54 protein-coding genes (2 of these 54 cut by a window edge) are annotated in these 56245 nt (G+C 68.9%); 14 read left to right on the top strand and 40 right to left on the bottom strand.

What is annotated here, in order from left to right:
- On the top strand, nucleotides 1-959 hold the end of the coding sequence (locus WFH23_RS09040) for an efflux RND transporter permease subunit (RefSeq protein WP_336662269.1). It extends 2788 nt beyond the left edge of the window; the window shows 959 of its 3747 coding nt (coding positions 2789-3747); its start codon lies off the left edge, out of view; its stop codon occupies nucleotides 957-959.
- Nucleotides 960-1073: 114 nt separating this feature from the next.
- On the opposite strand, the gene WFH23_RS09035 is transcribed toward WFH23_RS09040, so the two are convergent.
- The 9 genes from WFH23_RS09035 to WFH23_RS08995 all read right to left on the bottom strand — a co-directional run bounded on the left by WFH23_RS09035 (nucleotide 1074) and on the right by WFH23_RS08995 (nucleotide 9495).
- Nucleotides 1074-2192, bottom strand: a complete 1119-nt coding sequence (locus tag WFH23_RS09035) for a threonine synthase (RefSeq protein WP_336662268.1) — start codon at nucleotides 2190-2192, stop codon at nucleotides 1074-1076.
- A gap of 18 nt (nucleotides 2193-2210) precedes the next feature.
- A complete protein-coding gene (locus tag WFH23_RS09030) occupies nucleotides 2211-3152 on the bottom strand; it encodes an amino acid ABC transporter permease (protein WP_336662267.1) in 942 nt (313 codons plus the stop codon).
- Complete coding sequence (locus WFH23_RS09025; protein ID WP_090145895.1) at nucleotides 3149-3799, bottom strand: ABC transporter permease subunit; 651 nt, start codon at nucleotides 3797-3799, stop codon at nucleotides 3149-3151. Before WFH23_RS09025 ends, WFH23_RS09030 begins: the two co-directional genes overlap by 4 nt.
- A 107-nt stretch (nucleotides 3800-3906) precedes the next feature.
- On the bottom strand, nucleotides 3907-4788 hold the full coding sequence (locus WFH23_RS09020) for a glutamate ABC transporter substrate-binding protein (RefSeq protein ID WP_090147289.1): 882 nt from the start codon (nucleotides 4786-4788) through the stop codon (nucleotides 3907-3909).
- Nucleotides 4789-4876: 88 nt separating this feature from the next.
- Complete coding sequence (locus WFH23_RS09015; RefSeq protein ID WP_090145893.1) at nucleotides 4877-5653, bottom strand: amino acid ABC transporter ATP-binding protein; 777 nt, start codon at nucleotides 5651-5653, stop codon at nucleotides 4877-4879.
- Between the two features lie 164 nt (nucleotides 5654-5817).
- Complete coding sequence (locus tag WFH23_RS09010) at nucleotides 5818-6612, bottom strand: metal ABC transporter permease (RefSeq protein ID WP_090145891.1); 795 nt, start codon at nucleotides 6610-6612, stop codon at nucleotides 5818-5820.
- Nucleotides 6609-7505, bottom strand: a complete 897-nt coding sequence (locus tag WFH23_RS09005; protein WP_336662266.1) for a metal ABC transporter permease — start codon at nucleotides 7503-7505, stop codon at nucleotides 6609-6611. Before WFH23_RS09005 ends, WFH23_RS09010 begins: the two co-directional genes overlap by 4 nt.
- Nucleotides 7505-8407: a metal ABC transporter ATP-binding protein gene (locus WFH23_RS09000; RefSeq protein ID WP_090145889.1), complete on the bottom strand. Its 903-nt coding sequence runs from the start codon at nucleotides 8405-8407 to the stop codon at nucleotides 7505-7507. The genes WFH23_RS09005 and WFH23_RS09000 overlap by 1 nt, the downstream gene beginning before the upstream one ends.
- Nucleotides 8404-9495: a metal ABC transporter substrate-binding protein gene (locus WFH23_RS08995; protein ID WP_336662265.1), complete on the bottom strand. Its 1092-nt coding sequence runs from the start codon at nucleotides 9493-9495 to the stop codon at nucleotides 8404-8406. The genes WFH23_RS09000 and WFH23_RS08995 overlap by 4 nt, the downstream gene beginning before the upstream one ends.
- Nucleotides 9496-9635: 140 nt before the next feature.
- On the opposite strand from WFH23_RS08995, the gene WFH23_RS08990 reads away from it, so the two are divergent.
- Together WFH23_RS08990 and WFH23_RS08985 are read left to right on the top strand one after the other, a co-directional pair.
- Nucleotides 9636-11033, top strand: coding sequence for an amidase (locus WFH23_RS08990; protein ID WP_336662264.1), 1398 nt, complete (start codon nucleotides 9636-9638; stop codon nucleotides 11031-11033).
- Between the two features lie 164 nt (nucleotides 11034-11197).
- The gene (locus WFH23_RS08985) at nucleotides 11198-11641 is read left to right on the top strand and encodes an Hsp20/alpha crystallin family protein (RefSeq protein WP_090145883.1); all 444 of its coding nucleotides are present in this window, start codon (nucleotides 11198-11200) and stop codon (nucleotides 11639-11641) included.
- A gap of 116 nt (nucleotides 11642-11757) precedes the next feature.
- Here the strand turns inward: WFH23_RS08985 and WFH23_RS08980 are convergent, their stop codons facing one another.
- The 6 genes from WFH23_RS08980 to WFH23_RS08955 form a co-directional block, all read right to left on the bottom strand.
- Nucleotides 11758-12807: a Gfo/Idh/MocA family protein gene (locus tag WFH23_RS08980; protein WP_336662263.1), complete on the bottom strand. Its 1050-nt coding sequence runs from the start codon at nucleotides 12805-12807 to the stop codon at nucleotides 11758-11760.
- Entirely contained in the window at nucleotides 12804-13700 is an 897-nt protein-coding gene (locus WFH23_RS08975; RefSeq protein ID WP_200330707.1) for a sugar phosphate isomerase/epimerase family protein, read from the bottom strand. The genes WFH23_RS08980 and WFH23_RS08975 overlap by 4 nt, the downstream gene beginning before the upstream one ends.
- Before the next feature lie 39 nt (nucleotides 13701-13739).
- On the bottom strand, nucleotides 13740-14960 hold the full coding sequence (locus WFH23_RS08970) for a Gfo/Idh/MocA family protein (protein ID WP_336662262.1): 1221 nt from the start codon (nucleotides 14958-14960) through the stop codon (nucleotides 13740-13742).
- Nucleotides 14961-15323: 363 nt separating this feature from the next.
- Nucleotides 15324-16310 carry an ATP-binding cassette domain-containing protein gene (locus tag WFH23_RS08965; RefSeq protein WP_090145877.1) on the bottom strand — a complete coding sequence of 329 codons (987 nt, stop codon included), beginning with the start codon at nucleotides 16308-16310 and terminating at the stop codon, nucleotides 15324-15326.
- Nucleotides 16307-17353, bottom strand: coding sequence for an ABC transporter permease (locus tag WFH23_RS08960; protein WP_090145874.1), 1047 nt, complete (start codon nucleotides 17351-17353; stop codon nucleotides 16307-16309). Before WFH23_RS08960 ends, WFH23_RS08965 begins: the two co-directional genes overlap by 4 nt.
- 29 nt (nucleotides 17354-17382) lie before the next feature.
- Nucleotides 17383-18405 carry a sugar ABC transporter substrate-binding protein gene (locus WFH23_RS08955; protein ID WP_090145872.1) on the bottom strand — a complete coding sequence of 341 codons (1023 nt, stop codon included), beginning with the start codon at nucleotides 18403-18405 and terminating at the stop codon, nucleotides 17383-17385.
- Between the two features lie 388 nt (nucleotides 18406-18793).
- Here WFH23_RS08955 and WFH23_RS08950 point away from each other — a divergent pair, with 388 nt between their 5' ends.
- Nucleotides 18794-19852: a LacI family DNA-binding transcriptional regulator gene (locus tag WFH23_RS08950; RefSeq protein WP_336662261.1), complete on the top strand. Its 1059-nt coding sequence runs from the start codon at nucleotides 18794-18796 to the stop codon at nucleotides 19850-19852.
- A 79-nt stretch (nucleotides 19853-19931) separates the two neighbouring features.
- Here the strand turns inward: WFH23_RS08950 and WFH23_RS08945 are convergent, their stop codons facing one another.
- The 4 genes from WFH23_RS08945 to WFH23_RS08930 form a co-directional block, all read right to left on the bottom strand.
- Entirely contained in the window at nucleotides 19932-20975 is a 1044-nt protein-coding gene (locus WFH23_RS08945; RefSeq protein WP_336662260.1) for a LacI family DNA-binding transcriptional regulator, read from the bottom strand.
- Nucleotides 20976-21023: 48 nt separating this feature from the next.
- Complete coding sequence (locus WFH23_RS08940; protein WP_336662259.1) at nucleotides 21024-21812, bottom strand: TIM barrel protein; 789 nt, start codon at nucleotides 21810-21812, stop codon at nucleotides 21024-21026.
- Between the two features lie 31 nt (nucleotides 21813-21843).
- Nucleotides 21844-22851, bottom strand: a complete 1008-nt coding sequence (iolG, locus tag WFH23_RS08935) for an inositol 2-dehydrogenase (RefSeq protein WP_336662258.1) — start codon at nucleotides 22849-22851, stop codon at nucleotides 21844-21846.
- Between the two features lie 215 nt (nucleotides 22852-23066).
- Nucleotides 23067-24086 carry a substrate-binding domain-containing protein gene (locus WFH23_RS08930; RefSeq protein WP_090145863.1) on the bottom strand — a complete coding sequence of 340 codons (1020 nt, stop codon included), beginning with the start codon at nucleotides 24084-24086 and terminating at the stop codon, nucleotides 23067-23069.
- 306 nt (nucleotides 24087-24392) lie between these two features.
- On the opposite strand from WFH23_RS08930, the gene WFH23_RS08925 reads away from it, so the two are divergent.
- Together WFH23_RS08925 and WFH23_RS08920 are read left to right on the top strand one after the other, a co-directional pair.
- Nucleotides 24393-25583: a Gfo/Idh/MocA family protein gene (locus WFH23_RS08925; RefSeq protein ID WP_336662257.1), complete on the top strand. Its 1191-nt coding sequence runs from the start codon at nucleotides 24393-24395 to the stop codon at nucleotides 25581-25583.
- A gap of 38 nt (nucleotides 25584-25621) precedes the next feature.
- A complete protein-coding gene (locus tag WFH23_RS08920) occupies nucleotides 25622-26629 on the top strand; it encodes a sugar phosphate isomerase/epimerase family protein (protein ID WP_200330722.1) in 1008 nt (335 codons plus the stop codon).
- Nucleotides 26630-26783: 154 nt separating this feature from the next.
- On the opposite strand, the gene WFH23_RS08915 is transcribed toward WFH23_RS08920, so the two are convergent.
- The gene (locus WFH23_RS08915; RefSeq protein WP_336662256.1) at nucleotides 26784-27818 is read right to left on the bottom strand and encodes a Gfo/Idh/MocA family protein; all 1035 of its coding nucleotides are present in this window, start codon (nucleotides 27816-27818) and stop codon (nucleotides 26784-26786) included.
- Between the two features lie 9 nt (nucleotides 27819-27827).
- A complete protein-coding gene (locus WFH23_RS08910) occupies nucleotides 27828-29303 on the bottom strand; it encodes a sugar porter family MFS transporter (RefSeq protein ID WP_200330726.1) in 1476 nt (491 codons plus the stop codon).
- A gap of 110 nt (nucleotides 29304-29413) precedes the next feature.
- Between WFH23_RS08910 and WFH23_RS08905 the strand changes: the two genes are divergently transcribed.
- Entirely contained in the window at nucleotides 29414-30223 is an 810-nt protein-coding gene (locus WFH23_RS08905; protein ID WP_336662255.1) for a sulfite exporter TauE/SafE family protein, read from the top strand.
- A gap of 42 nt (nucleotides 30224-30265) precedes the next feature.
- Here the strand turns inward: WFH23_RS08905 and WFH23_RS08900 are convergent, their stop codons facing one another.
- From WFH23_RS08900 to iolC, 8 genes are all read right to left on the bottom strand, one after another.
- Nucleotides 30266-31138, bottom strand: coding sequence for a sugar phosphate isomerase/epimerase family protein (locus WFH23_RS08900; RefSeq protein ID WP_211649681.1), 873 nt, complete (start codon nucleotides 31136-31138; stop codon nucleotides 30266-30268).
- A gap of 139 nt (nucleotides 31139-31277) precedes the next feature.
- Nucleotides 31278-32294, bottom strand: coding sequence for a Gfo/Idh/MocA family protein (locus WFH23_RS08895; RefSeq protein ID WP_090145849.1), 1017 nt, complete (start codon nucleotides 32292-32294; stop codon nucleotides 31278-31280).
- An 84-nt stretch (nucleotides 32295-32378) separates the two neighbouring features.
- Complete coding sequence (locus tag WFH23_RS08890) at nucleotides 32379-33296, bottom strand: sugar phosphate isomerase/epimerase family protein (RefSeq protein WP_200330733.1); 918 nt, start codon at nucleotides 33294-33296, stop codon at nucleotides 32379-32381.
- A gap of 46 nt (nucleotides 33297-33342) precedes the next feature.
- A complete protein-coding gene (iolD, locus tag WFH23_RS08885; protein ID WP_200330735.1) occupies nucleotides 33343-35283 on the bottom strand; it encodes a 3D-(3,5/4)-trihydroxycyclohexane-1,2-dione acylhydrolase (decyclizing) in 1941 nt (646 codons plus the stop codon).
- Nucleotides 35280-36305: a 5-deoxy-glucuronate isomerase gene (gene iolB / locus WFH23_RS08880; protein WP_336662254.1), complete on the bottom strand. Its 1026-nt coding sequence runs from the start codon at nucleotides 36303-36305 to the stop codon at nucleotides 35280-35282. Before iolB ends, iolD begins: the two co-directional genes overlap by 4 nt.
- Nucleotides 36306-36330: 25 nt before the next feature.
- The gene (locus tag WFH23_RS08875; protein WP_336662253.1) at nucleotides 36331-37845 is read right to left on the bottom strand and encodes a CoA-acylating methylmalonate-semialdehyde dehydrogenase; all 1515 of its coding nucleotides are present in this window, start codon (nucleotides 37843-37845) and stop codon (nucleotides 36331-36333) included.
- Complete coding sequence (locus tag WFH23_RS08870; protein WP_336662252.1) at nucleotides 37835-38803, bottom strand: class I fructose-bisphosphate aldolase; 969 nt, start codon at nucleotides 38801-38803, stop codon at nucleotides 37835-37837. The genes WFH23_RS08875 and WFH23_RS08870 overlap by 11 nt, the downstream gene beginning before the upstream one ends.
- Before the next feature lie 2 nt (nucleotides 38804-38805).
- Nucleotides 38806-39762: a 5-dehydro-2-deoxygluconokinase gene (iolC, locus tag WFH23_RS08865; protein WP_336662251.1), complete on the bottom strand. Its 957-nt coding sequence runs from the start codon at nucleotides 39760-39762 to the stop codon at nucleotides 38806-38808.
- 189 nt (nucleotides 39763-39951) lie between these two features.
- On the opposite strand from iolC, the gene WFH23_RS08860 reads away from it, so the two are divergent.
- Nucleotides 39952-40710, top strand: a complete 759-nt coding sequence (locus tag WFH23_RS08860) for a GntR family transcriptional regulator (RefSeq protein ID WP_090145836.1) — start codon at nucleotides 39952-39954, stop codon at nucleotides 40708-40710.
- A gap of 34 nt (nucleotides 40711-40744) precedes the next feature.
- Here the strand turns inward: WFH23_RS08860 and WFH23_RS08855 are convergent, their stop codons facing one another.
- Nucleotides 40745-41971, bottom strand: coding sequence for a glycosyltransferase (locus tag WFH23_RS08855; RefSeq protein ID WP_336662250.1), 1227 nt, complete (start codon nucleotides 41969-41971; stop codon nucleotides 40745-40747).
- Nucleotides 41972-42093: 122 nt separating this feature from the next.
- Between WFH23_RS08855 and WFH23_RS08850 the strand changes: the two genes are divergently transcribed.
- Nucleotides 42094-43110 carry a cation diffusion facilitator family transporter gene (locus WFH23_RS08850; protein WP_090147282.1) on the top strand — a complete coding sequence of 339 codons (1017 nt, stop codon included), beginning with the start codon at nucleotides 42094-42096 and terminating at the stop codon, nucleotides 43108-43110.
- Nucleotides 43111-43214: 104 nt separating this feature from the next.
- Nucleotides 43215-43859 carry an MIP/aquaporin family protein gene (locus WFH23_RS08845; RefSeq protein WP_090145832.1) on the top strand — a complete coding sequence of 215 codons (645 nt, stop codon included), beginning with the start codon at nucleotides 43215-43217 and terminating at the stop codon, nucleotides 43857-43859.
- Between the two features lie 223 nt (nucleotides 43860-44082).
- On the opposite strand, the gene WFH23_RS08840 is transcribed toward WFH23_RS08845, so the two are convergent.
- The 4 genes from WFH23_RS08840 to WFH23_RS08825 form a co-directional block, all read right to left on the bottom strand.
- Nucleotides 44083-45513 carry a dihydrolipoamide acetyltransferase family protein gene (locus WFH23_RS08840; protein ID WP_336662249.1) on the bottom strand — a complete coding sequence of 477 codons (1431 nt, stop codon included), beginning with the start codon at nucleotides 45511-45513 and terminating at the stop codon, nucleotides 44083-44085.
- A 26-nt stretch (nucleotides 45514-45539) separates the two neighbouring features.
- Nucleotides 45540-46541, bottom strand: a complete 1002-nt coding sequence (locus WFH23_RS08835; RefSeq protein WP_176698240.1) for a transketolase C-terminal domain-containing protein — start codon at nucleotides 46539-46541, stop codon at nucleotides 45540-45542.
- Nucleotides 46538-47719 (bottom strand): thiamine pyrophosphate-dependent enzyme, encoded by a 1182-nt coding sequence (locus WFH23_RS08830; protein ID WP_336662248.1) that lies wholly within the window; start codon nucleotides 47717-47719, stop codon nucleotides 46538-46540. The genes WFH23_RS08835 and WFH23_RS08830 overlap by 4 nt, the downstream gene beginning before the upstream one ends.
- A gap of 66 nt (nucleotides 47720-47785) precedes the next feature.
- Nucleotides 47786-48889: a histidinol-phosphate transaminase gene (locus tag WFH23_RS08825; protein WP_336662247.1), complete on the bottom strand. Its 1104-nt coding sequence runs from the start codon at nucleotides 48887-48889 to the stop codon at nucleotides 47786-47788.
- Nucleotides 48890-48991: 102 nt separating this feature from the next.
- On the opposite strand from WFH23_RS08825, the gene WFH23_RS08820 reads away from it, so the two are divergent.
- From WFH23_RS08820 to WFH23_RS08805, 4 genes are all read left to right on the top strand, one after another.
- Complete coding sequence (locus tag WFH23_RS08820; protein WP_200330749.1) at nucleotides 48992-49399, top strand: phage holin family protein; 408 nt, start codon at nucleotides 48992-48994, stop codon at nucleotides 49397-49399.
- Nucleotides 49400-49490: 91 nt separating this feature from the next.
- Nucleotides 49491-50876, top strand: coding sequence for an adenylosuccinate lyase (gene purB, locus WFH23_RS08815; RefSeq protein WP_336662246.1), 1386 nt, complete (start codon nucleotides 49491-49493; stop codon nucleotides 50874-50876).
- 103 nt (nucleotides 50877-50979) lie between these two features.
- Entirely contained in the window at nucleotides 50980-51846 is an 867-nt protein-coding gene (locus WFH23_RS08810; protein ID WP_090145822.1) for an LssY C-terminal domain-containing protein, read from the top strand.
- Nucleotides 51843-52385 carry a hypothetical protein gene (locus WFH23_RS08805; protein ID WP_336662245.1) on the top strand — a complete coding sequence of 181 codons (543 nt, stop codon included), beginning with the start codon at nucleotides 51843-51845 and terminating at the stop codon, nucleotides 52383-52385. The genes WFH23_RS08810 and WFH23_RS08805 overlap by 4 nt, the downstream gene beginning before the upstream one ends.
- Before the next feature lie 9 nt (nucleotides 52386-52394).
- Here the strand turns inward: WFH23_RS08805 and WFH23_RS08800 are convergent, their stop codons facing one another.
- From WFH23_RS08800 to ssb, 6 genes are all read right to left on the bottom strand, one after another.
- A complete protein-coding gene (locus WFH23_RS08800) occupies nucleotides 52395-52685 on the bottom strand; it encodes a hypothetical protein (RefSeq protein ID WP_090145817.1) in 291 nt (96 codons plus the stop codon).
- 27 nt (nucleotides 52686-52712) lie between these two features.
- Nucleotides 52713-53294, bottom strand: a complete 582-nt coding sequence (locus tag WFH23_RS08795) for a hypothetical protein (protein ID WP_090145814.1) — start codon at nucleotides 53292-53294, stop codon at nucleotides 52713-52715.
- Nucleotides 53295-53424: 130 nt separating this feature from the next.
- Nucleotides 53425-54798: a replicative DNA helicase gene (gene dnaB, locus WFH23_RS08790; RefSeq protein ID WP_336662244.1), complete on the bottom strand. Its 1374-nt coding sequence runs from the start codon at nucleotides 54796-54798 to the stop codon at nucleotides 53425-53427.
- Between the two features lie 531 nt (nucleotides 54799-55329).
- Nucleotides 55330-55779, bottom strand: coding sequence for a 50S ribosomal protein L9 (rplI, locus tag WFH23_RS08785; protein WP_090145809.1), 450 nt, complete (start codon nucleotides 55777-55779; stop codon nucleotides 55330-55332).
- 12 nt (nucleotides 55780-55791) lie between these two features.
- A complete protein-coding gene (rpsR, locus tag WFH23_RS08780; protein ID WP_010155628.1) occupies nucleotides 55792-56052 on the bottom strand; it encodes a 30S ribosomal protein S18 in 261 nt (86 codons plus the stop codon).
- Nucleotides 56053-56100: 48 nt separating this feature from the next.
- Nucleotides 56101-56245, bottom strand: partial view of a single-stranded DNA-binding protein gene (ssb, locus tag WFH23_RS08775; protein WP_336662243.1) — the 3' end only. It continues 401 nt past the right edge of the window; only the last 145 of its 546 coding nucleotides appear in the window; the start codon falls outside the window, past its right edge; it ends in the stop codon at nucleotides 56101-56103.

Genomic DNA, 56245 nt, shown 5'->3' with positions numbered 1-56245 from the left:
CCGCGATCGCGACCGTCGAGGAGGAACTCACCGCGCCGACGATCACGCGCGCCGATGGCGAGCGTCAGGTCTCGCTGACCGTGACTCCGAAGGAGGGCGAGCTCGAGACCGCGAGCCTCTCGATCGACACCGCGATCGCCGAGACCGAGCTGCCGGCCGGCGTGCAGTTCGAACAGGGCGGCGCGGCGGCCCAGCAAGACGAGGCGTTCGGCCAACTCGGCCTCGCGATGCTCGCCGCGATCATGCTCGTACTGCTCGTGATGGTCGCCACCTTCCGCAGTTTCCGCGGGCCCCTGGTGCTGCTCATCTCGATCCCGTTCGCCGCGACCGGCGCTATCATCGGGTTGCTCGTCACCAACACAGCCCTCGGGCTTCCCGCCCTCATCGGCCTGCTGATGCTCATCGGCATCGTGGTGACGAATGCCATCGTGCTCATGGACCTCGTGAACCGCCTCCGCGAGGCCGGCGCCACCCTCGACGAGGCGGTGGAGCACGGCACCCGACTGCGTCTGCGCCCGATCCTCATGACCGCGGCAGCCACGGTGTTCGCCCTGATCCCGATGTCGCTGGGCCTGACCGGGGGCGGTGTGTTCATCTCGAAGCCCCTCGCGATCGTCGTGATCGGCGGCCTCGTGTCATCGACGCTGCTCACGCTCATCCTGGTGCCCATCCTCTACACGCTCGTCGAGCGCCGCCGTGACCGCAAGATCGCGAAGCGCGAGGCGCGTCGCGCGAGAAAGCTGGAGCGCCTGGCCGAGGGCGCGGGCGCTCCCGGCGAGGCCCGCGAGGCCCAGCGAGCATTCGCTGCCGAACAGCGCTCGACGAAGGGCTCCGCCCGCGAGGCGAAACGCGAAGCCAAGCGCGAGGCGAAGGCGGCCCGCCGGGATGCTCGCGCGGCGCGCAGGGAGAGCGGCAGTCGGGAAGACGAGAGCGGCGAGGCAGGTGAGGCCGGGCAGTAGCGCTGCACCTTGGTGCGCCCCGCCCCGCCGCGGGTGCTCGACTGCGCGGCGCGAAGGCTCAGCCTCGGCGCAATGGCGCGAAGGGGCGACGGCGCGAGACGAATGAGCGGTGCCTCACGCCGCGGCCTTCAACCCGGACCCGGTGAGCAGCACGACCGTCGTCTCGGAGGGCAGGACCGCGCCGCGCGCGACGAGCTCGCTCACCGCTGCGGCAGCCGTCGCGCTCGTCGGCTCGGCGTAGAGTCCGTGCGAGGCGAGCTCCGCGTGCGCTGAGCGGATGTCCGCTTCCGGAATCGCCACCGTGCCGCCGCCGCTCTCGCGCAGTGCGTCGAGCATCGCGCCGAGCCGCAGTGGGTGGGAGATCGCCGTGCCTTCGGCGATGGTCGCGCGCACCGGGCGGTTCGGCACCGGTTCTCCTGGTTTCACGTGGAACGCCGCATCCACCGGCGAGCAGTTGAGCGGCTGCGCGGCGTAGAGCCTCGGCACGCGCTCGATCTGGCCGGCGCGCAGCAGTTCGCGGAAGCCGAACGCGCACCCGAGCAGGCTGCTCCCCGCACCCACCGGCAGCACGACGGCGTCGGGAGCGCGGAACCCGAGGTCCTCCCAGATCTCGTAGGCGAGGGTCTTCGTACCCTCCAAGAAGAACGGCTGCCAGTTGTGGCTGGCGTACCAGCCCGCACCGTGCGCAGCCGCAGCGATCGCCGCCTCCTGCGAGGCGACGCGCGGTCCCTCCACCAGCTCGATGCGCGCCCCGTACGCGCGCGCCTGCACGAGCTTGCCGGGCGAGGTGGTCGCCGGCGCGAAGACCGTGACGTCGAGCCCGCCCGCGGCCCCGTAGGCGGAGATCGCGGCTCCGCCGTTGCCCGAGCTGTCCTCGATCACCGCGCGCGCCCCCTGCTGCCGCAGCACCGAGAGCATCACGCTGGCGCCCCGATCCTTGAAGCTGCCGGTCGGGGAGCACCACTCCAGTTTCCACAGCGGCCGAGCGCTCCCCCAGACGCCGGGCACCAGCGGAGTCCGCCCCTCGCCGAGCACGAGTGGTTCGTCGACGTCGAGGGCGAAGGCGGCCCGGTACCGCCAGAGCCCGGGAGCGCCGTGCTCGATATCCGCGCGGGTGATCCCCCGGCCCGGCGCGAGCAGCAGCGGTCCTCCCGAGTCCGAACGCCAGCGACCCGGCTCGAGCGCGTATCGTGCACCCGTCGCCGGGTCGAGGTAGGGAAGGTCGTCGCTCACGTGCGCCTCAGCGAGAGATCAACGGGTCCGGCGGCGGCCACCGGCATCGTCGTCGCCGTCCGTCGCGCCGAGCCCTGCACCGAGCTCACCGCCGATCGAGGCCGCCACCGCTGCCGGCTTGGCCGCGGCCGTCGGCTTTCCGCTGCGCGTCGCTGCGAGCCGGCCTGCACGACGACCGAGCCACGACACCGTGAGGTTGATCGCCAGGTAGATCACGACGGCCACCACCCAGAAGGTGAAGAGGTATCGGTTGCCGTAGAACGTGGACGCCTGCTTCACCGTCGAGGCCAGCTCGGAGTAGGCCACGATGTAGCCGAGCGAGGTGTCCTTCAAGAGCACGACGAGCTGCGCGATGATGATCGGCAGCATCTGAGTGAAGGCCTGCGGGAACTCGATGAGCAAGCGCGTGCGCACCGGGGTCAGACCGATGGAGAGCCCCGCCTCGCGCTGGCCCTTGTTGAGGGCCACGATGCCCGCGCGCAGGGCCTCGCCGATGATCGCCCCGTTGTAGATGATGAGTGCGATGACCACCGCGCCGAACGCACCGGTCGACGCCACGAGCAGGATGAAGAGCATCATCAGCAGCACGGGCATCCCGCGGAAGAATTCGAGCAGCACGGTCGTCGGGATGCGGATGAATGCGTTCGTCGCCAGTCGCCCGAACGCGAAGACCATGCCGAGCAGCACCGCGCCGACCATCGCGACCGCAGCGGCGCGCAGGGTGTTCCACACGCCCCGTCCGATGAACTGCCAGACCTCGCCGTAGGCGAGCACGTCCCAGCGCGACGCGTCGAACATTCCGGGGTTCTCGTTGCCGTTGACCGAGATCTGCGGCTGAGCCAACCGCCAGACCACCCAGCCGAGCAGTGCCGCGAGCGCGATGACTCCGACGACGGAGATGATGCGGGATCGCCGACGCGCTTTCGGGCCGGGGGCGTCGTAGAGAACGGTCGCACTCATCGCAGCACCCGCACCTTCTTCTCGATCTGCCCGGCGAGCAGGCCGAGCGGAATGGTGATCAGGAGATAGAAGCAGGCGACACCGACGAGAATCGGGATCACCGCCTGGCCGTTGCTGTTGGTGAGCTGCCGTGCGGTGGCGAACAGCTCGACCACGAAGAACCCACCGGCGACCGACGTATTCTTCGTCAGCGCGATGAAGACGTTGATCAGGGGCGGGACGACCATGCGCAGCGCCTGGGGCAGCACGATCAACGAGAGCGTCTGCCCGAAGCCGAGCCCGATGGAACGGGCGGCCTCGGCCTGACCGACGGGCACGCCGTTGATGCCGCTGCGGAGCGCCTCGGCCACGAATGGCGAGGTGTAGACGGCGAGCCCGATGGAGGCGAGCAGCGCGTAGGGCGGCTTGTCCGGCACGATCAGCGGCAGCACGAAGACCATGAAGAGCAGCAGCAGGGTCAGCGGAATATTGCGGATCAGCTCGGTGTATGCCGTCGCGAAGCCGCGCAGCGACGACACCGGGCAGATGCGCAGCACGGCGACGACGAGTCCGATGAGCAGCGCGCCGACACCTCCGAAGAGCAGCAGCTGCAGCGTCATCAGGAAGCCGGCGAGAATGTCGTCGGCGTTCGCCAGTAGGACGTCCACGATCGGGATCCCTTCTTGAGGGCGGATCCCGGGGGCGGCTCGCACCGCCCCCGGGTCAGCTCAGTTCCGAACGAGTGGATGGATAGGAGAAAAGGTGTCGAGCGAGGTCAGTAGCGGTCGATCGCCGGGGGTTCCGGCGTCTCCAGCACCTTGCCGGCGGTCTTCTCCCAGGCCGCCGCCCAGTCGCCGTTGTCGAAGGACTCCTCGAGCGTGTCGTTCACGAAGGCGCGGAACTCGTCGTCGCCCTTCATGAGCCCGATGCCGTAGGGCTCCTCGGTGAACGGGTTCTCGACGACCTCGAACTCGCCCTCGTTCTGGTCGGCGAGGCCGGCGAGGATCACGTTGTCGGTCGACACTGCGACGACCTCACCCGAACGAAGCGGCTCGAGGCAGTTGGAGTAGGTGTCCGTGGCGAGGACCTCGACGCCGGCCTCCTTCAGGTTCTCCTCGGAGGTCGAACCGGTGACCGAGCAGACCTTCTCGCCCTTCACATCGTCGATGCCCGTGATGCCGTCGGGGTTGCCCGAGAGCACGAGGAGATCCTGACCCGCGGTGTAGTAGGGGCCGCCGAAGTCGATGACCTTCTTGCGGTCGTCGTTGATCGTGTACGTGGCGATGACGAGGTCGACCTCGCCGTTCTCGATGAAGGGCTCGCGGTTCGCGGAGACCGCTTCCTTCCACTCGATCTGGTCTTCCGAGATGCCGAGCTTCGCGGCGATGATCTTGCCCATCTCGACATCGAAGCCCTCGGGGGAGTTCGTGGTGGGGTTCATCAGGCCGAAGAGCGGCTGGTCGTACTTCGTGCCGATCGTGATCTTGCCGGCTTCATTCAGCTTCGCCATGGTCGTGCCGTCTTCGAAGCTGACGTCCTCCGCCGGCGCCGGCGCCGACGATTCCTCGCCGGCGTCGTTCGGCGAGCCGGAGGCGCAAGCGGTGAGGGCCAGGAGTCCTGCTGCGGCGAGGACGGCTCCGTACTGAGCAATTCGCATCATTTCTGCTTTCTCTTCGGTGAGTTGGGGCGCGGTGACGCTGTCGGCCTGCGGCCAGCGGCGTCGAATTCGTTGCGGGGGGGACGAGTCAGTGGCCCAGGATCTTCGACAGGAAGTCTTGCGATCGCGACGTCTTCGGGTCGGTGAAGAACTGCTCGGGTGTCGCCTCTTCGACGATCTGGCCATCCGCCATGAAGATGATGCGATCGGCCGCGCGCCGGGCGAAGCCCATCTCGTGCGTCACCACCAACATCGTCATCCCGTCGTTGGCCAGCCCGATCATCACGTCGAGCACTTCGTTGATCATCTCGGGATCGAGTGCCGAGGTCGGCTCGTCGAGCAGGATGAGCTTCGGGTCCATCGCGAGCGAGCGGGCGATGGCGACGCGCTGCTGCTGGCCGCCGGAGAGCTGCGAGGGCAGCTTCTGCGCCTGATTGGCGATGCCGACGCGTTCGAGCAGCGCCATCGCCTTCTCCTCCGCATCCTTGCGAGAGAGCCCGCGGACCTTCATCGGACCGAGGGTGACGTTCTGCAGGATCGACTTGTGCGCGAACAGGTTGAACTGCTGGAACACCATGCCGACGTCGGCGCGCAGCGTGGCGAGCCCGTTCCCTTCTTCGGGAAGCGGCTGGCCGTCGATCGAGATCGTGCCAGAGTCGATCGTCTCAAGGCGATTGATTGCGCGGCAGAGCGTCGATTTTCCGGAGCCCGAGGGCCCGAGCACGACGACCACCTCGCCACGGCCCACCTGCGTGTTGATGTTGTTCAGCACATGCAGATCGCCGTAGTGCTTGTTCACCGAATCGATGATGACGAGCGGCTCCCGATCGTCGCGGACCACTCTGACCGCTGTCGTGTCTCCCATGCTGCGATCGTACAAACAGAGCGGCTCGCGGTGCTAGTTCTTGTGCCACTGCCACAAAGCTGGTTAGGGTGAGGGAAAACGCCTGATGATCGGCCAGAACGCTCGAAGATGCGCACCGAAGTGCCGAGCGTTCTCGAGGAATGCCCGAATCGGTGACGCAATCGTTACCGAGCTGACACCTTCCGGGCGCCCCATGCCGCGCAGATGAGGAACATCGCGGTGAGCACGAGCCCGACCGATCCACCCGCCGCGATCGAGAACTCCCTCGAGATCCACAATCCGATCAGACCCCCCGCGATCCCCAGCACGGCCGAGATCACCGGTATCCACTCGAGCCGCTGAGTCAGCGCGCGCGCAGCCGCGGCAGGGGCGATGAGCACCGCGACGCCGAGGATCGCACCGACCGCAGGCATCGCGACGACGACCGATGCGGCGATCACTCCGGTCACGGCGAGCTCGATCGGCCAGCTGCGGAAGCCGGCCGCGGCGAAGCCGACCGGGTCGAACGTGTGGAAGAGCATGCGGCGCCCGAACACCGCGACGAGCACGAGGGCTGCGACCAGCACGCTCGCGGTCACGACGACGTCGGTGAGGCTCACCCCGAGCGGCGAGCCCACGAGCAATGCCTCGACCGGTACGCCGAGCCCGGGGTTCAGTGCGGCGAGCAGCGTGCCGAGCGCGAAGCCGAACGAGAGCACCACTCCGCTCGTGACCTGACGGCCCTGTCCGGGAATGCGGGCCAGCACCGTCATGGCGAGCACGAGCACGGCTGCGAAGAGCGCCTGGCCGATCAGCAGGTTCCACCCGGCCAGCGCGAACACCACGCCGCCCGGAAAGGTCGCGTGGCTGAGCGCCACGGCGAAGAACGAGCGCCGGCGCAGCACGATCAGCGTGCCGGCGACTCCGGAGAGCAGGCCGAGCAGCACGAGTTCGAGCGACGCGAGTGCGAAATAACTCATGCCGCGACCGACCTCCGCAGGGCCGCGGCACCTCCGCGGATCAGTGCCGCGACCACGTAGGCGGCGACGAGCAGGAGCACCACGACAGCCCCCGGAGACACCGTCGCCCCCAGCGACGTCGACCACTCGAATGAGAGCCACAGCCCCGCGATGCCCGCCCCGAGGGGAAGCAGGATCGCGACGGGGATGAGCAGCGCGAATCCGCGCGTGAGCAGTCGCGCCGCGGCCATCGGAACGGTGAGCAGTGCGATGACCATGAGCACGCCCAGCGCCTGCACTCCGGCGACGACGAGCAGCGCGACGGCGACCGAGAGTGCGAGGTCGGCGCGCAGCACCCGGAACCCCGCGGCCTCAGCCCCGGCGGCGTCGAACGAGCGGAAGAACTGCGCGCGCCAGGTGAGGCCCACGACCGCGACCGCGACGATCGCGACGATGAGGATCTGCCAGAGCTGCGTCTCGGTCACCGTGAGGAGACGCCCGAACAGCAGTTCCTTGAGTTCCGAGACGTAGCCCTCCTGCTTCGACACGAGCACCACGCCGAGGCTGAAGAGCCCGGTGAGCACCACCGCGATCGCCGCGTCGGCCCCGACGCCGCCCCGATGCTCGATGACGGTGAAGAGCACGGCTGCGAGGATCGCGGCGACCACCGCTCCCGGGAGCAGACCGGCGGAGCCGCCGATCGCGGAGCCGACGACGAGGCCGGGAAACACGGAGTGCACGAGACCGTCGCTCACGAACTCGAGTTCCCGAAAGCTGATGAAGAGCCCGACGATGCCGGCCGCGACCGCGAGGATCGCGACGGTGACCAGGGCGCGCCACATGAACGGCAGTGAGAAGATGTCGATCGGACCGAGCAGCATGAGGTGGAAGGCGGGCGACAGCACCGACGGCATCACTCGGTCTCCCGCGTCGTCGTCACGGTGTGGTGATCGAGTTCCACCGTCGTGTCCTGGAACGCGTGCTGCACCGCGTCGAGGGTGAGCGCCTGTTCGACGGGACCGTACGCCGCCGGATGGCCCGGCTGATTCGGGTGGTGACCGCTCGCGAGCAGCAGCGCGTGGGAGCACGCCTCCTGAGCGATCTCCAGATCGTGCGTCGACACGATGATCGTGCGCCCCTCTGCTCGCAGCTCTCTCACGAGACGCAGCAGCACGTCGCGGTTCTCCCGATCGAGCCCGTTGAAGGGTTCGTCGAGGAGGAGGAGCCGCGGGTCGGAGACGAGCGCCCGCGCGAGAATGCCCCGCTGCTGCTGACCGCCCGAGAGCTCGCCGAAACGGCGCGACGCCCAGGCGGAGAGACCCACGCGTTCGAGCGCCCGAGAGACCGCCTCGCGGCCGGTTCGGCCGATCGGGCGCAGTGCTCCGCGCGAGCGGTAGAGACCCATGGTCACGACCTGGCGGAGCGTGACCGGAAGCGTCGCATCGCGGGTGTCCGCCTGCGGCAAGGACCCGATGCGGCGCCTGGCACGATCCGGAGTCTCGCCGAGCACCCGGATCGAACCGCCGGTGAGTTCGGCCAGCCCCAGGATGCCGCGCAGCAGTGTCGATTTGCCCGAGCCGTTCGGTCCGATCAGCGCGACCGCAGCGCCCACGGGAACCGCGAGCGTCAGGCCCTCGACCCGCGACGTCCCGTGGTATCCGAAGGCTGCCCCTTCGAGCACCAACGCCGCATCGGAGGCTGCGAGCGCGCCTCTCTCGGCACCCCCGTCGGCCCCGCCTGCCTGCATCGGCTCCGGGGCTGCGCAGTGCTGCGCGTCGCCGGGATCAGATGCTGCTGCGTCGCGTGCGGCCGTCATCCCTGCAGACTATCGGGCACCGCATCCACCTGGGCGCCCCACGCGTCGAGAATGAGTTCCGTGTTGTGCACCGTCGCGCCGATGTAGGTCGCTCCATCGCTGTCGGGTGCGCCCAGCGAATCCGCGTAGAGGTTCTCGGAGTCGACGACCTCGACGCCCGCCTCGTCGGCGATCGTCTGCGCGAGCTTCGGGCTCATCGACGACTCGACGAATACCGCTCGCACGCCGTGCTCTTCGATGGAGGCGACGAGCGCGTCGATTTCGGCGGCGCTCGGCTCGGCGTTGTCTTCGAAGCTGGGCAGGATCGACCCGGCGAACTCGATCCCGTAGTCATGCAGGTAGTACCGGAGCGAATCGTGGCCGCTCACGAGCACCCGCTCGTCTGCCGGCACCCGTTCGAACTGCGCGGCGATCCACGTGTCGAGCTCTTGCAGACGCTCGGTGTACGACGCGGCGCGCTGCTCGTAGTCGCCCGCGTGATCCGCGTCCGCCGCTGCGAGTCCGTCGGCGATCTCCGTCACCATGCCGACGGCGTTCTTCGGCGACGTCCAGATGTGCGGGTTCACGTCGCCGTGATCGTGGTCGTGCTCGGCCTCATCCGCGTGATCGTGGTCGTGATCCGCTTCGTCAGCGTGCTCGGCATCGCCAGCGTGCTCGTGCTCGTGCTCGTCCGTTGCGGCGCCCTCGGCGGTGATGTGCTTCGCCTCGTCGAGGTCGATGCCATCGGCCGCCGTGATGATGGTGCCGTCGAAGCCGGAGGCATCCACCGCATCGTCGACGAAGCTCTCGAGGTCGGCCCCGTTCACGATCAGCACGTCGGCCTCCCCGAGCGCCAGCAGATCGGCGGGGCTCGGGTCGAAGTGGTGCGCCGAGGCGTTCGGGGCGAGCAGGCCGGTGAGCTCGATGTCGTCGCCCCCCACTTCGCTCGCGAAGTCGGTCAGCTGCGTCGTGGTCGCGACGACCTTGAGCCCGGCGTCGCCGCCGTCGTCGGCATTGGCGCCGCCGCTGCAGGCGGTGAGTGCCAGGAGCGATGCGAGTGCTGCGGCGGCGAGAACGGCGGGTTTCACGGAGCGGGGCTTCTGAGTCATGACACACTTTCTAATGAGAACGAGTATCACTATACACCCCACGCCGGGAACGGGTCCTCGCTGCGCCGGCACCAGGCACCTCGGAGGAACGGACGCGCTTCGACGCGCATTCCCGGCGCTGGCGCTCGTAAGCTGGGCGGATGGAAGACGCGACGGCGGAGACCGCGCTGGCATGGCGCGACGCGCTCCGCCGCGGCGACGTCTCCGCGCGCGAGGTGGCCGAACGGTATCTGCGCCGCATCGAGGCGCACCACGAACTCGGAGCATTCCTCGCGGTCATCGGCGACCAGGCTCACACGGACGCGACGGCAGCCGACGCGCGATTCGCGGCGACATCACGCTCGGAACGCTCGACGCTGCCTCGTCTCCATGGGCTGCCCATCGCCGTCAAGGACCTCGTAGAGGTCGCCGGAATGGCGACGACCCGCGGCAGCGCCGCCCTTCGCCACCGCGTGGCCACCGCCGACGCTCCGGGAGTCGCGATGCTGCGCGCGGCCGGCGCGATTCCGCTCGGGAAGACGCAGGTGTCGGAGCTCGGCCTGACCGGTTACTCCGAGAACGCCATCGCGCCACCCGCGCGCAATCCGCTCGACCCCTCGCGCACTCCGGGTGGATCCTCCGGCGGGAGCGCGGCTGCGGTCGCGGCCGATCTCATCCCCATGGGTCCGGGAACGGATGGCGGCGGTTCGATCCGCATCCCAGCGCTCGCCTGCGGTCTCGTCGGACTCAAGCCGGGTCTCGGCGCGGTGCCAGGGGATCTGGCCGCGGCCGCTCCCTCCCTGCACGACGAGTTCGGTGCGCCGCGGTTGACGGTGAGCGGCCCCTTGGCCCGGGATCCGGCCGACGCGGCGATGCTCTTCGATGCGCAGCGCGGCGCGACGGGGGAGCCAGCCTTGGCGGCCGTGCGCGCCGCCGATGAGCTCACCGGACTCCGCATCGCGTACTCTGCGGCCTCGCCGTTCGCATCGGTGTATCCGATCGCGCTCAGTGCCGAATCAGGCTGCGCGTTCGAGGCGGCCAGGGAGCGCCTCGCCGCCCGCGGTCACCGCATGGATGAGGCGACCTTCGCCTACGACCCCGAGTACCCCGAGGCGTTCACGACCTCGTGGACGGCGGGCCTCTCGCGTCTGGCGCTCGCTCCCGATGCCGCTGCACGCCTGATGCCGCTCACCAGCCTCTTCCGCGAGCGCGCCCGCGCACGAACCGTCGAGGCGCATGAGCGCGCAGGGGCACGGCTGCGCGATTTCGCCGCAGACGCGCGACAGCAGTGGGGCGCCTACGATGCCGTCCTCACTCCCGGACTCACGATGCTCCCCCCGCGCGTCGGCGCCTTCACGTCGATGCATCCGGATGACGACTACCGGCTGCAGTGCGAGTGGGCTCCCTTCACGTCGATGGTGAACGTCTCAGGGCTGCCCGCGGTCGCTGTGCCGGTGATGCGGCTGCCGAACGGGCACGCAATGGGGGTGCAACTCATCGGCAGGATCGGCTCCGAGTCGCAGTTGCTGCAACTCGCGGCGCAGCTCACGTCCCCGTGAGTGCGCCGTCGCGCCCCTCTCGGCAACTCGACCGCGACTGCCGGCAGACCGCGATTTTCAGAGATCTTGCAGCGAGCTTCATTAGCACTCTCAGGTACCGAGTGCTAATTTATATGCACATTGAGTGACCTCCACTCAAGTTTCACTGGAAGGAGAAAATCATCATGGCAATGACATTCGATCCCTTCAGCGAGCTGGATCGCTGGGCCGCAGGAGCGCTCCAGCAAGCGCGCTCCGGTCCGCGCCAGATGCCGGTCGACCTCCAGCGCGACCACGAGCGGTACGTCTTGAACGCCGATCTGCCCGGCGTCGACCCGGGCTCGATCGACGTCGATGTCGACGGCCAGCTCCTGACAATCCGCGCGCAGCGCACCGCCGACGTGGCAGAAGGCTCGAAGTGGCTCACGCGTGAGCGCCCCTCCGGCACCTATCTGCGGCAGTTCAGCGTCGGGCAGGGCGTCGACATCGCCGGCATCTCCGCCTCGTACGACAACGGCGTGCTCAGCGTCGTGATCCCCGTGAGCGAGCAGGCGAAGCCGCGCAAGATCGCCGTGCAGGGTCAGTCCGAGCACGTCGAGAGCGACACTCAGAAGTCCCTGACCCACTGATCCGGCACCGTACGCACGCCGCGTGACGCTGTGGGGCGCCGTTCGGGCGCCCCACAGCGTCACGCGCGAACCGGGACGCGCGGACTCGGGAAGCTTCCGATCCGCCGACGCAGCGATCAGGAGGCGAGGCGGCCCGGCCGAAGCGGCAGGCCCGCCGCCGTGTACGCCTCGTCGATGAGGGCCATCGTACGACGGGAGCGCTCGAGGCCGACGCGCGATCGCTCACCGCTGCGCACCGCTGACCGAATGCGGCGCAGTTGATGGGTGTACGACGACGAGGCGCCCAAATGCTCCGAACGCTCTTCGACGCCGGCTCCCGTCGTCGTGCGCACGATGAGGCGCCCGTCCTCCTGGGGTTTCACGAAGTTCGGCAGCACGACCTCGCCCAGGCTTCCGTGCACTCGGAGCCCGAAGTTCCATTCGTCGCTCGCCATGCTCGTGTGCATCGACACGGGCACGCCTCCGAGCTCCAATCCGGCGACGACCGTCGCATCGACCCTCGCGTCACCCGTGTGCCCCTCAGCCCGCGCGAAGTCGAGGGTGAGCGGCGGCGCAGTCGGCAGACGCACACCCCCGAGCTCTCCTCCGAGCTGATCTCCGAGCAGGAGCAGGGCGTGCAGCGCGTAGCACCCGAGATCCATCAGCGTGCCGCCGGCGAGATCGAAGCTCCATCGCGGGTCGCGCAGCGCGGGCGCCGGCATGTCCATATGCACGTCGACACCGCGGATCTCCCCGATCGCGCCCTCGCGCACGTGACCGATGAGGCGATGCATGGCCGGATGATCGGCGTAGTGGAATGCCTCCCACGCCCAGCCGGCCGAGCGCTCGAGTCTGGCGGCGACGCGATCGAATTCTGCGAGGTTCGCCGCGAACGGCTTCTCGACGAGCACATTGCGTCCGGCTTCGAGCGCTCGTGCCGCCCACTCGGCGTGCAGCCCGTTGGGAAGGCCGATGTAGACGAGGTCGAGCGAGTCGTCTTCGATGAGGGACGCGTAGCTCTCGGCTGCCGCCGAGAAGCCCCGTTCGGCGGCGTAGTGACGAGCGCGCTCGGGATCCCGCGCCGCGACAGCGGCACGAATGTCACCGGTCTCCGCCGTCGCCGCGATGATCGACTCCTCGGCGATGCGCGACGCGCCCAGCATGCCGATGCGCAGCGGCGCACTCATGACGCCTCCGGGATGTCGGTCGCGCCGAGCGCCTCGCGCAGGCAGGCGACGCTGCGGCGCGCACTGTCGAACGCCGCCACCGCGTCAGCTTCGTGCTCGATGACCGTATCCTGCTCCACCACGTACCATCCGGCATACCCCACGCCGCGCAGCGCGCGGACGATCTCCACGATGCGCGCGTCGCCGGCGCCGAGTGACCGATACATGCCCTGGCGCACCCCCTCGCGGTAGTCGATCTCTCCGGCTCGCACCCGCGCGGCGACGGCGAGACTCACATCCTTCAGGTGCGCGTGCACGATGCGGTCCGCGTACTGCTCCACGAAGGCGACCGGATCGCCGCCGCCGAGCGTGTAATGGCCCGTATCGAGGCACAGGCCGATGCGGGAGCCTGCGATCACGCGCTCCACCGCATTCGGGGCCTCGACCACCGTGCCGAGATGGGGGTGCAGGGTCGCCACCACCCCGACGGCGGCGGCGGCATCGTGCGCACGATCGAGGTTGGCGAGCAGCGTGACCCATTCCGGGTCGCTCAACTCGATCGCACCGTCATACCCTTCCGCTCCCGTCACCGCCGAGAGCACGAGCGTCGTGGCGCCGGAGGCGACGTACGCCTCGAGTTCGCGCTCGATCGCCGGCAGCGGATCCACCGCCGCCCGGTGCAGCACGACCGGGAAGAACCCGCCGACGGCTTCGAGGCCCGCTGCGGCGAGCGCTGCGGCGCGCTCGGCCGGAGCATCGGGCAGAAACCCTTCCGGCCCGAACTCGGTCGCCGTGATCCCGAGCGACACCATCTCGGAGAGCACGCGCTCCCGCTCCAACTGCAGCCCCCAATCCGGGACCTCGATGACGCCCCAGCTGATGGGGGCGGCTGCGATGCGTGCGCGATGTGCCATGTGCGACTCCTTCGTCGGTGCAGTGCGAGTGGATGAGGATCAGGCGCCGGCCGCGGTCGTGCCCTCGACCGGCGTGCTCGACTGCCAGGTGCGCGTCTCGGCCGATCGCTCGGCCGCCGAGACCACCTGGGCCGCCGAGAGCGCATCCTGAATATTCGAGTTGATGGCCTCGCGCCCGAGCACCGCCTGGAGGAACTTCTTGGCCTCGATCACCTTGAGGTCGTCGTATCCCATCGAGGTCCCCGCTCCCGGCTGGAAGCGGTTGAAATCACCCATCCCCGGCCGGGCCATGACGCGCGTGTACCCCTGGTTCTCCGCGCCCAGACCGCCCGAGAGGTGCAGCTCGTTCATGCGCTCGAAGTCCCAGTGCGCCGAGCCGCCCGTGCCGTAGACCTCGATGCCGTAGCTCGCGCGAGGGCCCACCGAGACCCGGGAGGCCTCGAGGGTGCCGACGGCGTGCGCCGCCGGAGCCCCGTCCGCGACTCGCACGAGCATCCCGGCGTAGTCCTCGTTCTCGACCGGTTTTATGTCGCCGTTCTCGATCAGCGCGAAGTGGGTTCCCGTGCCCATCGGAAGCTCGGGGCGCTCGGCGTACACCGTCGAGGTGACTGCGCTGACCTCGCCGATCGGGCCGAGCGTGTACTGGACGAGATCGACCAGGTGGCCCATGAGGTCGCCCAGAACGCCGTTGCCCGCCAGCCCCCGCACGAAGCGCCACGACAGGGCGCCGCGCGGGTCGGCCGAGTAATCCGCGAACATCTGCCCGCGGACATTCGTGATGCGCCCGAGCCTGCCCTCGGCCACGAGTTCGCGCAGGTACTCGATCGCGGGGGCATGGCGATAGTTGAACCCGATCGACGTGACGACGCCGGCCTCCTTGGCCGCGTCCGCGACCGCGCGGGTCTCGTGCTCGCCGCGGCCGACCGGCTTCTCGATCCAGAAGTGCTTGCCGGCCCGGGCCGCCGCGATGCCGATCTCCGAGTGCAGGAAGTTCGGGGCGCAGATCGACACGACGTCGACGTCTGGATCGTTCAGCACATCGTGGTAGTCCGCCGAAGCCCGCTCGTACCCGAGCACGCGCACCGCCTCATCCGTACGCGCCGGCGCCGGGTCCGCCGCGTGCACCAGGCGGGGTGCGAGCCCGAGATCCGGGTACGCGTACTTGAGGTTGGCGTAGGCGCGGCTGTGCAGCTGGCCCATCCACCCGACGCTGATGAGGCCCACCCCGATCTCGGTGGTGCCGTCTGCACGTGTCCGCATCTTCGCTCGTTTCGTCTTCGTGGTGCCGTGCACCGGTTCTCACTGTGGGGCCGGCCGGGGGCCGGGCCCGGGTCTGGGATCCTCGACTGTCGACCGGAGTGATCCTGACTCTGGACTTGATTCTGGACCGGTCCAAATTGTACGGACATGGTGGCTGCGGTGTCAACAGTCCCGTGGGACCGAGGGTGTCCGCCGAACCCGAGCGAATCCCGCCGCCCGAATCCCTCGTGCTCAGCACTCGAGCTCGATCTCGGTGCGGGGGGCGCCGGTGCAGCGGGGGCGGCCGGTGCGCCCCCGGGATGCAGAACGGGCGCCCGATCCTCATCCGGATCGCGCGCCCGCCCTCGCGGAACCGAGAGACGCTCAGCGGCGTGAACGCCCTGGGGCGTCCTCCCCGTCGTCCTCGTCGTCCGCGTACTCGCCGGGGACGACGGTGACGGCCTCGGTCACCTGCACGCGTCCCACGCCCGCCGCGGCGTCGCCCTCGATCTCATCGCGGATCGTGCGCACCGCGTCGGTGCTCGTGCCGACATCCCGCAGTTCGTGGACCAGCTGCTCGAGCTCCGCGCCGCCGGCCATGAGTCCGGTGAGCTCCTCGAGCGAGATCGCGGATTTCTCGTGGTACCCGATGCTCTGTCCGCGCTTCAGCAGCAGGAAGCGATCGCCCACCGGGTAGGCGTGGTGCGGATTGTGGGTGATGAAGATCACGCCGAGGCCGCGATCGCGCGCCTGGATGATGTAGCGCAGCACCACACCCGACTGCTTCACGCCGAGCGCGGCGGTCGGCTCGTCGAGGATCAGCACCTTCGCGCCGAAGTACACGGCTCGCGCAATGGCCACGCACTGGCGCTCGCCGCCCGAGAGGGTGCCGATCGGCTGATCCACGTCGCGCAGATCGATGCCCATGTCGAGCAGCTCCTGCTTCGCCGTCTTGCGCATGAAGTCGACGTCGAGCCGCTGGAACGGACCCCAGCCCTTCGTCTGCTCCGACCCGAGGAAGAAGTTGCGCCAGACCGGCATGAGGGGCGCGACCGCGAGATCCTGATACACGGTGGCGATGCCCCGGTTCAGCGCCTCGCGCGGCGAGTTGAACTTCACCGGTTCGCCCTCGACGAGGTACTCGCCGGCGGTGTGCTGATGGAGCCCTGCGATGATCTTGATGAGCGTGGACTTGCCGGCGCCGTTGTCGCCGAGCACGCACATCACCTCGCCGCTCGCCACCTGCAGGCTGACGTCGCGGAGCGCGATGATGTTGCCGTACCGCTTCTCGGCGTCGCGCAGCTCGACGAGCGGCGCCTTCGCGGTTGCCGTGGCCGTCGCCGGAGCGGCGGCTGTCGATGTGGCGTTCACTTTTTCCCTCCTCGCGCCGCGCGGCGCTGCAGCGTGAAGTTCAGCACGGTGGCTCCGAGGAGCATGGCGCCGAGGAAGAACTTCAGCCAGTCCGGATTCCACTCCGCGTACACGACGCCCTTGAGCGCCATGCCGTAGATCAGTGCGCCGATCGCGCCGCCGATCGCCGAGCCGTATCCGCCGGTCATGAGGCAGCCGCCGACGACGGCCGCGATGATGTAGAGGAACTCGTTGCCGATGCCCTCACCCGACTGCACCGTCTTGAATGCGAAGAGCTGGTGCATGCCGAGCAGCCACGCGCAGAAGCTGACGCCCATGTAGAGGCCGATCTTCGTCTTCACGACGGGGACGCCCACGGCGCGAGCCGCGTCGGGGGCGCCGCCCGACGAGAAGATCCAGTTGCCGACCTTGGTGCGCTGCAGGATCCAGGTCGCGATGAGCACGAGGATGATCCAGTAGAAGACCGTGATCTTGACGTTGACGCCGAAGACGGGGATGTCGGCCGCGAACACCGCTTCCGCGGAGGCGAACCCGGGCCACTGCGCGATGGAGGGGGCTGCGACGCCGCCCGTGAGCGCGCGCGTCACGCCGAGGTTGAGGCCGGTCAGCATGAAGAAGGTCGCGAGCGTGATGATGAAGCTCGAGAGCTTCGTCTTCGTCAGCAGCCAACCGTTGAGCAGCCCGATCAGCAGCGAGAACACCAGGCCGACGATCGCTCCGACCCAGACGTTCCCCCCGAACCAGTACATGAAGAGGGACGACGAGAGCGCCGCCGAGATGACGCCGACACCCGCCGACAGGTCGACCTCGCCGCCGATCATCAGGAGCGATACGCCGACCGCCATGATGCCGACGGTCGAGGCGCCGTACAGGATCGTCGCGATCGAGCTCGGCTGAGTGAACTGGGGGGCGACCACGGCGAACATGATCGCGAGTACCAGTGCGGCTGCGGTGGCGCCCGCCTCGGGCTTCGTGAAGAACCTGGTGAACAGGTTGCCAGAGGCGACGCGCTCATCGAGCTTGGGTGCGGTTGCTGTACTCATGGATTCGACCTTCCGGCGCGACCCTTCTCTTACTCTGCCGACTCGTCGTCGCCGCTGCCCTCGAACTGCGCGGAGACGCTGTCGGCGTTTTCGGCGTTGACGACGGTGGGTCCGGTCAGCACGGCCTGGCCGCCACCGAGCACGTATCCGCCCTCGGTGTAGAGGCGCACTGCTTCAACGGCGGAGTATCCCTGCACGAACGGCTGCTGATCGATGCCGAAGAGGATCGTGCCGTCCTTGATCGCCGTGTAGACATCGGCGTTGAGGTCGGTCGTGGCGAGCGTCGCGCTGCTGCCGGCGTCGGCGATCGAGTCCATCGCGGTCATCGCGAAGGGTGCTCCGAGGGTGAGCACCGCGTCGATGTCGGAGTTGGTCTGCAGCTTCGACGTGATGGTCGAGGCGACGTTGGTCATGTCGGTGCCCTGCACGTAGAGCACTTCCGACGTGCCCTCGAAGGTGTCCGCGAGCCCCTCGCAGCGGGCTTCGAGGCCGACGTGCCCCTGCTCCTGGATGACGCAGACGGCCTTCTTCAGGCCGGCGTCGTTGAACTGCTCGCCAGCCGCCTGGCCTGCGATGAACTCGTTCTGCCCGAAGTGCGCGAGCACTCCGAGGTCTTTGTAGGCTTCCTCGCCCGCGTTGATGCTGAAGACGGGGATGCCCGCGTCGACGGCCTTCTGCACTTCGCCCGCCATGGCGTCCGACTTCGCGAGCGTCACGACGATGCCGTCCACGCCCTGGTCGACTGCCTGCTGCACGAGCTGAGCCTGGCGCGCACCGTCGGGATCAGAGCTGTAGAGCAGCTCGACGTTATTGCGTTCGGCGGCGTTCTCGGCCCCCGAGCGGATGGTGTCCCAGAAGGTGTCGCCCGGTGCGGCGTGCGTGACGAGTGCAACCTTGATCTCTTCTTCGTCGACGCCACCGCCGCCGCCACCACCTGCAGCACCGCCGCCGGCGCCGGCGGGAGTACCGCACGCAGCGAGGGCCAGTGCTCCGACGCCCGCGAGGCCTGCGAGGCCGATCTTCGACCAACGCCCGAAACGTGATTTCAACATAGCTGCACTCCATCGTGTAATTGAACTAATGTCGTTACAAAGCTTGCGCTCTGCGTTTACAGTACCGTAACTTCCGCGATCCGGCATCTCTTCCGGTAAAGGTTGAATAACGACCACTCGGCACCTCGCTCATGTCTGTTGCAGCCATCCGTACGGTCTCTCGCAGCGTTCCGCGGAGCGCTGCGGCTCACGGGCGATGCCGACAGCGCCGGTCGCTCTCGAGCGCCGCGCGCCAGCCGCAGCTGCCGCGTCGGCTCGCTTTCGAACGGCGAGAAACCCCTCCGCCTCTAGTATCCCGCTGTCCGGCGTCTCCCCGGGCGCACCGAGCGCGGACGGGTGCGGGTCGCGCAGTGCCGGTGACCGCGGCACGCCGTGGCACGATGGGAGCGTGAGCACCCGCGAGCCGGCACCCCGTCGCCCCACGATGCGCGACATCGCTGCGCGCGTCGGCCTGTCGCGGCAACTGGTCTCGATCGTGCTGCGCGGCGCACCGGGCGCGAGCGACGCGTCTCGCGAGCGGATCCTCGCAGCGGCGCGCGAACTCGGCTACCACCCCGACGATTCAGCTCGCATGCTGCGGCGACGACGCAGCGGGCAGCTGGGCGTCCTCTTCACCGTGCGGCAACCGTTCGAGGTCGATCTCGTCGATGCGCTCTACCGTCGCGCCGACGATCACGGGTTCACGCTCGCGCTCGGCGCCATCGGCGAGCAGCACGATCTCGAGACCGCTCTGTCGGGCCTCATGCGCCAGCGCATCGAGGGTCTGATCGTGCTCGACGCCGGAACCGGCGGGCACGAGATCACCGAGCTCCCCTCCGGCCTTCCCGCGCTGCTGCTGGGAGGCCCGACCTCACCGGACGCGCACGACCGGATCGATATCGAGAACGAGCGAGGGATCACCCTCGCCGTCGAGCACCTCAGCGCTCTCGGGCACACGAGAATCGCCTATCTGGGTGCGGCGAGCGGGCCGAATGCCGCCTCCAGGCTCGCCGGATACCGGCGCGCGATGGCCTCACGCGGCCTCCCCGGACGCGTCGTTCCGAGCGACTTCACCGAACTCGGCGGTCATCGGGCAGCACTGTCGCTCCTCGCGGATGGGAGCGTCCGGGAGCACAGCAGCGGAGGGGGAGGCACGGCCGACGCGCCTGGCAGGGTGACGGCACTCGTGTGCATGAACGACCACTGCGCGATCGGCGCCCTGCAGACCCTGGTGCGCGCCGGCGTGCGGGTGCCGGAGGAGGTCTCGATCGTCGGCTTCGACGACAGCTCGGCCGCGGCACTGCCCTACGTGGCGCTCACCTCGGTGCGACCCGATCCTGATCATCTGGCGCAGTTGGCCGTCGAGACACTGCGCGCCCGCCTCGCCGACCCGGGAGCGCCCGCGGTCAGGCGCCAGGTGGCTCCGACCCTGTGCACCCGTGCGAGCACCGGTGCAATGAGAACGTGACGACGCAGCGCGCGGGTGGCGCCGTGAGCGGGCAGGCGATGCCGCGCGCGCGGAGCACGAAGCCCAGCCGGCGGCTCGATCATGCGGAGGCGCGCACCACCAGAGCGGGCGGGATCAGCAGTTCGCCGGCCGGCTGATCGGGATCACCGGCCTGCGCCCCGAGCAGCGCCTCAGCAGCCTCACGGCCGATGCGGCGGTTGTCGGGATCGACGCTCGTCAGCGAGATGCGCGGGATCCCCGCGAGTGTGGTGTCGTCGTACCCCACGACCCGGCAGCCGCCGGGCACCGGCACGCCCGCCGTCTCGAGCGCGGTGATGACGGCCACGGCCGTCAGATCGTTGAAGGCCACGATCGCCTGGGGCAGGCGGTCTTCGGCGAGGAGCCGTTCGACGGCCTCGCGCACGCCCTCCTCGGTGAACGCGGCCGGTTCGACCCACGCCCGACCGCCGAACTGGCGGGCCTCGACCGCCGCGCGGAATGCGGCTTCGCGAGCGGCAGCCACCGTCCCGCCGTCGCCCCCGACGAACGCGATGCGCTCGACGCCCCGCGCGGCGAGGTGCGCGATCACGAGATCGAGCCCTGCGTCGTCGTCGGTGCGCACCGTGGCGACCACGTCGTCCGTCGCGTCGATCGCGCTGGCGACCACGGTCGGAATCATCGCGGTCAGTGCGGCGAGCTCCCGGAAGTCGGGGATCGTGCCGACCGCGATGAGCCCCGACGGGCGCAGGTCGCGCAGCACGTCGAGGTTGTCGCGATCCAGCACAGCCCCACCAGCGCCATCATCGACCTGCGCGCTCATGATCATGGTCCGCCGCCCGGCTTCGGCGAGCCGCGCCTTCGCTGCCCCGACGATCTCCGCGAAGAGCGGGTTGTGCAGGTTCGACACGAGAATCGCCACGATGTCGCGGCGCCCCGCCGACAACGACTGCGCGACGAGGTTGGGGCGGTAGCCGAGCTGCGCTGCGGCGTGCAGCACACGGAGGCGGCGCTCCTCGCTGACGTTGTCGCCGTTGGTGAAGACGAGGGAGACGAGAGACTTCGAGACCCCGGCCACCCGTGCCACATCCCGGATCGTCGGCGGGCGCACGGGGGCGTCAGGCGTCTCGCCCGGTGTGCGCTCCATCGTCCCTCCTCATGCCTCGTTCATCATATGGGGGCCGCACTCATGAACTCAGGGCGCGAACGCAGTCGGGAACGCGGCTGCGAACGCGTCGAGCGCAGCATCGGCGTCTCCGCTCGCCCAGGCCTCCATGCCGACCACGCCGTCGTATCCGACCTCGCGCAGCACCCGCGCCACGGCCTCGTATCGGATCTCGCCCGTGCCGGGCTCGCAGCGCCCCGGTACGTCGGCGACCTGGATCTCACCGATCCACGGCAGCGCCTCGCGCACGAGCTCGACGAGATTCCCCTCGCCGATCTGCGCGTGGTAGAGGTCGAGATTGAGTCGCAGGTTGGGGTGGTCGACCCCGCGCACGAGGGCGAGCGTGTCGGCAGCCCGCGCGAACGGTGTGCCCGGATGGTCGACCGCGGTGTTCAGATTCTCGAGCACGAAGGTGCGCCCGGCTGCCGCACCCAGATCGGCCACTCGGCGGAGGGTGTCGGCGGCGTGCACCCAGTCCGCTCCCGAGACCCGCGCCCCGGGCACGACCGGCAGGCCGCCCTCGCCGAGACCGGTGCCGTGCAGGTTGAGGCGCGGGGCATCGATCACCTCTGCAGCCCGCAACGATTCGCCCGCGGTCGCGAGCAGGGCAGCACGGCCCTCGGCGGTCGTGAGGTCGCCGCGCAGGTAGCCGGTCATCGAAGAGAACTCGGCCCCGGTCGCGGCGAGGGCGGCGAGATCCTTCGTGCTCCAGTCCCAGATCTCCACGAGAAATCCGCGCTCGTGGATGCGTCGCACGCGCTCCGCGATCGGCAGGTCGGTGTACAGCATCTCGGCGCAGGCCGCGAGACGATAGCTCATGCGCGCACTCCCGCCCGCTCGGTGCCCGGGATCACAGCTCGACCGCGACCGCGGCGCCGGTCTCGGCCGATCGCTGCGCCGCATCGGCGAGGATCAACGCGGCGCGCCCATCCTCGAACGTCGGGCTGGTCGACGACTCTCCGCGCACGAGCTTCACGAACTCGCCGAGTTCAGCCGCATACGCCTCCGCGTACCGCTCGAGGAAGAACTCGGGGTAGGGCGGCCGGGCTTCCACGGCGTGCCCGTTCGAGAGCACCACCGTGTTCTGCAGAGGGTTGCCGACCTGCAGCATCCCCTTCGATCCGAAGGCTTCCATGCGCTGGTCGTACCCGATGGCGCTGTGCCGGGAGTTCACGATCGTCACGATTGCGCCCGACGCGGCCCGCAGGGTGGCGACGGCGGTGTCGAAATCACCGTGCTCGCGTGCGCCGGCGTCGAAGGTGCGCGTGCCGGTGGCGCTGACCGAGACGATGTCGTCGATGAAGAATCGCGCCATGTCGAAGTCGTGGATGGTCATGTCGCGGAAGATGCCGCCCGAGACGCCGATGTAGTCCGCGGGAGGAGCCGCCGGGTCGCGGCTCACGATGATCAGCTGTTCGAGATCGCCGATCTCTCCAGCACGCACCCGCGCCTGCGCGGAGGCGTGATTCGGATCGAACCGGCGGTTGAACCCGAGCGCGACCGGAACGCCGCTCGATGCGACCAACGGCCGGAGGGCGTCGACGCGCGCGATGTCGAGGTCGATCGGCTTCTCGCAGAGCACGGGGAGGCCCGCGCGCAGGGAGGCCTCGATGAGGTCGACGTGCGTGGGGGTCGGCGAGGCGATGAGGATCGCGTCGACCTCTCCCGAGGCGATCAGCGTCTCGGCGGATTCGGTCGCCGTTGCGCCGTAGCGCGCAGCGACCGCGTGCGCTCCGTCGACGAATGGGTCGGCGACCCAGGAGAGCGTCGCCTCCGGCGAAGCGGCGATGCTGGCCGCGTGCACCTGGCCGATGCGGCCGGTGCCGATGAGTCCGAAGCGGATGGGCTGTTGCGTCATTGCGATTCCCTTGCGGTGGGTGCCGGGGCGGGCGCTACCGTTCCTGCGCCTAGCACGAGCTAAATTGTTAGTACAAAGTACGATTGTAGGGCCGGCGCAGGCCGAGCGCCACTCGGGTGGCGCGCGCCCGGCTGAGCCCCGGCACGTATGCGCCGAAAGCGCACTTCGTGTCGTACCGAGCGGCGGGGAGAGCCGCAATTGCGCTTTCGGCGCGATCAGACGTGCGGGATCCCCGCCGTCGAGGCGCGCACGACGATGCGCGGCGGGAAGATCCGCGTTTCGGCGGCCGTTCCCGACAGCAGCGCGAGCAGCGCCTCCCCCGCAGCCTCGCCGAGCTCCGCGGGGTCTCCGCTGATCGTCGTGAGCGCGATGAGGCCGTAGGCGGCGAGCGGCGAGTCGTCGTACCCCACGACGGAGAGGTCTCTCGGCACCGCGAGCCCGGCATCGGCGGCCGCTCCGATCACTCCGACGGCCATCGGATCGTTCACCGCGAAGACGGCCGTCGGCCGCGCTCGTGAGCGTCCGGCGGGGCGTTCTCCGGCGGACGGTCCGGCGAACAGCGTCGCCACCGCCGCGCGGGCGGCGTCCTCTCCGGTCGCATCCGCCGGCACGACGAGCGGTTCGAGGCGGGCTTCGGTCATGGCGGCGACGTACCCGCGCGCACGTTCCGTCGCGCTCGCTCCCGGCCCCGAGACGCAGACGATACGGCGATGACCGAGCCCGAGCAGGTGCCGCGTCGCAAGGCGCCCGCCGGCGGCCTCATCGCTGGCGATCACGGGCACCCGCGGCGCGCCGACGGCTCGCGTGCCGAGCACGACTGCCGGCACCCCCGAGCGCTCGACGGCATCGGCGCTCACCTCGCCGGCGATCACGATCCCGTCGACGCGCAGGGCGCGGAACGCGTCGAGCGGATCGATGTCGAGGTGCGCGTTGAGGTGCGCGTCGGCGATGCTGAGTGCGTAGCCATCGGCGCGGAGTGCCGCCCGGAGACCGGCGAGCGCCTCGACGAACCACAGATTCGAGAAGTCGTCGACCACGACGCCGATGCTGCGCGTGCGGGTTCCCGCGAGACCGGCGGCGAGCCGGCTCGGCGTGTAGTCGAGCTCGGCGACGGCTGCGAGCACCGCCGCGCGCTTCTCGTCGCTGACCTGCGAGGAGTTGCGCATCACGAGCGAGACGAGGGACTTCGAGACGCCGGCGCGCGCGGCAACGTCGTAGATGGTCGGTCGTCGCATCGTTCGCCTTTCGTGCAGCTGGCAGGTCCCCCTGCCGACATCAGGGTACGCGACTTCGGTTCCGGGCGAACGCGGTGCGTGCGGGTGGACATGATGCGCGCGGGTGAGCACGGTGCGCACGGGTGAGCACGGTGGGCTCTGGCGAACGCAGCCTGAGGCGGCCGACGCGCGATCGCAGGCCGCGGTCCAATTGACAGCACATGGACGCCCGGCTACCGTGGTGCCAATTGGAGCGCTCCAATCAAGGACGCGCTGCTGGTGCCCAGCACCGAAGTTCCCCAGCAAGGAAGCCCGAAAGGAACCCCCATGACCACATCACTCGGCGTCGCCGTCATCGGAGCCGGCATGGCCGGCAAAGCTCACGCCGCCGCATACCGGGCCGCCTCGACGGTGTACGCGCCCGTGCTGCCCGAGATCCGACTCGTCGCGATCGGCGACTCCTTCGAGCCCCTGGGCGTCGAGACCGCGAAGCGATTCGGCTTCGAACGGAACGTCGTCGACTGGCGCGACATCGCCGCCGCAGACGACATCGACGTCGTCAGCGTCGTCGTCGCGAACTCGCTGCACCGCGAAATCGTCGAGGGTCTCCTCGCGGCCGGCAAGCACGTGCTCTGCGAGAAGCCCCTCAGCGACACGATCGCAGATGCGCGAGCCATGGCCGAGGCCGCACGATCCGCGGAAGCGCAGGGCCTCGTGGCCCGTATCGGATTCAGCTACCTCCGCTCCCCCGGCATCGCGTTCATGCGGCAGCTCATCGACGACGGACGGCTCGGAGACCTGCTGCACTTCTCCGGCCGCTATTGGACCGACTACGGGTGCCGCCCCGACGCGCCGATCAGCTGGCGCTACCAGGGCCCCCAGGGATCGGGCGCTCTGGGCGACATCGGCAGCCACGTGAGCTACATCGCGGAATACCTGTGCGGACCAGCGCACTACGTCTCCGGCGGTCGCTTCCACACGTCGATCGTCGAGCGCCCGAAGCCGCTCGGCCAGGTGATCGGCCACACCGGGGGCGACGTGAGCGATGAGACTTCCCCCGTGACGAATGACGACTACGCGACCTTCAATGCGCGCTTCGCGGCCTGTGTCGGCACGATCGAGGTCTCACGCGTCGCGGCCGGTCACCCGAACGGTCTCGCGCTCGAGATCTTCGGAACGCGCGGGGCCGCGCGCTGGTCGCAGACGAACCCGGCGCAGGTCGAGGTCATGCTGCACGACGAAAACGCCGACGTCGCCGGTTACCGCACGATCCCGCTGGGGCCGGCGCACCCCCACTACGCCGGTGGATGGGCGATGGACGCCCCCGGCGTCGGCATCGGCCAGAACGATCTATTCGTGCACCAGGCCCGCGCCTTTCTCGAAGAGGTCGCCGGCGTCCCCGCCGAAGCGTCGCTCCCCCGCTGCAGGAGTTTCGACGACGGCGTGCACAACATGGAATTCCTCGCCGCCGTCGCCGACTCGGCCGCGCACGGCGGCACGACGGTCGCCGTCCGCTGATCCTCCCCGCTTCCACCTCTGGCGAAAAGAGCCCTCACATGAAACTCGGCGTGTACAACGCGATCCTCCACGACCGCAGCCTGCCGCAGGCGATCGAGATCGTCCGCTCGCTCGGCCTCACCGGCATCGAGCTCAACTCGGGCGGATTCCTCCCCGCCACGCACATCCCGAACCTCGGGGACGTCCTCGACTCCGACGTCGCTCGCGACGAATTCCTCGAGCAGTTCGCCGACACGGGAGTCTCCATCGCGGGCCTCAACTGCAACGGCAACCCGCTGCATCCGAAGCGCGCGATCGGTGAGGCGCACGCGGCAGATGTGCGGCGGTCGATCCGGCTCGCTGAGCGACTCGGCCAGGATCGCGTGGTGACCATGTCGGGTCTTCCCGGCGGCGAACCGGGCGCGACCGTGGTCAACTGGGTGGTCAACGCCTGGAACTCGGCCGCCCTCGACGTGCTCGACTACCAGTGGGATATCGCAGCGGAGTTCTGGCGCGAGATGGACCGCTTCGCCGCCGACCACGGCGTGAAGATCGCACTCGAACTGCACCCGCAGAATCTCGTGTTCAACTCGGCCGACGTGCACAAGCTCATCGAGCTCACGAATGCGACGCACATCGGCGTCGAGCTCGATGCCTCACACCTCTTCTGGCAGCAGATGGATCCCGTGGCCGTCGTACGGCATCTCGGCGAACTCGTCGTGCATGCCGCGGCGAAGGACGTGCGCGTGAACCCCGAGTGGGCGCGGCTCAACGGGGTGCTCGATAACTCGTTCCGCCGCCTCGGCCCGGACGAGCCCCGCACCAATCTCGGCGGCGACGAGTGGGCGAACGAGTGGCCGAAGCGCTCGGCGTGGGACTTCGTCGCGCTCGGGCGCGGCCACGACACCGCGTTCTGGACGGAGTTCCTCCGCGCGATCCGCGATGTCGACCCCGGCATGTGGGTCAACATCGAGCACGAGGACGTCTCGCTCGGGCGCATCGAGGGGCTCGAGGTCGCATCAAAGGTGCTGCTCGAGGCCGACGCGGCGCTGCAGGGCGCCCGCTAGCCGGCCCGGGCGCCCCGGCGGGCCAGCGAGAGCGCAATTGGAGTCGGTGTGCGGGCGGCGGCGCGCACCAACTGCGCTTTCGCGGGACTCGCGGCGCGTGGCGGGGGACTCGTGGTGGGCGGCGCGTGGCGCGTGGTGCGTGGCGGGCGGCGAGTTACGGACGCACGGCGACGCGCACCCGTTCGCCGGTCTCAGCGCTCTCGCGAGCCGCATCGAGCACCGCGACCGTGTGCAGCGCTTCATCCAGGGTGACACTCGGCGAGGCGCCGTCGACGAGCGCACGGTGCACGTCGCGGTAGAACTCCGTGTAGTCTCCGCGCAACGACGGGACGCGGATCGCGCCGGCCCCGGTGGTGAGCACGCCCCAGCGCTCCTCCGCTTCGACGCCCCACACGTCCGCGTTCGCCGCGGGGGTCAGGCCCGCGAGCAGCTGGTCGACCTGCACGTCGGCCATGTGCGACTCGTAATTGCCCTCGTGTCCGATGACGATCATGCGCCGATCGTTTCTGCGCGCGCCCTTGGTCGAGGAGACCGAGCTGAATACGCCGGAGGCGTGGTGGAGCCCGAGGAAGAACCCGACATCGACGCGCGCGTCACCCGAGCCGAACCAGTCGAGATGCGCATCGACACGGTCGACGGGCCCGAAGAGCTGCGTCAGCTGGTCGACGACGTGCGCGCCCAGGTCTCGCAGCAGCCCCTCGTCGGGGCCCTGATCGAGCACCGCGCGATCGTCCTGGTCGAGCGCGAAGTCGGCGCTCCAGACGGGCCCGAGCGCACCGGAGTCGAGCACGGATCGCAGGGTGACGAGATCCGTGTCCCATCGCCGGTTGTGGAACACGGTGAGCATGCGGTCCGCCGCGGATGCCGCGGAGATGAGCTCGCGCGCCGTAGCGGCGTCGGGAGCGAACGGCTTGTCGGCGATCACATGCACCCCGCGCTCGAGCGCGCGCAGCACCAGCTCGCGCCGCGTCGCGGGCGGCGTCGTGATGACGACGGCGTCGACGCCGGCGTCGATGAGCGCGTCGAGCGACGCGAACGCAGGCACGCCCGGCGCCGCCTCGGCGAGCGAGGACCGCGTGGCCTCCGATCGGGCGACGACGCCCGTGAGCTCCCATTCGATCGCGGCCTGAATGTACGGCAAGTGGAAGCGCCGTCCTCCGACGCCGAATCCGACGATCCCGATGCGCACGCGCGCTCCCTACTTGCTTCGCGGCACGTAGATCGCGCCGGTGGTGACTTCTTCTTCGAGCGCTTCGAGCGTACGCCCGCGGGTCTCGGGAATGCACTTCCAGACGAAGAGCAGCGCGAGCGCCCCCACGGCGGCGAACACGAAGAACGTGTTCGAGATCCCGATGCCGTCGACGAGCGGCAGGAAGAAGAGCGCGACGATGCCGTTCATGATCCACAGTGCGAAGACCGAGATGCCCATGCCGATGCCGCGCATGTGCAACGGGAAGATCTCCGAGAGGTACACCCACACGGCGACGTTCAAGAACGTCTGCATGGAGCCGACGAAGATGACGACGAGTGCGAGAATCACCCAGGGGCGGGCAGCGCTCTCAGCCGGCAGCGTCAGCGATGCGACGCCGATGAGCAGGTGGCTCACCGTGGTGAGCGTGAATCCCGTGATGAACGTCTTGCGGCGATCCAGCCGGTCCATCATCTGCAGCGCGATGATCGCGCCGATCACGGCGATGATGCCCGGTGCGACGTTCGCGATGAGGGCCGCGTTCTGCGAGAAGCCCGACTGCTCGAGCACCTGGCTGCCGAAGTACATGATGGAGTTGATGCCGGTGAGCTGCTGGGCGATGCCGAGCCCGATGCCGACGAAGATGATCTTCGTCAGGTTGCGGTTCGCGAAGATGGCACGCCATCCGATCTGCGATGCTCCGCGCTCCTCCTCGATGAGTGCGCGGAGTTCGCCGATCTCGGCCGCTGCGCGCTCGGGGGTGCGAACGGTCGCGAGAACCCGCTCGGCGTGCTCGTAGTCGCCCCGGTTGACGAGCCAGCGCGGCGATTCCGGCATGCGCAGCATGCCGAAGAAGAGCGCGATCGCCGGCAGCGCGCAGACCGCGAACATGACGCGCCAGATGTTGTCGATGTGTCCCCAGACGTTGCCGATGATCGCGTTGACCACGAACGCGGCGAGCTGACCCACGACGATCATCAGCTCGTTGCGGCCCGCGATGGAGCCGCGGATCTCGTAGGGCGCGAGCTCGGCGAGGAAGACGGGCACGACGGTCGACGCTCCGCCGACCGCGAGGCCGAGCAGCACCCGGCCGAGGATGAGGGTGCCGAATCCGAGTGGCGTGTGCGTTCCGTAGGTCTCGCCGCCCGGGGCGAAGACCACGAACGCGGTGCCGACGAAGAAGAGCACGGCGAGCAGGATGATCGTCTTGCGTCGGCCCCAGCCGTCGGAGAGCCGACCGCACGCCATCGCGCCGAGCGCGGCCGCGAATACGAGCGAACTGGTGAACCAGCCTTCGAGGAACGGCGTCAGACCCAGTTCTTCCGACATCGGGCTGAGCGCGCCGTTGACGACGCCCGTGTCGTAGCCGAAGAGCAGTCCGCCGAAGGTGGCGATGAGCGCCACGAGACCGAGTCGACGTCGATGCGGTCCGTTGCCGAGTGGCGGCAGTGCCGTACGGCTCTCTCCCGCGGTTCCGACTGTCATCTCGTTGACTCCTTCGTCGCCCGGGCCCGTCGAGTAACGGACCGCTCATGCGAGCTTAACAATGTCGTTACATTTGGACAAACTTTGGCGAGCGGTACAGTGGTCCGGTGATGTCAGCCCTCCCCGATCTCGCCCCGCTCGCCTGGGTGGTACTCGGCATCGCAGCGTGCATCGTCGGATTCTCGAAGACGGCGCTCCCGGGCGCGAACACGGTGTCGATCGCGATCTTCGCTGCGATCCTGCCCGCGAAGCAGTCCACGGGGGCACTGCTTCTGCTGCTCATCGTTGGCGATGCCTTCGCGGTGTGGGCCTACCGGAAGCATGCGAGTTGGCCGACGATGCTGCGCCTCGCACCCGCGGTCGTCGCAGGACTCGTGCTGGGCGCCGTGTTCCTCGCGTTCGCCGACGACGACTGGGTGCGCCGCGTGATCGGCGCGATCCTGCTGCTCGTGGTCGCCTTCACGATGTGGAGGCGCTACTTCTCGCTCGGTCGGGGCATGACGGCCTCGCGAGACTCGGCGGACGGCGCTGCACCTCCCACCGGAGCTGGCAGCACCACCGGCCGCGGTCTCGCCGGCAGCATCGGCTACGGCTCCCTCGCCGGCTTCACGACGATGGTCGCCAATGCCGGAGGGCCCGTCATGTCGATGTACTTCCTCGCCATGAAGTTCCCCGTGCAGGCATTCCTCGGCACGGCGGCCTGGTTCTTCGCGATCATCAATATCGCGAAGCTCCCGTTCTCCGTCAGTCTCGGCCTGATCGATGCGTCGAGCCTCGCACTCGACCTGGTCCTCGTGCCGGGCGTCGTCATCGGCGCCGTGCTCGGGCGCTGGATCGCGATGCGCATCAAGCAGCGCGTGTTCGAGCGCGCCGTGCTCGCCGTGACGATCCTCGCCGCGCTCTACCTCGTCATCTTCTGAGCCGCGGCGCGGCGGCTGCGGCGGCTCCGGGAGCGGTCGCGCTCAGACGACGCCAGCCAGCTCGCGCAGTTTGGCGAGTTGGAAGCGCGAGATCTCATCTGCGCGCTCGTCTTCGGCGAACACGTTCGACACGATCAGCGCGTCGTCGCGTTCGAGGTACCCCGAGTCGCGGAGCACGGTGAAGAGCTCGATCCAGTCGACGTCGCCGTCGCCGATCGCCAGGTGCTGATGCACGCGCACCGCGTTGCCCGGAGGGTTGGTGATGTAGCGCAGGGCGTTCGACCGCGTGTGGTCGAAGGTGTCGGCCGCGTACACGGCGCCGAGGCGGTTTCCGAGCTGCGGGATCAGGCTCGTCGCCCGGTCGCCGTAATGGAACGTGTGCGCGGCGACGTAGACGAATCCGACGCGGTCGGTGTTCAAACCGCGGATGATGCGCCACGCCTCGAGCCCGTCCTCGACGAAGTCGTCTGGGTGCGGGTCGAAGTTCATGGTGACGCCTTCGCGCTCGAGCACCGGAATGAGACGCTCCATCGCTCGGTAGAACGCGACCTCCGAGTCCTCCTCGCGCTCGGGCCGACCCGAGAACTCGGTGTTGACGATCGGCGCCTCGAGCTCGGCGGCGATCTCGATGTAGCGCGTCGTGTTGAAGACTGCGGCGTCGACCTGGTGCGGCTCCGGGCCTCCGAAGCGCTGCACCGGCAGCAGGGAGGTGATCGTCACTCCGGCGTCCCTCGCCCGCTTCTTCAGCTGTGCGATGAGGGCGCTGTCCATCTTGGGGTGGTGGAAGTGCCGCCCGAAATCTGGGCTGGGCGTCAGCTGCAGGTACTCGTATCCCAGCCGCGCGACGAGGTCGGGGAAGTCGAGCAGGTGCACCGAATCGTTGTACGGCGTGGGGTCGAGTGCGATGCGCACCATGGGGCCTCCTCAGTACTCAGTGTGTTGCTGCGCGCGGGCTGCGCGGGCAGCGCGGGCTTCGGTGAGTGATTCGACATCGGTGAGCGGTGTTCGTGCACATCGCTCCCACCGAAGCCGAATATCTCACGGCGGCAGTGGATCAGGCGTAGAACGCCGGGCGCTCCGGCGCCTCGACCGGCACCACACCGCCGTCGTGCATCGCGGTGACGCCCGCCTCGCACGAGAGCGCGACGAGGTAGCCGTCCCACGCGTTCGGTCCGTCGACGAGGTCGCCGCGGTGCACCGCATCGACCCAGCGCTGGATCTGCTCGTCGTACGCCGCGGCGAAACGCGTGGTGAACGACTCGTGCTCCTGCATGCTGAAGCGCCCGGCGCTCCAGCGCTGCAATCCTGCGGGCTGGCCGATGCGGGCGACGCCCTGCTCGAAGACGGCCTCGGTGGCGACCTGGTAGCCGAACTGCACGCTGACGCTCATCTCCACGTCGACGAGCACGCCGTTCTCGAGCTCCATGAGTACGAGGATCGGCTCGTGCAGCCGCTCCGGCGCGAGCGAGTTGCGGCGCGGGTGCTTCACCTCGACGCTCACGACGCGCGACCCCGCGAGCCACGGCACGACGTCGAACTCGTGCACGACCGAGTCGGTGATGAGCATGTCGTTCGTGTAGGTGTCGGGCACCGAGGGGTTGCGGTGCACGCCGCGCACCATCAGCAGTTCACCGCTCTCGCCCGAGGCGACCAGGTCGCGCAGCGCCTGGTACTCGGCATCGAAGCGGCGCATGAAGCCGACCTGGATGTGCGGCCGGTCGAGCTGCTGTTCGAGCTGCAGCACCTCCCAGGAGCTCGCGGAATCCTGGGTGAGCGGCTTCTCGCAGAGGATCGGCAGCTGCGCTGCCAGCGCCGGAGCGAGCACCGGCGCGTGGAACTGGCCGGGAACGGCGATGAGCACCGCGTCGAGCGCGTCGGCCGCGATGGCCTCCTCGACGCTCGCGAACACCTGCGCGCCGGGCGCGTGCTCAGCGGCCGCGGCCGCTCGGCCGGCGTCGGGCTCGACGACAGCCGAGACGCGAGCGCCGCTGATGCGGGCGGTGATGCGGGCGATGTGGTCGGCGCCCATCTTGCCGGCGCCGACGACGGCGACGCGGAGATCTTCAGTCATGGTCGATGGTTCCTTTCGATTCGAATCCGGGCCCGAGGGCGATCCCTGGACCGGCAGCGCGCGCCGCGATGCGACGCTCGAGCGCTACCTCCTGGCGAGGTGCGTGCAGGAGAAGATGTGCTCGCGCGTGCGCGTCGCGATGGGCAGCGGGCGGTCGACGTCGCAGCCGTACATGTCCTGCTCGACGATCGCGAAGATGTCGGCGTCGATCTTCGCGACGGCTTCGATCACCGGTGCGAGGTCGGGAACGCCGTTGGGGGGTTCGATCATGATGCCCTGGGTCACCGCTTCGGCGAAGGGGACGTCGTTCTTCAGCACATCGAAGAGCAGCGAGGGGTCGACCTGCTTGAGGTGCAGGTAGCCGATGCGCTCCGGCCGCTCCTCGATGAGCTTCACGTTGTCACCGCCGTAGTAGGCGAAGTGGCCGGTGTCGAGGCACAGGTTGGTGTACCGCTCGTCGGTCTCGTCGAGGAAGCGCAGCACCTCCCGCGTGGTGCCGATGTGGCTGTCGGCGTGGGAGTGGAACTGCTGCTTGACGCCGAACTCCTCGAGCAGGGCCTTGCCGAGGCGATCGTGTCCGGCGCCGAGCTTCGCCCACTGCTCGTCGGTGAGGGTGCGCGGCTCGAGCACTTGACTCGTGGCGTCGCTGCGCCAGAGGTCCGGGATCACGACGAGGTGCTCCGCACCGAGCTTCGATGCGAGGCCAGCGACGTTCAGCGCCTGATCCCAGGCACGCTGCCACTCGTCGTCTCCCTTGTGGAAGCCGGTGAACACTGTGCCTGCCGAGAGCTTCAGGCCGCGCTTGCCGAGCTCGTCCTCGAGCTGGTGCGGGTCGGTGGGGAGGTAGCCGTACGGTCCGAGTTCGATCCACTCGTAGCCGGAGGCGACGACCTCGTCGAGGAAGCGCTCCCAGGGCACCTGACCGGGATCGTCGGGAAACCACACGCCCCAGGAGTCGGGGGCGGTGCCGATGCGCAGCCCGGCTTCGTTCGCTGCAGTCATGACCTGTCCTTCGTATTACGCGGTGAGATTCGGGAGGGATCGGCGCTCAGCCGAGCAGCGGCTTCTGCGCGGCTGCCTGCTCCTCATAGGCGGCTCGCGCGCGCTGCGTCGACTCGAGCGTCGAAACCTGCTGCACCGGCACGTCCCACCAGCCGGCGCCGTCGGGGGCGTAGACCAGCGGGTCGCTGTTGATGTGGATGAACGTCGCGCGATCCGATGCCTTCGCCTGAGCGATCGCCCGCTCCAGGTCGGAGATCGCGTCGCTCGTCGGTTCGACCTCGATGACGTCCATGCCGTAACTGCGGGCGTTCATCGCGAGGTCGACCGGCAGCACTCGCTCGCCCTGGAAGTTCTTCGCGGTGTCGTCGTACTCGCGGTACCAGGTGCCGAAGCGCTCGGAGCCGACCGTTTCGGAGAGGTGGCCGATCGAGGCGTAGCCGTGGTTCTGGATGAGGATCACGATGACCTTGATGCCCTCGGCGACCGCGGTCACGAGCTCGCTGTTCAGCATCAGATACGAGCCGTCGCCGACCATGATGATCACGTCGCGGTCGTCACCTGCAGCGGTCAAGCCGCGCTTCGCGCCGATACCGCCCGCGATCTCGTAGCCCATGCACGAGTACGCGTACTCGACGTGGTACCCGAGCGCGTCGCGCACGCGCCACAGCTTGTGCAGGTCGCCCGGCAGCGATCCCGCCGCCTGCACGACCACGTCCTCCGCAGCACTCGAGCGCTGCACCGCTCCGATGATCTCCGGCTGGCCGGGCAGCTCCCTGCCGGAGGGGGCGAACGCCTCGTCCACGAGGCCGTCCCACGCCGCTTTCTCCGCGGCGATGCGCTCGGCGTAGGCGGCGTCGACGCCGAGCTGCGCGGCAGAGCCCCCCTCGAGCGCTGCGAGCAACTCGACGAGCGCCTCTCTGGCATCGGCGATCACCGGGATCTGCGTCCCGTGCTTGTACGCGTCGAATGACGCCACGTTGATGTTGACGAAGCGCACGCCGGGGTGCTGGAACGCGGTGCGCGACGACGTCGTGAAATCGCTGTAGCGCGTGCCGATCCCGATGATGACATCGGCATCCGCAGCGAGGCGATTGGCCGCGAGGGTGCCGGTCGCCCCGACACCGCCCAGGTACTGCGGATGATCCCAGTCGAGCACGCCGCCGCCGGCCTGCGAGGAGCCGACGGGAATGCCGGTCGCCTCGACGAACGCGCGCAGCTGCTGCTCGGCGTCCGAGTACAGCACGCCTCCGCCCGCGACGATGAACGGGCGTTTCGCCTCGCGGATCGCCTCGAGCGCGACGGCGAACGCATCGCGCTCGGGGCGCGGACGGCGAATGCGCCACTCGCGCGGTTGCAGGAACTCCTCCGGAACATCGACGGCCTCTGCCTGCACGTCTTCGGGGAGCGCGATCGTCACGGCTCCGGTCTCGGCAGGATCGGTGAGCACGCGCATGGCGGCGAGCGCGATCGAGAACAGCTGCTCGGGGCGCTGCACCCGGTCGAAGAACTTGGAGACCGGGCGGAACGCGTCATTCACCGTCAGCCCGATGTCGTGCGGCTGCTCCAGCTGCTGCAGCACGGGGTCGGCGACGCGCGTCGCGAACGTGTCGCTCGGCAGCAGCAGCGCTGGCAGGCGGTTCGTCGTGGCGAGCGCCGCGCCCGTGAGCAGGTTCGTGGCGCCGGGGCCGACCGATGCAGCAGCGGCGTAGGTGCCGCGCCGACGGTGCATGCGGGCGTAGCCCACCGACTGGTGCACCATCGCCTGCTCGTTGCGAGCCTGGTAATAGGGCATGAGGTCGGGCTGCTCGACGTTGACCTGCTTGAGGGCCTGGCCGATCCCGGCGACATTGCCGTGCCCGAAGATGCCGAACGTTCCGGGAATGGTGCGCTCGCGGATCTCGGTTCCGTCGGCCGCGCGATCGACGGTCCACTGGTTCGCGAGGAACTCGATCAGTGCTTGACTCACGGTCATCCGTCGGGTCGTCATCGTGCCTGCTCCGTTTCGGTCACTGGGGTCTGCGGGGTGAAGGGAAGGCGCGCGTCGAGTTCCTGACCCTCCCAGGTGTCGCGCACCCAGCCGTGCGCCGGGTCGTCGCTGATGAGCCAGGTGCGCTCTGGATCGGGGCCGGCCATCACGTTGAGGTAGTACATGTCGTACCCGGGGGCGGCGACGGCGGGCCCGTGGTAGCCGTGCGGCACGAGCGCGATGTCACCGGTGCGCACCTGCGAGTCGATCTCGATGGGCCCGGCCGGTGAGGCGTACGTGCTGAACAGGCCGAACGCGCGCTCGGGATCGACGCCGGCGGGGGCGTCCTTCGTCGGCGCGACCTCGAAGTAGTAGATCTCCTCGAGCTCCGACTCGTGCCCCGGGATGTGCTCGTCGTGCTTGTGCGGCGGGTACGACGACCAGTTCTCGGCCGGAGTGATGACTTCGACGACGATGAACCGTGCCGCGTCGAGCGACTCCTTGCGGCCGAAGTTGTGCACCTGGCGGCTCGAAGCACCGGCGCCGCGCAGCTCGACCGGCACGTCCTCGACCGCCATGTAGCGGGAGGGGCGCACGAGGGCCGGGTCGTCCGCCGGCACCGGAGAGGTGGCGACGAGGAAGCGCGCTTCGCCCGATGGTGCCAAGGTCGCGGTGACCTCGGCCTCGGCGACCGCTGACAGGTAGAGCACGTCGGTCGGCCCGTCGAAGACGGAGGCGCGTCCGGCGAGATCGACCGTCGTCTCGGTGTCAGCATCGGCCCCGGCAGCAGTCGCGGCCGGCGCGCGGCCGTCTTCGCGGTATCGCACGGAGAACGCGCCGGAGAGGGGAACGATCAGTCGTTCGACGCCGCTCCCGTCGAGGGCGATGGACGCACCCTCGGCGAGCCGGGCGACCCGCACACCCGTGTGCTCCCAGCCGGGGATGCGCTCGTCGACGACGGACTCCCACCCTCCTTCGGCGAGCTCGCCACGCCGATGGAACCATCGGCCGGTCGGTGCCGTCTGCTGCGCGTCGTACGTCATTTCGCCCCTCCTCCGGTGCGTTCGATCAGTCGTTCTGGGGGAACCCGAGGTTGATGCCGCCGTGCGTCGCGGGATCGAGCCAGCGACTGGTGATGGCCTTCTCACGGGTGAAGAACTCGAAGCCCTGCACGCCGTACGCCTTCGAGTCGCCGAAGAGCGACGCCTTCCACCCGCCGAAGGAGTGGTATGCGACCGGCACGGGGATCGGGACGTTGATGCCGATCATGCCGACCTGGATCTCGTGCTGGAAGCGGCGGGCCGCACCGCCGTCGTTCGTGAAGATCGCAGTGCCGTTGCCGAACGCGCCCGAGTTGATGAGCTCGACGCCCTCTTCGAACGTCTCGACGCGCACGATCTCGAGCACGGGCCCGAAGATCTCCTCGGTGTAGGCGCGCGACGTCGTCGGCAGGTGATCGATGAGCGTCGGCCCCACGAAGAACCCGTTCTCGTGCCCGTCGACCGAGAAGCCCCGGCCGTCGACGACGATGGTCGCCCCGTCCTGCTCGGCGATGTCGATGTAGCCGGTCACCTTGTCGCGATGCGCATCGGTGATGAGCGGCCCCATGTCGGGTTCGGGCGTCGATGCGCCGTTGCCGATCGAGAGGTTCGCGATGCGCTCGGTGATCTTCTCGATGAGCGCGTCGGCGACGGGCTCGACCGCGAGCACGACCGAGATCGCCATGCAGCGCTCGCCTGCGGCGCCGTATCCGGCGTTGATCGCCTGGTCGGCGACGAGGTCGAGGTCGGCATCGGGCAGCACCAGCATGTGGTTCTTCGCTCCGCCCAGAGCCTGCACGCGCTTGCCGTGCTTCGAGGCGGTCTCGTAGATGTACTGCGCGATCGGCGTCGATCCCACGAATGAGATCGAGTGCACGCCCGGGTCGGTGAGCAGGCCGTCGACGGCGAGCTTGTCGCCGTTGAGCACGGTGAAGACGCCGTCGGGCAGGCCGGCCTCCTGCCAGAGCTCGGCGAGCCACAGGGCCGCAGAGGGATCCTTCTCGGAGGGCTTCACGATGACGGCGTTGCCCGCGGCGATCGCGACGGGGAAGAACCACATCGGCACCATGGCCGGGAAGTTGAAGGGGGCGATGATGCCCGCCACGCCGATCGGCTGCTTGATCGAATAGACGTCGATGCCGGTCGAGGCGTTCTCGGAGAACGCGCCTTTGATGAGGTGCGGGAATCCTGTGGCGAGTTCCACGACCTCCTGGCCGCGCAGGATCTCGCCCATGGCGTCCGAGACCACTTTGCCGTGCTCGCGCGTGATGATCTCGGCGAGCTCGCCCTTGCGGGCGTTCAGCAGCTCGCGGAACTTGAAGATGACGGTCTGGCGCTTCGCCATGGAGAATGCGCTCCAGGCCTCGAAGCCGCGGGTGGCCGAGGCGATCGCCGCGGCGATCTCCGCCTCGTCGGCGAGGGCGACGAGCGCCTGCACCTCGCCGGTCGCCGGGTTGAAGACGGGGGCGGTGCGGCCGCTCGTCGAGGCGCGACGTGCGCCGTCGATCCAGTGCGGGATCACGGGGAGGGAATCAGTGCTCATTGCGAGTGTCCTTCGTGTCGTTCGTGTGCGAGATCGAAGCGAGACCGCGTATCGGCTGCGCCTCGCGAGGAGTTTCGGGGAGATCGCGGTGCACCAGCCGCGCGGCCGTGTCGACCGCGGCGGCGACGTCGCCGTCGTGCGGGTAGAGCAGCGTGCGGCCGACCGTGAGGCCGCGCACGCCGGGCAGGGCGAGGGCGCTCTCCCACGAGGCGAACGTCTCGTCGGGATCGCCGCCGTTGTCGCCGCCGAGCAGCAGCGTCGGCATCGTGGTGGCCTCCATGACGCGCTCCATCTCGGGGACCACCGGCAGCTTCATCCACGTGTAGGCGCTCGAATTGCCGAGCCCGGAGGCGATGGCCGTCGAGAGGATCACCGCGTCCGCCGAGAGATCGTTGATCACCTTTCCGCCGATGCGGCTGCTCATGAACGGCTCGAGCATGATCGGCAGCCCCGCGGCCGCGGCAGCGTCGACGGCGCGAGCGGTCGCCTGGAGCGTCGACGCGGTGCCGGCGTCGTTCAGGTCGACGCGGATGAGCGTCTTCGCGAAATCGAGGCCGTGACTGACCATCGCGTCGATGTCGTAGGCCGTATACCGGTCGTCGAGCTCGAACGAGGCGCCGCGCAGCCCGCCCCGATTCATCGACCCGACGACGATCTTGTCGTCGAGCAGGCCGAGGGCTGCCAGATCGTCGATGATGTCGGGGGTTCCGAGCACGCCGTCGACGCCGGGGCGCGAGAGCGCCAGCGCCATCCGTTCGAGCAGATCGTAACGATTGGCCATGGCGGTGGCGTGACCGCCAACGGCGATCGCTCCGCGGGCCGGGTGATCCGCGGCCACGATGAAGAGCCTGCCGTCACCGGCGATGACGTCGCGCCGGCGCCGTTCGGCGAGCGCGCGAGTGATGCCGGACGGGTCCGCGGCGCGCAGCTGGCGCAGGCGGTCGAAGTCGAGTGCCACGATCAGGCCCCCTTCGCGAGCAGGGTTTCGACCTCTGCGGCGTCGGGCATCGCCGTCGAGCACTCGCGGCGCGTGGCCACGATCGCTCCTGCGACGTTGGCGAAGCGGAAGATGCGCTCGAGGTCCCAGCCCTCGAGCAGCCCGTGGCAGAGCGCTCCGCCGAAGGCGTCGCCCGAGCCGAGGCCGTTGATCACATCGACGAAGTGCGGGGGCACCTCTACGCGCTCCCCCCGGGTCTTCGCGAGTACGCCCTTGGGCCCCTGCTTCACGATCGCGAGTTGCAGACCGCGATCGAGCAGCGCGTCTGCGGCTCGGTCCGGCTCGGTCTCCCCCACCGCGACCTCGCACTCCTCGCGGTTTCCGACCGCGATCGTCGCGCGGCCGATCGCCGCCGCGACCTGCTCCGTGGCTTCGGCCGCGTCGCCCCAGAACATGGGGCGGTAGTCGAGGTCGAAGATCGTGTGCGCGGCGCCGTCTCGTGCTTCGAGGGCGGCGTGGTGCGTCGACCGGCTCGGCTCCTCGCTCAGTCCGGTGAGCGTGAACCACAGGATGCGCGCCTCGCGGACGGCCTCGAGGTCGAGATCCTCGACCGCGATCTGCAGATCGGGCGCCTTCGGCTTGCGATAGAAGTAGAGCGGGAAGTCGTCCGGCGGGAAGATCTCGCAGAAGGTGACCGGCGTGGGGTACTCGGGGTCGACGCGGACCTCGCGATTGTCGACCCCGAGTCGTTCGAGTTCGCGCAGCAGGTACGTGCCGAAGGGGTCGTCGCCGACGCGTGAGATCAGAGCGCTCGCCCGGCCGTACTTCGCTGCGGCCACTGCGACATTCGCCGCGCTCCCGCCGAGGTACTTGCCGAAGCTGGTGACATCTTCGAGGCCGATCCCGTCTTGCAATGGGTAGATATCGACTCCGAGCCGACCCAGTGCCAGAACGTCATCCCGACGCCGCAGTTCCGACATTCGCTACTCGCCTTCTCGTAGTGACGCAGGCGGGCCCCGTGCACCGCTGCATTTGTCCTAACAATAGCACGAAGCGGCGGGGCGCCACGTGCACACTCCGCTCGGGGGTAATGTTGTCATCACAAAGGGGTCGCTCGCGGCCCACCGCATTCGATCCGCGTGCCACCCCAGCGCCGAGGAGCACCGCACATGAGCATTGAACCCGTCTGGCCGAGCGAGCTCTTCACCGATCTCGACCGCAGCGGCCCCATCCCCCTGTACTTCCAGATCTCGAGCCGACTCGAGCGCGCGATCCGCGACGGCATCATCCCAGCCGGCGCTCGCCTCGAGAACGAGATCGCGATCGGGCAGCATCTCGGCCTCTCACGCCCGACCGTGCGACGCGCGATCCAGGAGCTCGTCGACAAGGGCCTGCTCGTACGGCGCCGGGGCATCGGCACCCAGGTCGTGCAGGCCAGGGTGAGCCGACCCGTCGAGCTCACGAGCCTGCAGGAGGATCTCACCCGCGCGGGCCACCACCCGAGCACGCGGGTGCTCTCACTCGAGAAGATCCCCGCGGACGAGGAAGCGGCGGTGCGACTCCGCGTCGACGTCGGCACCGAGATCACGCGCATCCGCCGGCTGCGCAGCGCCGACGGCACCCCGATGGCGATCCTCGAGAACCTCCTGCCGCCCGAGTACGCCGACATCACGTTCGCAGACCTCGAGACGCACGGGCTCTACGAGATGCTGCGAGCGCGCGGCATCGCCATCAAGATCGCGAACCAGACGATCGGAGCGCGGCGCACCCACAGCGACGAGCACGAACTGCTCGACGTCGCGAAGGGTAGCCCCGTGCTCACCATGGATCGCGTCGCCTTCGACCAGGGCGGCAGTGTCATCGAGGCCGGGCATCACTGCTACCGGCCGGATCTGTACTCGTTCGAGACCACACTCGTCTCCCGGTAGCGCGCAGACGGTCCGGACCCCGCTCGGCTCGCTCCTACCGAGCGATCACCTCGCGGTACACCTCGACGAGACGGTCGGCCGACGCCTGCCAGCTGCGCTGCAGCGCGTGCGCGCGTGCCGCATCCCCCATGCGCTTCAACCCGGGGCCGTCGGCGAGCATCTCGCGGATGGTCGACGCCCAGACCTCGTGGTCGTCGCCGGCGATCAGGACGCCCGTCGTCCCGGCGACGACGGCTTCGCGCAACCCGCCGGCGTCACGGGCGATCACGGGCACGCCCGATGCTGCCGCCTCGAGCGCGACGAGGCCGAATGTCTCGGTGTGCGACGGCACGAGCATGAGACTGGCCGACCGAATGCGCTCAGCCAGTTCGCGCCGTCGAAGCGCCCCCTCGAACGCCGTCGTACTGAGCATGCCGTGCGCGACGACCGACTCGTGCAGCGCGCGAGCGTAGTCATCACCGTCGGGAGGGGGCGCGCCGACGATGCGGAGCGTCGGGCGCTCGGCGTGAGGGAGCTGCGCGATCGCCTCGATCGCGAGATCGAATCCCTTGAGGGGGTGCAGGCGGCCGACGAGGATCACCTCGGGCCTCCCTCCTCCGCGCAACCAGTCGCGCTGCTCCTCGCACTCCGCGGTGTCGCACGGTCGGAACAGGTCGGTGTCGACGCCGAGCGGCACCACGCGCACGCGATCCGGATCGCCTTCGAGCCTCGCGAGCACCGTGGCCCGTTCAGCCTCGCTCACCGCGATGATGAGGTCGGCCTCAGCGGCCAGCCGCGCTTCGCCCGCCAGGCGTCCGGGCGACTCCGGGCGCTCCCCGTCACCGAACGGCGACTCGGGCGGCGCGGCGATCGAATGATAGCTCTGGAGCAGCGGAATGCCGCAGTCACGGGCGACCGGCAGTGCGGCGATGCCCGAGAACCAGTGCTCCGCATGCAGCACCTCGACCGGGTCAGCGGTGAGTTCGGTGTGCAGCAGCCGGCTGAAGTCCTCCATCACCTGCTCGTGCTCGCCCTTCGCCAGCAGGCGAGGGGCACCGGCGTCGAGTAGCAGCACGGTCAGGTTCGGCATGAGCTCGACGCGCGCCGGAGTGTCGGTGTCGCTGCGCCTCGTGAAGATGCGCACGCGGTGGCCGGCACGGGCGAGCGCCTCCGCCTGCGCGCGCACGACGACGTTCATTCCGCCGGCATCCTTCGTGCCCGGCACATCGAGCGGCGAGGTGTGCAGCATGACGAAGCCGATCGAAAGTGCTGCGGGAGTCATGCTTCGAGCGTAGTGGCAGGATCGGTGCCTTCCGTCGCACGACCCCGTCGTCATCGGCCGCCTCTCGACGAAAGATACCCCAGGTGGGTATGCTCGAAGTATCCGATCGTGAAGGAGACCCGATGACTGAGCCGCACGAGAGCAGCGACGCCTGCGAGCCCGAGTTCAGCGCCGGGCACCCCTCACGTCCAGGAGAGCACGCCGGCGCCCGTGGATCGCACGCGCACGATCACGGCCTGCAGGGCGCGACCTCCGGCACGGCGAAGCACCGGCGCAAGCTGGTGCTGGTGCTCGTGATCACGCTGACGGTCTTCGTCGTGCAGCTCATCGGCGCCTTCGTCTCGAACTCGCTCTCCCTCCTCGCCGACGCCGGCCACATGCTCACCGACGCCACCGGAGTCGCGATCGCGCTCATCGCGAGCCTCATCGCGGGCGTCGCGGCGACGTCGAAACGCACCTTCGGGTATCTGCGGATCGAGATCCTCGCCGCGCTCATCAACGGCATCGTGCTCGGAGTCATCGCGATCGTCATCCTCGTCCAAGCCATCGCTCGCTTCGGCACCGAGGTCGAGGTGCACTCCGTTCCGATGCTGGTCGCCGCCGTCATCGGAGCCATCGCCAACCTGATCTCCCTGCTCATTCTGCAATCGGGGCAGCGCGAAAGCCTCAATGTGCGCGGGGCGTACCTCGAAGTGCTCGGCGACCTGCTCGGCTCCGTCGCCGTCATCGTCGCCGGCACCATCATCCTGTTCACCGGCTGGAACGCGGTCGATCAGATCGCCTCGATCCTCATCGCCCTCCTCATCTTCCCCCGTGCGATCAGCCTGCTGCGCGACGTCGTCGATGTGCTGCTCGAGGCGTCGCCCAAGAACGTCGACGTCGACGCCGCCCGTGCCCACATGGAAGCGGTGCCCGGCGTCGAAGAGGTGCACGACGTGCACGCCTGGACCATCACCTCAGGCGTGCCCGCCTTCTCAGCCCACGTGACGGTGGCCGACGCCGCGTGGAGCGAACGCGGGTACCACGCGATCCTCGACGAGGTGCGCGCCTGTCTGCACGAGCATTTCGACACCGAGCACGTCACGCTCCAGTTGGAGCCGCGCAGCCACGAGACCGCGGGAGAGCGCGTGCACGCCTAGGGTCGGCACCGAGACGTACTCCACCCGTGACGCGGCGCCTCCCGTTCGGCATAATGAGTGTGAGCTGTGTATCTGCACAGAATGCCTGAGAAAGCGAGTCGAAGATGACCGGTACCGTTCGCAACGCTGGGGCCGAGGCTCTCGCAACACTGCTGTTCGTCTTCTCGATCGTCGCCGCGATCAACAACGCGGGCGACTTCGCGCCCCTCGCCATCGGGTTCACCCTGATGGTGCTGATCTACGCCACCGGCCACCTCTCCGGCGCCCACCTGAACCCGGCGGTCTCGCTCGGCGCGCTCATCCGCGGTGCGCTGAGCGCAGGTGACTTCGTGGCCTACGTCATCGCTCAGCTCGTCGGCGGCGTGCTCGGCGCGCTGCTCGCCGGACTCATCTTCCCGGCAGCCGCAGCGGCGAAGGAGATCGAGGTCGGGCCGGCCTTCCTGGTCGAGGCGCTCTTCACCTTCATCCTCGTCTACGTCGTGCTCAACGTCGCGACGTCGAAGGACACCGAGGGCAACTCGTTCTACGGCCTCGCCATCGGTTCCGTCGTCGTCGTCGGAGCGTTCGCCGTCGGCCCGGTCTCGGGCGGCGGGTTCAACCCGGCGGTCGCTCTCGGCCTGGCCGTGCACGGCGACTTCGCGTGGTCGAATCTGTGGCTCTACTTCGTCGCCCCGCTCGTCGGAGGTGCACTCGCCGCATTCGCCTTCCGCGCCTTCAACCGCCACGACCTCGCTACGGTCGAGGCCTGAGCGGGGCCTGAGCGGGGCCCGCTCCGCGGGCTCGCATCTCTGAGTTCCCGCGTTGGTGAGAGATTCGGCGACGGTGAGGCCGAAATCCCCGAGCACTTCTCACCGACGGTGAATCCCTCACCGGGCCGCGCACCTGATCGGCGCCGGGCCGCGCACCTCACCGGGCCGCGCACCTGATCGGCGCCGCGCCGCGCACGTGACCAGCGCCGCAGAGCTCATCCGCTCAGTCGAGCAGCAGTGCGGGCTCCTCGAGCACCGAGGCGACGTCGGCCACGAATCGTGAGATCACATCGCCGTCGACGATGCGGTGGTCGAACGATCCGCCGACGGTGGTCACCATGCGGGGGCGCACCTCTCCGTCGACCACCCACGGCTTCTGACGGATCGTGCCCATCGCCATGATGCCGCACTCACCGGGGTTGAGGATCGGCGTGCCGAAGTCCATGCCGAAGACGCCGATGTTGGTGATGGTGATGGTGCCTCGCGCCATGTCGCTCGGCTGCGTCCGCCCGTCGCGAGCGGTGATGGTCAGCTGCTCGATCGCACGCGCGAGGTCGAGCAGGCTGAGGTCTTGCGCGTCCTTGATGTTCGGCACGACGAGCCCGCGCGGCGTGGCCGCGGCGATCCCGAGGTTCACGAAGTTGTGCCGGATGATCTCGGTGTCGGTGAAGGTGGCGTTCACCTCTGGGCTCCGGCGCACAGCCCAGAGCATCGCCTTCGCGAAGATCAGCAGCGGCGACACCTTGACGCCAGCGAAATCGGTCGAGCTCTTGAGCCGCTTCACGAACTCCATCGTGCGAGTGGCGTCGACGTCGGTGAACACGCTCACGTGCGGCGCCTCGAACGCGCTCGTCACCATCGCCTGCGCGGTCATCTTGCGAATGCCCTTGAGCGGGATGCGCTCCTCGCGCGCCTCCGCGACCTCCGGGGTCGACAGATTGCGGAAGAGACTGGCCTGCGACGCCTGACGAACCACATCGTCGCGCAGCACCTCCCCGGCGATCCCCGAACCGATGATCTGCGTCATATCGACGCCCAGGTCTTTCGCGAGCTTGCGGATCGGCGGTTTCGCGATCACCGGCGACGAGTCGGCGACGGGGATCACGGCGTGCGAGCCCTGCTGGGGCGTACGCGTCGCGCCCGCCTGCGCGGCGGCGGCCGCCGATCCCTCGCTCGCAGCTTCGCTCCGCACCAGCGGTTCTCCCCCGCGACGACGGCGCGACTTCACTGCGCCGCCGGTGCCGTAGCCGACGAGTACCGCTCCGGCCTCGCCGTTCTCGTGCGCCACACTCGCCGCGGTGTCGGCGACCACGTCGCGCGTCTCCTCGGTATCGACGGGGGCGGCAGTGGCCTGGGGATCCGCGGCGACGTGGTGCTGCCCACCGACGGCCGGCGCGCCGTCGGCGTCCGCAGCATCGACGGTCACGCGCAGGATCGGCTGCCCGACCGGCACCGTGACGCCGACCTCGACGAGCACCTCAGACACGACCCCCGTGAATGGGGACGGCAGCTCGACGAGCGATTTCGCGGTCTCGATCTCGCAGATCACCTGGTTCAGCGCGACCGTATCGCCGGCCGCGACGTGCCACGTGACGATCTCGGCCTCGGTGAGACCCTCGCCGACGTCGGGGAGTGGGAACGTCATCTCGCTCATGGAATCTCCTGCTGTCAGTTCGGGGGTCAGTAGTGCATCGTGCGGTCGACGGCTTCGAGCACCCGGTCCGCATCGGGGAGGAAGAGCGGTTCGATCGCCGCCGCGGGGAACGGGACGTCGTAGCCCGAGACGCGCAGCACTGGCGCCTGCAGCGAGTAGAAGGCGCGCTCGGCGACCGTCGCCGCAATTTCGCTGCCAACGCTCGCGTTGCCCGAGGCCTCCTGCGCCACGACGAGGCGCCCCGTCTTGCGCACGGAGGCGAGCACGGGCTCGTAGTCGATGGGCGAAACGGTGCGCAGATCGATCACCTCGAGGCTCGTGCCCTCCGACTGGGCGATCTCCGCGGCCTGCAGCAACGTCGTCACCATCGCGCCGAACCCGACGACCGTGCAGTCGGTGCCGGTGCGGGCCACGCGACTCTGGTGCAGGCCGGAGGCGGGCGCACCTGGATCGACCTCGCCCTTGTGCCAGTACTTGGCCTTCGGCTCGAAGAAGAGCACCGGGTCATCGGAGGCGATCGCCTGCTGAATCATCCAGTAGGCGTCGTTCGCGGTCGACGGGGCCACGACGCGCAGGCCGGCGGTGTGCGCGAAGTACGCCTCCGGGCTCTCCTCGTGATGCTCGATCGAGTTGATGTGCCCGCCGTATGGCACACGGATCACGATGGGCATGTTGACGGTGCCGTCGTGCCGGGCGCGGATCTTCGCGAGCTGCGTAGTGATCTGGTTGAACGCGGGGAAGATGAATCCGTCGAACTGGATCTCGACCACGGGGCGGTACCCGCGCAGTGCCAGACCGATCGCGCTGCCGACGATGCCCGCTTCGGCGAGCGGCGTATCGAGCACGCGCGCTGAGCCGAAGTCGGCCTGCAGTCTGTCGGTGACGCGGAACACGCCCCCGAGCGGGCCGATGTCTTCGCCCATCAGCAGCACACGGTCGTTCTCGACCATCGCGGCGCGCAGCCCCTCGTTGATCGCCTTCGCGATCGGCAGGGTGGTGCGCTCCGTCAGCGTCTGCACCTCGGTCATTCGGCGCCCCCCTCGAACGACGATTCGTATTCGGCGAACCAGGCGCGCTGCTCGTCGATGCGCGGATGCGGCTCGGCGTACACGTGGGCGAACATCGACTCCGGGTGCGGCGCGGGCAGGGTCAGAATCTGGTCGCGAACGACCTTCGCCTGCTGGTCCGCGGTCTCGGCGACCTCGGCGAAGAACGCGTCATCCACTCCGAGCCCCCGCAGGTAGGCCTCGAGGCGTGCGATCGGGTCGCGCAACTGCCACGACTCGAGCTCGCCCTCGGGGCGGTAGCGCGTGGGGTCGTCGGCGGTCGTGTGCGCGCCGATGCGGTACGTGAGCGCTTCGATGTACCCGGGTCCCGCGCCCTCGCGCGCGAGGCGCATGAAGCGCCGACCCACCGCGTAGGCTGCGAGCGGATCGTTCCCGTCGATCTGCACCGCGCGCAGACCGAAGCCGAGTGCGCGACGGTAGAGCGGCGTGCGCGACTGACGCGCCACCGGCACCGAGATCGCCCAGCCGTTGTTCTGCACGACGAACACCTCCGGCGTCTGGTAGCTCGCCGCGAAGATCATCGCCTCGTTGGGATCGCCCTGGCTGGAGGTGCCGTCGCCGTAGAAGACCATGGTCGCCTCGCCCGTTGGGGTGCCCGCCTCGCCAGCGTCGAGCGTCGTGCTGCCCGAGCGGCGCTTCGCGTCGAGCACCTGCGCGAGGGCGTGCCCGGTGGCGTGCTGCGTCTGCGAGCCGAGCACCAGGGTGTAGAGGTGCACGTTGCCGTTGGCCGGATCCGTGATGTCCCATCCGCCGTGCGTCACGCCGCGGAACTGCGCGGCGATGGAGAGCAGGTCGACGCCGCGCACCTGCGCGACGAGGTGCTCGCGGTAGGCGGGGAACACGTGATCCTGGGGCTCGGTGGCGCGCACGAGGCCGACCTGGCAGCCCTCCTGACCGACGCTCGGCACCCAGAGTGCGAGCTGGCCCTGCCGTTGCAGGTGCGTGCACTCAGTGTCGAAGGCACGGGTGGACACCATGTCCCGGTACCACTGCCTGAAGTCGTCCACACCGATGCCCTCGAGCTCGGCGGCGTACTCGGCTGCGGTGCCGGACGGCGCGTACCCGCCCTCCGCGTCCAAGAAGCGGATCGGCTCGGGATCGTCGCTGCGCAGCAGGCGCTCTGTGATCTGTTCGCTCATCTCGATTCAGTGTAATGAGTGCTGCTGCACCGGGCGGGATATACCGTCGATGTCATGCCGGGGCGCCTACCGCTGCGCGAGATGCTGCCGCACGATGTCGATGACGACCGGAACGCTCTCCGGTTCTCCGACCGAGACTCGCACGCCGACTCCCGCGAACGGGCGCACGAGCGTCCCGGCCTCTGAGAAGTCTGCGGCGAGCGCGAGCGCATCGGCGACTCCCCCGGGCGCCTGACCCGTCTCGGGAATCCAGACGAAGTTCGCCTGCGCCTGCGGAATCGCGAGGCCCAGCTCGCGCAGCGCAGCGGCGAGCGCATCGCGTCGCTCGGCGAGTGCCGCCACGCGCTCGGCGTGCGCGGCTCGTGCCGCGGGGGTGAGCGAGGCTCGCGCAGCGCTCTCCGCGATTCCGGTGACCGAGAGCGGAATCGCCACGCTGGCCGCCGCAGCGAAGATCGCGGGATCGCCAACGCCGTACCCGATCCGGAGGCCGGCGAGGCCGTAGGCCTTCGAGAAGGTGCGCAGGACGACGAGGTTCGGGTGCTGCCGCAGCACCTCCTCGCCGCGCACCGCCTCGGGGTCGGTGACGAATTCGCGGTACGCCTCATCGAGCACGACGAGGGTGTCGGCCGGCACTCGCGTCATGAACCGGTCGAAGTCGGCGCGGCGGATCGCGGGCCCGGTCGGGTTGTTCGGCGAGCACAGCAGCACGACTCGGGTGCGCTCGGTGATCGCGTCGGCCATCGCGTCGAGGTCGTGCTCGGCGGTGGGGGTCAGCGGTACGCGACTCGCAACGGCGCCCGAGGCGAGGCCGAGCGACGGGTACGCCTCGAAGCTCGGCCACGCGTGCAGGTACTCGTCGCCCGCGGCGGCGGCGGCCTGCACGAGCTGGAAGAGGATCGCGACAGAGCCCGCAGCCAGGTGCACGTGCGTTCCGTCGACGCCGAACTCCGCGCCGATCGTCTCTCGGAGCTCTGGCATCGCCACGGCGGCGTACCGGTTGATGTCGGAGCGCTGCGCGATCGCATCGAGCACACCGGGGAGCGGCTCGAACGGGTTCTCATTGCTCGAGAGCTTGTAGCCCGGCTTCGTGGGCGTTGCGCCCTGGCGGTACGCCGGGACGGCGAGCACGTCCGCACGGAAACGGACGGGGGGCACGACGTTGTCACTCATGACAAGTGAGTCTAGTGACCACGCCAGCATGTACTCGTTGAGCGCCCCCGGCGGTGCTCGTTCGCTCTCTCGCGATGCACGCATCGGGTGAGAGAATGAAGCATGCGCACGATCCTCCGAGTCCTCGTCAACGCCTTCGCCCTCTGGCTCACCACGCTCATCGTCGGCGGCAGCGGCGACCACGGCGTCTGGATCGTGCCGATCAACACCGAGAGCTCGGGGTACCTCCTCACGCTCGTACTGGTCGCGCTCGTCTTCGGCCTCGTCAACGCGACGCTCGGCAAGGTCGTGCGTTTCGTCTCGATCCCCCTCTACATCCTCACGCTCGGCCTGTTCGGCCTGATCGTGAACGGCGTGCTCCTCGCCGTCGTCGCCTGGCTCTCCGATCTCGCCGGGTTCGGCCTGCGACTCGACGGGTTCTGGTGGGGCGTGCTCGCTGCACTGGTGCTGTCGATCCTCTCCGGAATCCTGAACGGACTGCTCGGGACCTCCCGCAAGAAGGATCGCTGAGCCCCGCCCCCGCGGGCGGCAACGGACCGGTGCGGCGCCCGGCGTGGGAGAATGGACGACGGACCGCGATCCCGAACTCCGAGAGGCTCACATGACCCCGCTCCCCACGCAGCCCATCAGCCCCCTCGACGGACGCTACCGCGCTGCGGTCGCCGAACTCGGCAACACCCTCTCCGAGGCGGGCCTCAACAAGGCGCGCGTGCACGTGGAGGTCGAGTGGCTCGTGTACCTCACGGAGCACTCGTTGCTCGGAGGCACCCCGATCGATCCCGAGCAGGTCGTCGCACTGCGCGCCTGGGCCGCCGAGTTCGGCCAGGCCGAGATCGACGAGCTCGCCGAGACCGAGCGCGTCACGCAGCACGACGTGAAGGCCGTCGAGTACCTGGTCCGCGCCCGGCTCGAGTCGCAGGGGCTCGGCCGCCTCGCCGAGCTGACGCACGTGTGCTGCACGAGCGAGGACATCAACAACCTCTCCTATGCGCTCACCGTGAAGCAGGCGATCGCCGATGTGTGGCGGCCGCGCTTCGAGACGGTCATCGCGGAGATCGCGCGCCAGGCCGAGCTGTACCGCGAGCTCCCCATGATGAGCCGCACCCATGGTCAGCCCGCGACCCCGACGACGCTCGGCAAGGAGCTCGCGGTCTTCGTGCACCGTCTGGAGCGTCAGCTCAACCAGATCGACGATGTCGAGTACCTCGGTAAGTTCTCGGGCGCGACCGGCACCTTCGCCGCTCACCTCGCCGCGGATCCCGAGACCGACTGGGCGCAGGTATCGCAGGAGTTCGTCGAGGGGCTCGGGCTCGATTGGAACCCGCTCACGACGCAGATCGAGTCGCACGACTGGCAGGCCGAGCTGTACACGCGCATCGCCCACGCCAACCGCATTCTGCACAATCTCGCGACGGATATCTGGAGCTACATCTCCATCGGCTACTTCCGCCAGATTCCGGTCGCCGGGGCGACGGGCTCGTCGACCATGCCGCACAAGGTGAACCCGATCCGCTTCGAGAACGCCGAGGCGAACCTCGAGCTCTCCAATGCGATCCTCGATTCGCTCGCCGCGACGCTCGTGACGAGCCGCTGGCAGCGCGACCTCACCGATTCTTCGGCGCAGCGCAACATCGGCGTCGGGCTCGGCCACTCGGTGCTCGCCCTCGACAACATCGTCAAGGGGCTCGGTCAGATCGACGCGGCGCCCGAGGTGCTCGCCGCCGATCTCGACGCCAACTGGGAGGTGCTCGGAGAAGCGATTCAGACCGTGATCCGCGCAGAGGTGACCGCCGGTCGGTCGACGATCAGCGATCCGTACGCGGCGCTCAAGGAGCTCACGCGCGGCCGCCGCATCGGGCAGGCCGACCTCATCGAGTTCGTGGAAGGGCTCGAGATCGGCGATGCCGCGAAGCAGCGGTTGCTCGCGCTCACCCCGTCGACCTACATCGGCGACGCGGTGCGGCTCGTCGACTTCCTGCAGCGCTGAATCGGGGCCGCCGGGGCGCAGGATCGGCGGACGGCCCGGGAACCCACGGCCGCCCGCCGCGATCCCTCTGCACGGTCCGCCTCCCGCTGATTACGATGTGACTATGAGTTCAGAGCAGAACGTCGCACCGCCGGCGCACGGTGGAGCACCGACTCGCCGGCGCTTCTCGGTGACGACAGCGCTCGATCACTTCTTCTTCGTCTATGCGGGGGTCGCAGCGGTCTGGCTCGCCTGGCTCATCTTCACCGAGAGCTTCCACATCGGCTGGTTCGGCATCTTGTTCGGGGTGATCTTCTGGGCGACGCTGGCGTACCTCGCGCTGCCCCGCCTCCACCGCATTCTCACGACGATCTATGTGCCCGACTACTTCATCGGACGCACGAGAACGAGTGACGGCCTGCTCGGCGATCCCGTCAACCTCGCGGTTCGAGGCGGGGAGGCGGAGCTGCGCCGCGCGCTCGAACGAGCCGGCTGGATCCCCGCCGACGCCGTCACCCTCTCCTCCTCGTGGCGGATCATCACGTCGACCGTCACGCGGCGCAGCTACGACCGCGCGCCCGTGAGCCCGCTCATGCTCTTCTCGCGCGTGCAGGACTTCGCGTACCAGCAGGAGGTCGCCGGGAATCCTGCCAAGCGGCATCACGTGCGGTTCTGGCGCACCCCCGACGGTTGGCTGCTCCCGGGCGGGGCGCGCGTGGACTGGCTCGCGGCGGGGACCTTCGATCGTGCCGTCGGGCTCTCACTGTTCACGCTGCAGGTCACGCACAAGATCGACGCCGATACGGACGTGGAGCGAGATCACATCATCGCTTCCGTTCGTGCGTCGAACCCGGCGGTGGGGCTCGAGACTCTGCGCGACTTCGCCACCGGCTACCACTCGAGGAATGGGGGCGGCGACAGCATCCGCACCGATGGCGACCTGCCGATCCTCGAAGTCGGGTACCCCGAGCAGAACTCGGCGACCTCGTGATGCGCGATCCCGGCAAGCGCGCCGCCTCTGAGACGGTGAGCGCGCTCGCGAGCCCGTCCGCTCCGGCCCCGGTCTCCGCTCCCCGTCCGGCGTCGCTCACCGGCGGCGCCCTGCTGGTGCTGCTGCGCTGCGTCGGCGGCATCGTCTGGGTCGTCAGCGTCTTCGCCCAGTGGCCGTCGATCCAGCAGGACCTCGAACTCGACGGCGTCGCGCCCGCCGTTGCGCTCGGCGTGCTCGCCGCGTTCGAGGCGGTCTGGCTCGGCGCCCTCGCCCTCTTCGCGTGGCTGCTCTGGCGCGGCAGCAATCGTGCGCGAATGCTCGCGATGGGGTGGGCGGCCGTGAGCGTCACGGCTTCCGCAGTGAGCTACTTCGCCGCGGGCGCGGAGATCACCGTGCGGACGACGCTGCTGACGGTGTCGCTCGACATCCTGCTCATGCTCGCGCTCTCCAGCCGAGATGCGCGTGCCTGGACGCTCGGGCGACGCGACGCTCGCAGGGACCGGCGTCGCTCCCGACACCGCACGAGCCCCTCGGCGTGAACCGGCGGATCAGTGCCAGTTGGGCTTGTCGTCCGGTCGCTGCAGGTCTTTCCGAGCGTCGATGTCTTCCTGACTCGGCTTACCGCCCAGCCCGACGAGTGCCACCATCATGATCGAGACGATGAAGCCGATGCCCAGGAATACGGCTGCAAGGATCAGATCCCGTGTCGCCATCAGCACCACCAGTCCGGCGAACAGCCCGAGCACCACGGAGAAACCGATGAGCTCGAGCGGCTTCAGGCGGTCACGGCGCGACGGCGTCACGGGTTCCTGATTGGCGGGCTCGGGGGGCTGAGTCATGTCTGCTTTCCGGAGAATCGTGGTCGGTTATCGGTCGCCGGCGATGGCATCTCGAGACGCGCGCTCCTGGCGCGTGTCGAACGCGGAAATGCCGAGGAACACTCCGGCGAGTACGGCGTAGGCGCCGAGGAACCCGAGTACTGCGACCTGATCGTTGCGTACCAGCACGACGAGTAGGGCGAGGAGCATGCCGGTCGCGCCGAGGAAGATGGCGTCCTGCCGGCTTCCGGGGCGCACGGTGGTCCCGAGGAATTCGAGGATCGCGCTGACGACGGCCCACCCTGCGACGACCATCGCGAACGCGATGGCGGAGCCGGTGAACGCGAGGCCGACCGCGAGCGCGCACGAGGCGATGCCGAGCAGGAGCGGCAACGGATCGCCGCCGGCGGGCCGTCGTGACCACCACTCCACCAGGTGCGCGATGCCGATGGCGCCGATGGTGAGTGCGGCCATGCCACGGTCGAACGCGAGCTGCTCGTGCAGGGGCGCGGAGAAGGCGATTGCGATGCCTGAGATCAGGAGCACTGCGACTCGCACCAGCTTCACTGTGCGCGAGACGGGGGTTTCGGGAGTCGTCGATCCCGCAGTCGTCGAAACTGCAGCAGGCATGACACCCCTTTCTCGGTCACGGTCCAGTCTACCCCGGCCTCGCTGGAGAGAATCCCGGCACCGCACGGCGCCGGGTCGGTGCCGAGGCGCACGGCATCGGCCGAGACCGAGGACTCGGCCGTCAGGGGTGTCAGACCTGCGGCATGTCCTGGAAGCGGGAGTAATGGCCCTGGAACGCGACGGTGACGGTGCCGGTCGGCCCGTTGCGCTGCTTGGCGAGGATGAAGTCGGCCTCGCCCGCGCGCGGGCTGTCGCGGTCTCCGACGGCCTCGCGGTGGAGGAGGATCACCATGTCGGCGTCCTGCTCCAGCGAACCCGACTCGCGAAGGTCGCTGATGGCCGGCATCTTGTCGGCGCGCTGCTCCGAGGCACGGTTCAGCTGCGAGAGCGCGATCACGGGCACGTCGAGCTCCTTCGACAGGAGCTTGAGCGCACGCGAGAACTCGGATACCTCCTGCTGACGGCTCTCCGATTTCTTCCCGCTGGAGAGCAGCTGCAGGTAGTCGATGACGACCATTCGCAGTCCGTGCTGCTGCTTCAACCGCCGACACTTCGCGCGGATCTCGACCAGGGTCAGGTTCGGGCTGTCGTCGATGTACAGGGGCGCCTCCGCCACCCGCGCCTGGGTCGCGGCGAGCTTCTGGAAATCGCGGTTGTCGAGCGCCCCTTTGCGCAGCGTCTGCATCGGAATGCTCGCCTCCGCGGCGAGCAGTCGCATGGCGATCTCGGCCCGCCCCATCTCGAGCGAGAAGAAGACCGTCGGCGCGTTGGCGTGCACCGATGCGTTCCGGGCGACGTCCATCGCGAGCGTCGACTTTCCCATCGCCGGTCGCGCGGCGATGATGATCATCTGCCCGCCGGCGAACCCGTTGGTCATGGCGTCCAGTTCGCTGAAGCCCGTCGGCACGCCGAGCATGCCGCCGGTGGCGCTGTTCGCCTTGTTGATCTCCTCGAGCGCCGCGTCGACGGCGAGGTGCAGCGGAACGTAGTCCTCTCCCTGGCTCTCCCCCGTGACGCCGTAGATCTCCGACTGCGCCACGTTGACGAGATCGATCGCCTCGCCCTCGCCCGCATATCCCATCTGGACGATGCGGGTGCCGGCCTCCACCAGGCGCCTGAGCAGCGCCTTCTCCGCCACGATCTCGGCGTAGAAGCTCGCATTCGCGGCTGTCGGCACGATGCTCGTGAGCGTGTGCAGGTACTCCGCGCCGCCCGCGCGCTGGAGCTCGCCGCTCTTCGTCAACTCGTCGGTGACGGTGATCACATCGGTCGGCTCACCGCGCGAGTAGAGCGACAGCACCGCCTCGTAGATCACCTCGTGCTTCGGCACGTAGAGGTCGGGGCCCTTCAGCAGCCCCGTCACGTCCGCGACGGCGTCTTTGGAGAGCAGCATGCCGCCGAGCGCGCTCTGCTCTGCCAGCAGGTCGTACGGGGGCGTCCGCTCACGCCCCCGGGAATCGTCGTTGACGAACGGATCCGAAATGCCCAGGTGTGCGATTGACACGTGCAGACTTCCTCTCACAGCGATGGACTCGGTTACTGATCGATCAGACACCAGACCCCGGACATTCACGGTATGGCCCGCGCGGCTCCGATCAAAACAGCAGGATCAACAGGTGCACCGACCCTGTGGATAACTCGGTGAATAACTCACCGCGTCGCCCCACATCTTGTCCACACGCCTGGGGACAACCTGTGGAGAGCTTGTGGAGCGAAAGAGGTTTATAGCACTTGATCTGGTGTTTTAGATATCCACAGGCAGAAAGTTATTCAAGTTTCAGGTACACGTTGAGGCTTCGTGAAACGCCCGACATGTGGAGAACTTGCGGCCACGAGGCCCGGATTGATAGCGGTTCCGCGGCCCGAATACCGTCGGGCGTTCACGAGCTGTTCAACGAGCCGCCTCCCGGCGGAGGGTGGCGTATTCGCGGCCGCCGTCGCCCGTTCGACTCCGCATACGGGAGCGCACACACGAACGGCGGGACGCCGACCCGGAGAACCGGGTCGGCGTCCCGCCGTCGCGAGTGCGCGGTGCTTATCGCTGCGCGATGACCTGCAGCGTCACCTTGGCGTCGACACCCTCGTGGAGGTGCACGATCGCCTGGTACTCACCCGTGGTCTTGATCGCGGGGAGCGTGATCTTGCGCTTGTCGATCTCGCCGATGCCGGCCTCGGAGACCGCGGCCGCCACAGCGGCGGGCTTCACGGAGCCGAAGAGACGTCCACCGTTGCCGGTCTTCGTCAGGAGGCGAATCTTGCCCTCCTGCAGCTTGGCCTTGAGTGCCTGAGCGTCTTCCACCGATGCGAGTGCGCGAGCCTCGCGTGCGGCGCGGAGCTGTGCAACCTGAGCCTCGCCACCGCGAGTCCAGTGCACTGCGTAGCCCTGGGGCACGAGGTAGTTGCGAGCGAAACCGGTCTTGACGTCGACGACGTCACCGGCTGAACCGAGGCCCTGGACCTCGTTCGTGAGGATTACCTTTGACATTTGCTCTACTCCTTACCGGCCGGAACCGGCGTAGGGGAGGAGAGCCATCTCGCGGGCGTTCTTCACGGCCTTCGCGATGAGTCGCTGCTCCTGAACGGACACACCGGTGATACGACGGGCGCGGATCTTTCCGCGCTCGGAGATGAACTTGCGGAGCGTTGCGACATCCTTGTAGTCGATGACGCCGACGGTCTGCTTCTTCGCGGGTGCGAGGGTCTTGGCGTTCTTACCGCGACCCGGCTTGCGGGCTGTGCCGCTGGACTTGCCTGCCATAATTGGTCTCTTTTCGTGATGCGTTCCGGCTGAGCCGGATCAAGAAGTTTAGAAGGGTTGCTCGTCGTCGAAACCGCCGCCGAAGCCGCCGCCCGACTCGCCCTGACCCGAATTGGTCCAGGGGTTGTCCTGCTGCGGCTGCGGAGCTGCGGCTTGACCCCAGCTGCTCTGCCCTGCCGGCTGATTTCCACCG

It is taken from the genome of Leucobacter sp. USHLN154 (assembly GCF_037145595.1).
Taxonomy (GTDB): domain Bacteria; phylum Actinomycetota; class Actinomycetes; order Actinomycetales; family Microbacteriaceae; genus Leucobacter; species Leucobacter alluvii.
Note: the sequence above shows the minus strand (reverse complement) of the source record. Positions and strands in the feature narration are given on the sequence as shown.

Bases quoted from the DNA above. Each gene is read 5' to 3' on its own strand.
- WFH23_RS08905 (WP_336662255.1), top strand. From the start codon at position 29,414: ATGTCAGCCCTCCCCGATCTCGCCCCGCTCGCCTGGGTGGTACTCGGC.
- WFH23_RS08930 (WP_090145863.1), bottom strand. From the start codon at position 24,086: ATGCGACGACCGACCATCTACGACGTTGCCGCGCGCGCCGGCGTCTCG.
- WFH23_RS08985 (WP_090145883.1), top strand. From the start codon at position 11,198: ATGGCAATGACATTCGATCCCTTCAGCGAGCTGGATCGCTGGGCCGCA.
- WFH23_RS09020 (WP_090147289.1), bottom strand. From the start codon at position 4,788: ATGCGAATTGCTCAGTACGGAGCCGTCCTCGCCGCAGCAGGACTCCTG.
- WFH23_RS08850 (WP_090147282.1), top strand. From the start codon at position 42,094: ATGACTGAGCCGCACGAGAGCAGCGACGCCTGCGAGCCCGAGTTCAGC.
- WFH23_RS08920 (WP_200330722.1), top strand. From the start codon at position 25,622: ATGAAACTCGGCGTGTACAACGCGATCCTCCACGACCGCAGCCTGCCG.
- WFH23_RS09000 (WP_090145889.1), bottom strand. From the start codon at position 8,407: ATGACGGCCGCACGCGACGCAGCAGCATCTGATCCCGGCGACGCGCAG.
- WFH23_RS08800 (WP_090145817.1), bottom strand. From the start codon at position 52,685: ATGACTCAGCCCCCCGAGCCCGCCAATCAGGAACCCGTGACGCCGTCG.
- WFH23_RS08970 (WP_336662262.1), bottom strand. From the start codon at position 14,960: ATGCGGACACGTGCAGACGGCACCACCGAGATCGGGGTGGGCCTCATC.
- purB (WP_336662246.1), top strand. From the start codon at position 49,491: ATGACCCCGCTCCCCACGCAGCCCATCAGCCCCCTCGACGGACGCTAC.
- WFH23_RS08840 (WP_336662249.1), bottom strand. From the start codon at position 45,513: ATGAGCGAGATGACGTTCCCACTCCCCGACGTCGGCGAGGGTCTCACC.
- WFH23_RS08795 (WP_090145814.1), bottom strand. From the start codon at position 53,294: ATGCCTGCTGCAGTTTCGACGACTGCGGGATCGACGACTCCCGAAACC.
- iolC (WP_336662251.1), bottom strand. From the start codon at position 39,762: ATGTCGGAACTGCGGCGTCGGGATGACGTTCTGGCACTGGGTCGGCTC.
- WFH23_RS08945 (WP_336662260.1), bottom strand. From the start codon at position 20,975: ATGGAGCGCACACCGGGCGAGACGCCTGACGCCCCCGTGCGCCCGCCG.
- WFH23_RS09010 (WP_090145891.1), bottom strand. From the start codon at position 6,612: ATGAGTTATTTCGCACTCGCGTCGCTCGAACTCGTGCTGCTCGGCCTG.
- WFH23_RS08825 (WP_336662247.1), bottom strand. From the start codon at position 48,889: ATGAGTGACAACGTCGTGCCCCCCGTCCGTTTCCGTGCGGACGTGCTC.
- WFH23_RS08995 (WP_336662265.1), bottom strand. From the start codon at position 9,495: ATGACTCAGAAGCCCCGCTCCGTGAAACCCGCCGTTCTCGCCGCCGCA.
- rpsR (WP_010155628.1), bottom strand. From the start codon at position 56,052: ATGGCAGGCAAGTCCAGCGGCACAGCCCGCAAGCCGGGTCGCGGTAAG.
- iolD (WP_200330735.1), bottom strand. From the start codon at position 35,283: ATGACGACCCGACGGATGACCGTGAGTCAAGCACTGATCGAGTTCCTC.
- iolB (WP_336662254.1), bottom strand. From the start codon at position 36,305: ATGACGTACGACGCGCAGCAGACGGCACCGACCGGCCGATGGTTCCAT.
- WFH23_RS08845 (WP_090145832.1), top strand. From the start codon at position 43,215: ATGACCGGTACCGTTCGCAACGCTGGGGCCGAGGCTCTCGCAACACTG.
- WFH23_RS09030 (WP_336662267.1), bottom strand. From the start codon at position 3,152: ATGAGTGCGACCGTTCTCTACGACGCCCCCGGCCCGAAAGCGCGTCGG.
- WFH23_RS08835 (WP_176698240.1), bottom strand. From the start codon at position 46,541: ATGACCGAGGTGCAGACGCTGACGGAGCGCACCACCCTGCCGATCGCG.
- WFH23_RS08830 (WP_336662248.1), bottom strand. From the start codon at position 47,719: ATGAGCGAACAGATCACAGAGCGCCTGCTGCGCAGCGACGATCCCGAG.
- iolG (WP_336662258.1), bottom strand. From the start codon at position 22,851: ATGACGCAACAGCCCATCCGCTTCGGACTCATCGGCACCGGCCGCATC.
- WFH23_RS08890 (WP_200330733.1), bottom strand. From the start codon at position 33,296: ATGACTGCAGCGAACGAAGCCGGGCTGCGCATCGGCACCGCCCCCGAC.
- WFH23_RS08855 (WP_336662250.1), bottom strand. From the start codon at position 41,971: ATGACTCCCGCAGCACTTTCGATCGGCTTCGTCATGCTGCACACCTCG.
- WFH23_RS08975 (WP_200330707.1), bottom strand. From the start codon at position 13,700: ATGGCACATCGCGCACGCATCGCAGCCGCCCCCATCAGCTGGGGCGTC.
- WFH23_RS08860 (WP_090145836.1), top strand. From the start codon at position 39,952: ATGAGCATTGAACCCGTCTGGCCGAGCGAGCTCTTCACCGATCTCGAC.
- WFH23_RS08810 (WP_090145822.1), top strand. From the start codon at position 50,980: ATGAGTTCAGAGCAGAACGTCGCACCGCCGGCGCACGGTGGAGCACCG.
- WFH23_RS08955 (WP_090145872.1), bottom strand. From the start codon at position 18,405: ATGTTGAAATCACGTTTCGGGCGTTGGTCGAAGATCGGCCTCGCAGGC.
- WFH23_RS08875 (WP_336662253.1), bottom strand. From the start codon at position 37,845: ATGAGCACTGATTCCCTCCCCGTGATCCCGCACTGGATCGACGGCGCA.
- WFH23_RS08925 (WP_336662257.1), top strand. From the start codon at position 24,393: ATGACCACATCACTCGGCGTCGCCGTCATCGGAGCCGGCATGGCCGGC.
- WFH23_RS08980 (WP_336662263.1), bottom strand. From the start codon at position 12,807: ATGAGTGCGCCGCTGCGCATCGGCATGCTGGGCGCGTCGCGCATCGCC.
- WFH23_RS09005 (WP_336662266.1), bottom strand. From the start codon at position 7,505: ATGCCGTCGGTGCTGTCGCCCGCCTTCCACCTCATGCTGCTCGGTCCG.
- WFH23_RS09015 (WP_090145893.1), bottom strand. From the start codon at position 5,653: ATGGGAGACACGACAGCGGTCAGAGTGGTCCGCGACGATCGGGAGCCG.
- WFH23_RS08960 (WP_090145874.1), bottom strand. From the start codon at position 17,353: ATGAGTACAGCAACCGCACCCAAGCTCGATGAGCGCGTCGCCTCTGGC.
- WFH23_RS08990 (WP_336662264.1), top strand. From the start codon at position 9,636: ATGGAAGACGCGACGGCGGAGACCGCGCTGGCATGGCGCGACGCGCTC.
- rplI (WP_090145809.1), bottom strand. From the start codon at position 55,779: ATGTCAAAGGTAATCCTCACGAACGAGGTCCAGGGCCTCGGTTCAGCC.
- WFH23_RS08820 (WP_200330749.1), top strand. From the start codon at position 48,992: ATGCGCACGATCCTCCGAGTCCTCGTCAACGCCTTCGCCCTCTGGCTC.
- WFH23_RS08910 (WP_200330726.1), bottom strand. From the start codon at position 29,303: ATGACAGTCGGAACCGCGGGAGAGAGCCGTACGGCACTGCCGCCACTC.
- WFH23_RS08940 (WP_336662259.1), bottom strand. From the start codon at position 21,812: ATGAGCTATCGTCTCGCGGCCTGCGCCGAGATGCTGTACACCGACCTG.
- WFH23_RS08900 (WP_211649681.1), bottom strand. From the start codon at position 31,138: ATGGTGCGCATCGCACTCGACCCCACGCCGTACAACGATTCGGTGCAC.
- WFH23_RS08895 (WP_090145849.1), bottom strand. From the start codon at position 32,294: ATGACTGAAGATCTCCGCGTCGCCGTCGTCGGCGCCGGCAAGATGGGC.